Source organism: Massilia sp. BGA-UO-ETr-WB1 (assembly GCF_059567845.1).
Genome location: NZ_JCAQOT010000026.1, coordinates 114438 through 172108, shown reverse-complemented (window position 1 = coordinate 172108; position 57671 = coordinate 114438). Strand labels below are relative to the sequence as shown.

Annotated in this window: 49 protein-coding genes and 1 riboswitch (2 of these 50 cut by a window edge); of the genes, 35 read left to right on the top strand and 14 right to left on the bottom strand. The window is 66.9% G+C overall.

The window, feature by feature from the left end:
• Window positions 1–1398, bottom strand: the 5' portion of a protein-coding gene (locus AC56DV_RS23150) for a M1 family metallopeptidase (RefSeq protein ID WP_496316579.1). The gene continues 810 nt to the left of window position 1, outside the view; 1398 of the gene's 2208 nt are visible here — the first part of the coding sequence; it begins with the start codon at window positions 1396–1398; the stop codon falls past the left edge of the window.
• A 62-nt stretch (window positions 1399–1460) separates the two neighbouring features.
• Window positions 1461–1708, top strand: a riboswitch (cobalamin riboswitch).
• Window positions 1709–1774: 66 nt separating this feature from the next.
• Between AC56DV_RS23150 and AC56DV_RS23145 the strand changes: the two genes are divergently transcribed.
• From AC56DV_RS23145 to AC56DV_RS23135, 3 genes are all read left to right on the top strand, one after another.
• Window positions 1775–3748: a TonB-dependent receptor gene (locus tag AC56DV_RS23145; RefSeq protein WP_496316578.1), complete on the top strand. Its 1974-nt coding sequence runs from the start codon at window positions 1775–1777 to the stop codon at window positions 3746–3748.
• Window positions 3749–3884: 136 nt separating this feature from the next.
• On the top strand, window positions 3885–4535 hold the full coding sequence (locus AC56DV_RS23140; RefSeq protein ID WP_496316577.1) for a thiol:disulfide interchange protein DsbA/DsbL: 651 nt from the start codon (window positions 3885–3887) through the stop codon (window positions 4533–4535).
• A gap of 32 nt (window positions 4536–4567) precedes the next feature.
• Window positions 4568–4873: a hypothetical protein gene (locus AC56DV_RS23135; protein ID WP_496316576.1), complete on the top strand. Its 306-nt coding sequence runs from the start codon at window positions 4568–4570 to the stop codon at window positions 4871–4873.
• Between the two features lie 28 nt (window positions 4874–4901).
• Here the strand turns inward: AC56DV_RS23135 and AC56DV_RS23130 are convergent, their stop codons facing one another.
• From AC56DV_RS23130 to AC56DV_RS23105, 6 genes are read right to left on the bottom strand one after another with little or no spacing between them, the layout of a single operon-like run.
• On the bottom strand, window positions 4902–5759 hold the full coding sequence (locus AC56DV_RS23130) for an efflux RND transporter periplasmic adaptor subunit (RefSeq protein ID WP_496316575.1): 858 nt from the start codon (window positions 5757–5759) through the stop codon (window positions 4902–4904).
• Between the two features lie 14 nt (window positions 5760–5773).
• Window positions 5774–5974 (bottom strand): DUF1656 domain-containing protein, encoded by a 201-nt coding sequence (locus AC56DV_RS23125; protein ID WP_496316574.1) that lies wholly within the window; start codon window positions 5972–5974, stop codon window positions 5774–5776.
• Window positions 5964–8132: an FUSC family protein gene (locus tag AC56DV_RS23120; protein WP_496316573.1), complete on the bottom strand. Its 2169-nt coding sequence runs from the start codon at window positions 8130–8132 to the stop codon at window positions 5964–5966. The genes AC56DV_RS23125 and AC56DV_RS23120 overlap by 11 nt, the downstream gene beginning before the upstream one ends.
• A 14-nt stretch (window positions 8133–8146) precedes the next feature.
• Window positions 8147–8644, bottom strand: coding sequence for a MarR family winged helix-turn-helix transcriptional regulator (locus AC56DV_RS23115; protein WP_496316572.1), 498 nt, complete (start codon window positions 8642–8644; stop codon window positions 8147–8149).
• A 48-nt stretch (window positions 8645–8692) separates the two neighbouring features.
• Window positions 8693–10147 (bottom strand): efflux transporter outer membrane subunit, encoded by a 1455-nt coding sequence (locus AC56DV_RS23110; protein WP_496316571.1) that lies wholly within the window; start codon window positions 10145–10147, stop codon window positions 8693–8695.
• Between the two features lie 19 nt (window positions 10148–10166).
• The gene (locus AC56DV_RS23105) at window positions 10167–10412 is read right to left on the bottom strand and encodes a DUF4148 domain-containing protein (RefSeq protein ID WP_496316570.1); all 246 of its coding nucleotides are present in this window, start codon (window positions 10410–10412) and stop codon (window positions 10167–10169) included.
• Between the two features lie 257 nt (window positions 10413–10669).
• On the opposite strand from AC56DV_RS23105, the gene AC56DV_RS23100 reads away from it, so the two are divergent.
• Window positions 10670–13222, top strand: coding sequence for a chemotaxis protein CheW (locus AC56DV_RS23100; protein ID WP_496316569.1), 2553 nt, complete (start codon window positions 10670–10672; stop codon window positions 13220–13222).
• Window positions 13223–13289: 67 nt separating this feature from the next.
• Window positions 13290–13613 carry a hypothetical protein gene (locus tag AC56DV_RS23095; RefSeq protein WP_496316568.1) on the top strand — a complete coding sequence of 108 codons (324 nt, stop codon included), beginning with the start codon at window positions 13290–13292 and terminating at the stop codon, window positions 13611–13613.
• A gap of 12 nt (window positions 13614–13625) precedes the next feature.
• On the opposite strand, the gene AC56DV_RS23090 is transcribed toward AC56DV_RS23095, so the two are convergent.
• Window positions 13626–14522 carry a LysR family transcriptional regulator gene (locus AC56DV_RS23090; RefSeq protein WP_496316567.1) on the bottom strand — a complete coding sequence of 299 codons (897 nt, stop codon included), beginning with the start codon at window positions 14520–14522 and terminating at the stop codon, window positions 13626–13628.
• A gap of 101 nt (window positions 14523–14623) precedes the next feature.
• Between AC56DV_RS23090 and AC56DV_RS23085 the strand changes: the two genes are divergently transcribed.
• From AC56DV_RS23085 to AC56DV_RS23065, 5 genes are all read left to right on the top strand, one after another.
• Window positions 14624–15370 carry a glucose 1-dehydrogenase gene (locus AC56DV_RS23085; protein ID WP_496316566.1) on the top strand — a complete coding sequence of 249 codons (747 nt, stop codon included), beginning with the start codon at window positions 14624–14626 and terminating at the stop codon, window positions 15368–15370.
• Between the two features lie 136 nt (window positions 15371–15506).
• Complete coding sequence (locus AC56DV_RS23080) at window positions 15507–18143, top strand: ATP-binding protein (protein WP_496316565.1); 2637 nt, start codon at window positions 15507–15509, stop codon at window positions 18141–18143.
• 116 nt (window positions 18144–18259) lie between these two features.
• Complete coding sequence (locus AC56DV_RS23075) at window positions 18260–20755, top strand: ABC transporter permease (protein ID WP_496316564.1); 2496 nt, start codon at window positions 18260–18262, stop codon at window positions 20753–20755.
• A gap of 10 nt (window positions 20756–20765) precedes the next feature.
• Complete coding sequence (locus tag AC56DV_RS23070) at window positions 20766–21455, top strand: ABC transporter ATP-binding protein (protein ID WP_496316563.1); 690 nt, start codon at window positions 20766–20768, stop codon at window positions 21453–21455.
• The gene (locus AC56DV_RS23065; protein WP_496316562.1) at window positions 21452–22228 is read left to right on the top strand and encodes a hypothetical protein; all 777 of its coding nucleotides are present in this window, start codon (window positions 21452–21454) and stop codon (window positions 22226–22228) included. Before AC56DV_RS23070 ends, AC56DV_RS23065 begins: the two co-directional genes overlap by 4 nt.
• A gap of 28 nt (window positions 22229–22256) precedes the next feature.
• Here AC56DV_RS23065 and AC56DV_RS23060 read toward each other — a convergent pair whose 3' ends face one another.
• The 3 genes from AC56DV_RS23060 to AC56DV_RS23050 all read right to left on the bottom strand — a co-directional run bounded on the left by AC56DV_RS23060 (window position 22257) and on the right by AC56DV_RS23050 (window position 26042).
• The gene (locus AC56DV_RS23060; RefSeq protein ID WP_496316561.1) at window positions 22257–24221 is read right to left on the bottom strand and encodes a TRAP transporter large permease; all 1965 of its coding nucleotides are present in this window, start codon (window positions 24219–24221) and stop codon (window positions 22257–22259) included.
• Complete coding sequence (locus AC56DV_RS23055) at window positions 24218–24805, bottom strand: TRAP transporter small permease subunit (protein ID WP_496316560.1); 588 nt, start codon at window positions 24803–24805, stop codon at window positions 24218–24220. The genes AC56DV_RS23060 and AC56DV_RS23055 overlap by 4 nt, the downstream gene beginning before the upstream one ends.
• 100 nt (window positions 24806–24905) lie before the next feature.
• Window positions 24906–26042 (bottom strand): TRAP transporter substrate-binding protein, encoded by a 1137-nt coding sequence (locus AC56DV_RS23050; RefSeq protein WP_496316559.1) that lies wholly within the window; start codon window positions 26040–26042, stop codon window positions 24906–24908.
• A 332-nt stretch (window positions 26043–26374) separates the two neighbouring features.
• On the opposite strand from AC56DV_RS23050, the gene AC56DV_RS23045 reads away from it, so the two are divergent.
• The 10 genes from AC56DV_RS23045 (at window position 26375) to AC56DV_RS23000 (ending at window position 36307) form a co-directional block, all read left to right on the top strand.
• A complete protein-coding gene (locus AC56DV_RS23045) occupies window positions 26375–27163 on the top strand; it encodes an SDR family NAD(P)-dependent oxidoreductase (protein ID WP_496316558.1) in 789 nt (262 codons plus the stop codon).
• A 29-nt stretch (window positions 27164–27192) separates the two neighbouring features.
• Window positions 27193–28269 carry an alkene reductase gene (locus tag AC56DV_RS23040; RefSeq protein ID WP_496316557.1) on the top strand — a complete coding sequence of 359 codons (1077 nt, stop codon included), beginning with the start codon at window positions 27193–27195 and terminating at the stop codon, window positions 28267–28269.
• A 64-nt stretch (window positions 28270–28333) separates the two neighbouring features.
• Complete coding sequence (locus AC56DV_RS23035) at window positions 28334–28783, top strand: DUF2147 domain-containing protein (protein WP_496317274.1); 450 nt, start codon at window positions 28334–28336, stop codon at window positions 28781–28783.
• 85 nt (window positions 28784–28868) lie between these two features.
• A complete protein-coding gene (locus tag AC56DV_RS23030) occupies window positions 28869–29576 on the top strand; it encodes a TetR/AcrR family transcriptional regulator (RefSeq protein ID WP_496316556.1) in 708 nt (235 codons plus the stop codon).
• Window positions 29577–29690: 114 nt separating this feature from the next.
• Window positions 29691–30665, top strand: a complete 975-nt coding sequence (locus tag AC56DV_RS23025) for an enoyl-CoA hydratase/isomerase family protein (RefSeq protein WP_496316555.1) — start codon at window positions 29691–29693, stop codon at window positions 30663–30665.
• Window positions 30666–30670: 5 nt separating this feature from the next.
• Window positions 30671–31591 carry an alpha/beta hydrolase gene (locus tag AC56DV_RS23020; RefSeq protein WP_496316554.1) on the top strand — a complete coding sequence of 307 codons (921 nt, stop codon included), beginning with the start codon at window positions 30671–30673 and terminating at the stop codon, window positions 31589–31591.
• A gap of 10 nt (window positions 31592–31601) precedes the next feature.
• A complete protein-coding gene (locus AC56DV_RS23015) occupies window positions 31602–33083 on the top strand; it encodes a class I adenylate-forming enzyme family protein (protein WP_496316553.1) in 1482 nt (493 codons plus the stop codon).
• On the top strand, window positions 33076–33879 hold the full coding sequence (locus AC56DV_RS23010; protein WP_496316552.1) for an SDR family oxidoreductase: 804 nt from the start codon (window positions 33076–33078) through the stop codon (window positions 33877–33879). The genes AC56DV_RS23015 and AC56DV_RS23010 overlap by 8 nt, the downstream gene beginning before the upstream one ends.
• Before the next feature lie 51 nt (window positions 33880–33930).
• The gene (locus tag AC56DV_RS23005) at window positions 33931–34632 is read left to right on the top strand and encodes an OmpW/AlkL family protein (RefSeq protein ID WP_496316551.1); all 702 of its coding nucleotides are present in this window, start codon (window positions 33931–33933) and stop codon (window positions 34630–34632) included.
• A gap of 10 nt (window positions 34633–34642) precedes the next feature.
• Window positions 34643–36307 (top strand): GMC oxidoreductase, encoded by a 1665-nt coding sequence (locus AC56DV_RS23000; protein WP_496316550.1) that lies wholly within the window; start codon window positions 34643–34645, stop codon window positions 36305–36307.
• Here the strand turns inward: AC56DV_RS23000 and sodB are convergent.
• Window positions 36304–36882 carry a superoxide dismutase [Fe] gene (gene sodB / locus AC56DV_RS22995; protein WP_496316549.1) on the bottom strand — a complete coding sequence of 193 codons (579 nt, stop codon included), beginning with the start codon at window positions 36880–36882 and terminating at the stop codon, window positions 36304–36306. The genes AC56DV_RS23000 and sodB overlap by 4 nt on opposite strands.
• Window positions 36883–37006: 124 nt before the next feature.
• Window positions 37007–38020: a LacI family DNA-binding transcriptional regulator gene (locus AC56DV_RS22990; protein WP_496316548.1), complete on the bottom strand. Its 1014-nt coding sequence runs from the start codon at window positions 38018–38020 to the stop codon at window positions 37007–37009.
• A 211-nt stretch (window positions 38021–38231) separates the two neighbouring features.
• Between AC56DV_RS22990 and AC56DV_RS22985 the strand changes: the two genes are divergently transcribed.
• The 3 genes from AC56DV_RS22985 to AC56DV_RS22975 all read left to right on the top strand — a co-directional run bounded on the left by AC56DV_RS22985 (window position 38232) and on the right by AC56DV_RS22975 (window position 43268).
• On the top strand, window positions 38232–39566 hold the full coding sequence (locus AC56DV_RS22985) for a GH1 family beta-glucosidase (RefSeq protein WP_496316547.1): 1335 nt from the start codon (window positions 38232–38234) through the stop codon (window positions 39564–39566).
• A 102-nt stretch (window positions 39567–39668) separates the two neighbouring features.
• Entirely contained in the window at window positions 39669–42137 is a 2469-nt protein-coding gene (locus AC56DV_RS22980) for a TonB-dependent receptor (RefSeq protein WP_496316546.1), read from the top strand.
• 78 nt (window positions 42138–42215) lie between these two features.
• Window positions 42216–43268, top strand: a complete 1053-nt coding sequence (locus tag AC56DV_RS22975) for a glucokinase (RefSeq protein WP_496316545.1) — start codon at window positions 42216–42218, stop codon at window positions 43266–43268.
• On the opposite strand, the gene xseA is transcribed toward AC56DV_RS22975, so the two are convergent.
• Window positions 43246–44610 carry an exodeoxyribonuclease VII large subunit gene (gene xseA, locus AC56DV_RS22970; protein WP_496316544.1) on the bottom strand — a complete coding sequence of 455 codons (1365 nt, stop codon included), beginning with the start codon at window positions 44608–44610 and terminating at the stop codon, window positions 43246–43248. The two genes, AC56DV_RS22975 and xseA, sit on opposite strands and share 23 nt — an antisense overlap.
• A 1117-nt stretch (window positions 44611–45727) precedes the next feature.
• Between xseA and AC56DV_RS22965 the strand changes: the two genes are divergently transcribed.
• From AC56DV_RS22965 to AC56DV_RS22910, 12 genes are all read left to right on the top strand, one after another.
• Window positions 45728–46336: a MotA/TolQ/ExbB proton channel family protein gene (locus tag AC56DV_RS22965; protein WP_496316543.1), complete on the top strand. Its 609-nt coding sequence runs from the start codon at window positions 45728–45730 to the stop codon at window positions 46334–46336.
• A gap of 8 nt (window positions 46337–46344) precedes the next feature.
• Window positions 46345–46767 (top strand): ExbD/TolR family protein, encoded by a 423-nt coding sequence (locus tag AC56DV_RS22960; RefSeq protein WP_496316542.1) that lies wholly within the window; start codon window positions 46345–46347, stop codon window positions 46765–46767.
• A 91-nt stretch (window positions 46768–46858) separates the two neighbouring features.
• Window positions 46859–47911 carry a tetraacyldisaccharide 4'-kinase gene (lpxK, locus tag AC56DV_RS22955; RefSeq protein ID WP_496316541.1) on the top strand — a complete coding sequence of 351 codons (1053 nt, stop codon included), beginning with the start codon at window positions 46859–46861 and terminating at the stop codon, window positions 47909–47911.
• Window positions 47892–48068: a Trm112 family protein gene (locus AC56DV_RS22950; RefSeq protein WP_082219489.1), complete on the top strand. Its 177-nt coding sequence runs from the start codon at window positions 47892–47894 to the stop codon at window positions 48066–48068. The genes lpxK and AC56DV_RS22950 overlap by 20 nt, the downstream gene beginning before the upstream one ends.
• A gap of 11 nt (window positions 48069–48079) precedes the next feature.
• Window positions 48080–48856, top strand: a complete 777-nt coding sequence (gene kdsB / locus AC56DV_RS22945; protein ID WP_496316540.1) for a 3-deoxy-manno-octulosonate cytidylyltransferase — start codon at window positions 48080–48082, stop codon at window positions 48854–48856.
• A gap of 146 nt (window positions 48857–49002) precedes the next feature.
• On the top strand, window positions 49003–49659 hold the full coding sequence (gene adk / locus AC56DV_RS22940) for an adenylate kinase (protein WP_496316539.1): 657 nt from the start codon (window positions 49003–49005) through the stop codon (window positions 49657–49659).
• A gap of 150 nt (window positions 49660–49809) precedes the next feature.
• Window positions 49810–51543: a methyl-accepting chemotaxis protein gene (locus tag AC56DV_RS22935; RefSeq protein ID WP_496316538.1), complete on the top strand. Its 1734-nt coding sequence runs from the start codon at window positions 49810–49812 to the stop codon at window positions 51541–51543.
• 218 nt (window positions 51544–51761) lie between these two features.
• Entirely contained in the window at window positions 51762–53978 is a 2217-nt protein-coding gene (locus tag AC56DV_RS22930; protein ID WP_496316537.1) for a sodium-translocating pyrophosphatase, read from the top strand.
• 137 nt (window positions 53979–54115) lie between these two features.
• Window positions 54116–54595, top strand: a complete 480-nt coding sequence (locus AC56DV_RS22925) for a hypothetical protein (protein WP_496316536.1) — start codon at window positions 54116–54118, stop codon at window positions 54593–54595.
• Window positions 54596–54679: 84 nt separating this feature from the next.
• The gene (locus AC56DV_RS22920; RefSeq protein WP_496316535.1) at window positions 54680–55438 is read left to right on the top strand and encodes a 3-hydroxyacyl-CoA dehydrogenase; all 759 of its coding nucleotides are present in this window, start codon (window positions 54680–54682) and stop codon (window positions 55436–55438) included.
• A 72-nt stretch (window positions 55439–55510) separates the two neighbouring features.
• Window positions 55511–57274 carry a gamma-glutamyltransferase gene (gene ggt / locus AC56DV_RS22915; protein WP_496316534.1) on the top strand — a complete coding sequence of 588 codons (1764 nt, stop codon included), beginning with the start codon at window positions 55511–55513 and terminating at the stop codon, window positions 57272–57274.
• An 18-nt stretch (window positions 57275–57292) separates the two neighbouring features.
• Window positions 57293–57671: the 5' end (the start) of a patatin-like phospholipase family protein gene (locus tag AC56DV_RS22910; protein ID WP_496316533.1), read on the top strand. It continues 791 nt past the right edge of the window; only the first 379 of its 1170 coding nucleotides appear in the window; its start codon is at window positions 57293–57295; its stop codon lies beyond the right edge, outside the window.

Here is a 57671-nt window from a genome sequence, read left to right as displayed (position 1 = left end):
GCCGACGGCGCGCAGCCACCACGGCGCCGGGTGGATCCGCTGCCCGCGCTCGCGCGCCATGCGCATGTTCCAGTATTCGTTCAGGCCTTCGTCCAGCAGCGGTTCCTCGAACTCGTTGGAAGCGAGGATGCCGTAGAAGTAGCCGTGGCCGAATTCGTGGATGTTGACCAGGTCCAGGTCGAATTCCTCCAGCGAGTTTTTCTCCACCTTGGTGAAGCTGTCGGCGGTGTAGAAGGTGGGGTATTCCATGCCCGCCGCCGCGCCGGCGTTATGCGGCGGCAGCACCACGGTCAGCGTCTTGTAGGGGTAGGGGCCCAGCGTCTTTGAGTAGTAGGTGAGCGCGTCCTGCGCGGCCTTCAGCGACGGCGCCGCGCTGGCCTTGAACTCCGGCGCGTACAGCACCTTGATGCTGACGGGCGGGCTGCCCGCGCCGCTCCAGCTGCCGGTCAGCGGCGGCGCGTAGCGCTTGTCTGCGGTCCAGGCGAAATCGTGCACGTCGCCTTGCACGTAGTGGTGGGTGAGCATGCCGTTCTTTTCCACCGGCGCGCCCTGCAGCTCGCCGGTGGCGCCCACCGTGTATTCCTTGGGCGCGGTGAGCTTCACGTCGAAGCTGCCGAAGTCGGCGTAGAACTCGGACTCGGCGTGGTACTCGTGCACGTTCCAGCGCGGCTTGGTGGCGCCGCGTTCGCCCGCCAGTTCCAGCACGCCGATCTTGGGGAACCACTGCGCCACCAGGTGGAAGCTGCCGAAGTAGCCGCTGCGCGCCAGCAGCCGTGGCAGCTGGCTGTGGAAGTCGATGGCGAGCGTGGTGCTGGCTCCCGCTTCCACCGGCTGCGGCAGGTCCAGGCGCACCACGGTGCGGTCGCCGGCCGGGCCGCCGTCCGGCTGCACGAAAGATTGCTCCACCTTGGCGCCGCCCTGCGTCACGCTGCGCAGGTCGATGTGGCCCCATTCGCCGTCCTTGGGGTCGGTGCTGAACATGCCCTGGCCGCCCATGGCGCGGTGTTCGGTGAAGAAGGTGGTGCCGGCGTGCTCGAAGGCGTTCAGGTAGAGGTGCAGGTAGACCGTGCGCACAGGGTGCGCGCTGCGGTTGCGCCAGGTGAGCTGCTGCTTGCCGTCCACCGTGTGCTTGACCGGGTCCAGCGTGGCTTCGATCTTGTAGTCCACCACGCGGTCCGACAGCGTCGGCTCGCTGCCGGTGCGCGGCCCGCCCCAGGCGTCCGGCGCGCTGGGCGTGGTCACGGCGGCAGCCTGCGCCGGGGCGAAGGGGATGCCGGTGTCCGTGTAGGGTTCCGGGATGGCGATGACCTGGACTTGCGCCAGGGCCAGCGCCGCCAGCGTGGCTGCGGCTGCCACGGCGGCGACGGCGGCGAGCTTGCGGTATGAGTGTGCGTTCATGCCCGCCACTATAAACCAAGCCCGTAATAAATTGCCAACGTTATCAACCTGATCGGCAGGAGTATAATGGCCGCGTTTTGGTGCCCGCGCCCATGTCCATGGACGCAGTTAAACGGGAAACACAAGGCAGCCAGCGCTCATCGGCAGCGCGGCGGCCAAGGTGTGCTGCCCCCGCAACGGTACGCAAGCGCCGCGCTGTAGAGTGCGCGGCAGGCTGGATCGACAACCACTGTGCAGGCAAGGCCTGCGCCGGAAGGTGATCCCGTCCCGTCTTGCCAGCCCGGATACCGGCCAGACAGGTGGAAGCGCGAACAGCCTTCCGTTGAATCCGCCCTGCGGGGACGCAGGCGGATGCTCACTACGCGTAAAGAACACAATGAACAACTCGAATTCCCGCCGTTCGCCGGCACCGATGGCGCTTGCCATTGCCCTGTGCTTCACCGCCGCCGCCCCGGTTGCCGCCCAGACCCCGGCGCAGGTGCTGGCCCCGGTAGTGGTCACCGGCGCCCGTTTCGACAGCGACCCGTCGCTGCTGCCCATCGGCGCCACCGTCATCAGCGCGGCCGAGATCCGCCGCTCCGGCGCCAGCGACGTGAACCAGGCCATCCGCAAGATCGGCGGCGTGCTGGGCCACCAGAGCCTGGACGGCAGCCCGGACTTCGCGCTGGACCTGCGCGGCTTCGGCACCAACAGCAGCCAGAACATGGTGGTGATGCTGGACGGCGTGCGCCTGTCCGAGAATGAACTGAGTTCGGCCATCCTGTCCACCATCCCGGTGGATTCGGTCGAGCGCATCGAGATCACGCGCGGCGGCAGCAGCGTGCTGTTCGGCGACGGCGCCACCGGCGGCGTGATCCAGATCGTCACCAAGCGTCCAGGCGCGCGCTCGGCGGGCACCCATGGCAGCGTGTTCGGCGAAGTGGGCCAGTTCGGCCTGCGCGAAGGCCGCGCGGCGCTGACGCATGGCGCGGGCAACTGGGCGTTCGACCTGTCCGGCGGCGCGCTGGACACCGATAACTACCGCGACAACAACGATTTCAAATCGCGCAGCGTGAACGCCGGCGCGCAGCTGGCCTTCACCGACGGCCGCGCCGGCGTACGCCTGTCGAGCACGCGCCAGGACTCGCGTTTCGCCGGCTCACTGACCCAGGCCCAGTTCGACGCCAACCCGCGCCAGGCCAGCACGCCGAAGGACTTCGGCTCGCTCGACAGCGACCGCTTCACCGCGTTCATCGAAGCCAAGGTGGCGGGTTACGACCTGGCCGCCGAGCTGTCGCACCGCCGCAAGGAGCTGGAAGCGACCTACATCTTCCCCGCCAGTACCTACCAAGTCGACTACGAAAGCAAGCAGACCCAGTTCTCGCCGCGCGTGCGCAAGCTGAGCCAGTTCGGCGGCCTGCTGAACGAAGCGGTGGTGGGCGTGGACTTCATCGACTGGACCCGCGACGTGAAGGGCGGCAGCCCGTCCAAGGCGACGCAGAAATCGAAGGCGCTGTACCTGCGCGACGAGGTCAAGTGGGAAGCCTTCCGCCTGGCCGCCGGCGTGCGCCGCGAGCTGTTCGACAAAGTCAACACCGACCCGTCGCCGTGGTCGGTGGCCAACTATGACGTCACCCAGGCCCAGAACGCCTGGGACGTGCAGGGCAGCTACGCGCTGTCGCCGAAAGCCACGCTGCACGCCAAGATCGGCCACAGCTACCGCGTCGCCAACGCCGACGAAAACGGCTACACTCCGCTGCCGGACACCGTACTGCAGCCGCAGACCTCGCACGACCTGGAACTGGGCACCACCTACACCGACGGCGGCAGCAAGCTGTCGGCGCGCGTGTTCCGCCACGAGCTGCGCAACGAGATCTTCTACGATCCGACCGCCGGCGCGTTCGGCTTCGGCGCCAACACCAACCTGGCGCCGACCAAGCGCCAGGGCTTCGAGCTGGACGCGAGCGCCGAGCTGGCGCGCGACTGGACCCTGAGCGGCCACTACCAGCGCGTGAAAGCCACTTTCACCGAAGGCGCCATCGCCGGCCGTGAAATGGTGCTGGTGCCGAAGAACGTGCTGAGCGCGCGCCTGTCGTGGACCCCGGCCGACGGCCAGACCGCCGACATCGGCGCGCAGTGGGTGGACAGCCAGCGTTTCGGTTCCGATTTCGACAACAGCTGCGCCGCGCGCATCCCGTCCTACACCACGCTGGATGCCCGCTACGCGCGCAAGTTCGGCGCCTGGGAAGTGGCGCTGTCCGGCCTGAACCTGACGGACAAGAACTACTACGGCATGGCGTTCCAGTGCAAAGGCGGCATTTACACCTCGGACGGCCGCCAGCTGAAGTTGTCGGCGCGCTACGAATTCTGAAGCGTCCCTCGATAAGCTGAATTAAGTGAAGCTTAAAATCCCCGCTGGACGGGGATTTTTTTCGCCCGGCCTGATGGCGGGCGCGAAAAAATGGTAATCTCGCGGCGTTTGCCACTCTTACTCTAGAAGGACCACTATGCGATTTCTGCGCCTGATCATTGCTGCCGCCGCCCTGTCGTTCACCGCTGCCGGCGCTTCCGCAGCCGAACCGAAGGAAGGGGTGGACTACACGACGCTGGCCTCGCCTGTGCGTACCGACACCGGCAAGAAGGTGGAAGTGATCGAATTCTTCATGTATTCCTGCCCGCACTGCAACTCCATCGAGCCGATGATGGCCGACTGGGTGAAGAAGCAGGGCGACAAGATCGCCTTCCGCCGCATCCATTTCCCCGCCGGCGGCCCGAACGATGCGCAGGCGCACGCCTACCTGACGCTGGAAGCGATGGGCAAGCTGGAAGAGATGCACAACAAGATCTTCCGCGCCATCCACGTCGACCGCAACCGCCTGAACAAGGACGATGCGATGACCGATTTCCTGGTCAAAAACGGCATCGACAAGGCGAAATACCTGGAATACTTTAATTCCTTCGCCGTGCAGACTAAAATGAAGCGTGCGGCCCAGGTGGTGAATTCGTACAAGGTGGAGAGCGCGCCGACCATCGTGATCGATGGCCGCTTCGTCACGTCGCCTTCGCAGGCCGGCCGTCCGGGCCAGTCGGAGATGGCGTCCCAGCAGGCGACGCTGCAAGTGATGGATTACCTGGTAGCCAAGGCCGCCAAGAAATAACGCGTTAATACGGTTAATACGATAAGCGAACAATGAGCGATACCGAAAAAGAAGTGATGGCGATGTACCGCGAGTCCGCGCCGGATGAGAACAAGCTGTTCTGGCGCAGCCACGTCAACCATGTTGCGTGGAGCTTGCTGTTGATCGTGATCGCCTTTTCGGTGTGGCTGATGATTGCGCTGGCCAACGCTGAGAACCAGCGCAACGCCTATGCCACCAAGAAATGCGAAGACCGCATGTTCAAGGGCGAGACCGACGTGCAGTGCATGAAAACGGTGCGCACCCGCGATCACTGGTGGCAGCACGTGGGCTACGCGCTCACGCACACTTCGCCGTAAAGTCAAACCCGCCTCGGCGGGTTTTTTATTAGCCGTGGACGCTGACCGTGCAGGTGGTGCCGGCCACCAGCGTCAGGTCCTTGGGAATACTGTCGAGCCGGATGCGCACCGGCACGCGCTGCGCCAGGCGCACCCAGTTGAAGGTGGGGCTCACGTCGGCCAGCAGCTCGCGGCCGGTGCCGGCGTCGCGGTCGGTGATGCCGCGCGCGATGCTGTCGATATGCCCGTGCAGCACCGTGCCGCCGCCCATCAGGCTCAGTTCCACCGGCGCGCCGGTTTTCAGCAGCGGCAGCTTGGTTTCCTCGAAATACCCCACCGCGTAGTAGGACGCGCTGTCGATGATGGCCAGCTTGGCCGCGCCCACGGCGGCAAAGTCGCCCGCGTGCACGTTCAGGTTGGTCACGTAGCCGGACACCGGCGCGCGCACCACGGTGCGCTCCAGGTTCAGCTGCGCCAGCTCGCGCGCGGCCTGCACCGCGCGCAGCTGGGCGCCGGCGCTGTCCGCCGCGAAGCCGGCGCTTTCGCGGTTCTCGGCGGAGATGACGGCGTCGTCCAGCGCGGCGCGGCGCCGGGCTTCGCTGGCGCGGCGGCCGCGCTCGACCTGCTGGCCGGCCAGCAGCGCGTTGGCCTGCGCCAGCGCGGCGCTGTAGCGCGCCTTGTCGATTACGAACAGCACGTCGCCTTGCCGCACCAGCTGGTTGTCCTTCACCAGCACTTCGGTGACGGTGCCGGCCACGTCGGCGCCGATGTTGACCACATCGGCCTTGATGCGGCCGTCGCGCGTCCAGGCCGATTCCATGTAGCGGTCCCAGGCGGATTTGCCCAGCCACAGGGCGCCGCAGAGCAGCAGGGCGGTGATGAAGAAGCGGAAGATCTTGGTGGTCATGGTCAACGGTGTGGTTAGGAATAAAGGGCCAGCGTCAGCGCGCTGAAGATGCAAACCAGCAGGCACAGGCGCACCAACGCCGGATGCCAGGCGCGGCGGTACAGGCCAGCATGGCCCAGCACCCAGTCCAGCGCGCCTTGCAGAAGCAGGCTGGCCAGGAAAATGGGCAGCAGGGTGGGGATCAGGATGCCGAAGACGGCGAGTTCACGAGGCATGGCGGGCTCCGGCGCTGGTGTCAATGCTGGCGCTGGTTTGGGGAAGCTGGTCCAGCAGGCAGGTGTAGATGGAATGCAGGTCGGCCAGTGCGGTGCGCAGGCGGACGGTCCGGTCGGGCGCCGCATCCGGCAGCGCGGTTCGCACGGCGGCGCCGGCGCGCAGCACCGCGCCGAGTGCGGTGGCGCAGCGCTCCTGCGTGGGCGCCTTGAAGTAGGCCGCCAGCGCGGACACGCAGTCCTGCAATGCGCTGCGGGCCTCGCTGCGGCCGGCTTCGGCGATGAGTGCGCGCAATGCCAGCGCCGAGTGCCCCAGTTCCAGCAGGGTCAGGCCCTGGCGAACCACGGCGCGCGCATCCTCGCCGGGTGTGGGGCCGGCTGCGGCATTCAATTGGCTGAGCAGGTCGCGCACGCGGTTGTCGAAGCGGTGGCGCACGGCAGCCAGGCGCGGGAGGCCGGGACGCCATGGCAGCGGCGGCAGCTTGGAGCGCAACGGCGCCGTGCAGGTGGCCAGCGCTTCGCGCCACAGCGCGGCGGCCACGTGATCCTTGTGGCCCATGGTGTGCTCCGGCAGCACCAAGGCGAAAATGGCCCAGGCCAGCGCCACGCCCAGCGGCATGGCCAGCGTGGTGTTGAGGAAGGCGGCCACGTCGTAGTGCGCCAGGTTCAGCGGCGCGATCACCTGCGCGCTGAACAGGGTCATGCCGATGCCGACGCCGGCGCGCCTGGGATCGGTGATCAGATAGGCGCCGGCGGCGAACAGCGGCGCGGCGGCCAGCACCAGCATCGGGTAGCCGCCGGCCGGCATGACGAGGAAGAACTCGGTCAGGAAGGATAGCGGCCAGGCGATCAGGAAACCGGTCATCACCTGCTTGATCATGGCCGTGGGGCGCGGCGAGGATGAGGCCAGCGCGCAGAAGATGGCGGTCATCAGCACCGCGTTGATGGCGTAGGGCCAGGCCATCCAGTACCACACGCCGGCCACGGTCAGCAGTGCGGCGGCGGCGCGGAAGCCGCTGGCCAGCACGATGGCGGGCGGCGTCTTCGGCGCATAGGTCTGCGGATCGCTCACCGGCATGCGCTTGCGCTGCGCCAGGCTGTGGTAGACAGCGGCGAACTCGCCGAACTGGCGCGCAAAGCGCTCCAGCAGTTCGATCGCGGTTTCAAAGTCGATGCGGTGCGGCGAGGCGGGCTTGCCGCCGGCGGGCGCCGTGGCGCGGGCAGCGGCGGTGGCGGCGGCCAGGGCGGTTTGCACGCCGTCCGGCGTTGCGCCCTGCAGGGCTGCCGCCAGCTGGGCCAGCAGAGGTTCGATCAGCGCCGGCACGGGCGAGGCGGCATCCTGGCGCAGCCGGTGGGCCAGGCGGTGCAGCGTGTAGAAGGTGGTCAGCGCGGCCATGAAGGCGCTGTTGAAGGCGTGCAGCTGGCGCGTGTGGGCGCGCGCATGGGCCGCTTCGAAGAAGGCGGCGGCGCGGCCGGATTCGAGCGCCGCGATGTCGGCGGCGAAGCGCAAATGCGCCAGCTCGGTTTCGGCCGGCGGCGCCTTGTGTTCCAGCACGTCGCTGCAGAAGCCGAGGAAGCGCAGGTAGCGCGCCTGCACGGTGCGCATCACTTGCGCGCTCTGGTGGCGCGGCAGCAGCGCGTCGTGCACGACGGTGGCGCAGATCACGCCTAGGCTCACTTCCACCACGCGCGTGACGGCCAGCGCAAAAGCGCCCGCCGGGTGCTCCAGCGCGGGAATGGCGATCATGGCGGCGGTGTAGCCGGCCAGTACGAAGCTGTAGGATTGCTGGTTGCGGTACATGGCCGCGCCGCAGGTGCAGGCCGCGATCCACAGCGCCAGGCCGGTGAACATCAGCGGCGCCTGCTGCGGGAAGGCCGCCACCAGCAGCAGCGCGCTGGCGCAGCCGACCAGGGTGCCGAGCAGGCGGTAAAAGGCTTTTTCCAGCACCATGCCGCTGCTGGGCAGGGCCAGGATGAAGGTGGTGGTCATCGCCGTGGTGGGCGAATCGAGGCCGAGACGGAAAGCCAGCCACAGCGCGGTGAACGCCGCCAGCAGGGTCTTGGCGACGAACAGCCAGCGTTCGCCCTCGCTGGCGGCCCAGCCCCCGGTCAGCCGCGCCATGTTGTGTTTGATCTTGCTGGTGGCTCGGTCCGGGGTCATGTTTTCAGGTCAGGTCAACTGACGTTCTCCAAGTTATCCAGCTGTCGCTTGAACAGCTGCTCCAAAAGCTTGCGGTCTTCCGCGCTGTAGCCGTCGTAGGCGCGGGTGGTGCGGGCCCAGACTTCGGGCATGACTTGTTCAATCAGCTTGCGGCCGCTGTCGGTGAGCGAAATCATCACGCAGCGGCGGTCGCCGGGGCGGTTGCCGCGTGAAATCAGGCCTTGCGTTTCCAGGTCGTTGCACACGCGCGTGAGGTTGGCCGGCTTTTCCATGCAGGCCTCGCCCAGCGTGGAGGCGGTCGAGGTTTCGTCGTCCGAACCGTACAGCACGGCCAGCACCATGTAGCTGGCGTCCACCAGGTCGTATTTGCGCAGCGCCGCGTTGGACAAGTCCTTCATGCGCTTTTGCACGTGGTACGTCAGCCGCATCAGGCGCATCATCTCCTCCGGAAATTCCGGTATGCGCGCGTGGATGTTTTTAAGGCGCTTGTTGGTCGCGTCGAAACTGCTCATTGCGCTCTCCTCTCCCTGTACGAAAGCCTTGATTGTACTATCGTTGTATCAGGGCAAATCTTGTTTAATTCCTCCTCCCAGCGCCGCCATCAGCGCCGCATAGCTATCAAGACGATTGCTTTGCACCTGCACCATCTGCTGCTGTTCGGCCAGCAGGGTGAGGCGCGCCTGCAATACGCTCAACCCATCGGTCATGCCGGCGCGGAAGGCGCGGTCGGCCAGCGCGTGCGCCTTGCCGGCCGAGGCCAGCGCTTTGTCGGCCAGCTGGCGCTGCTGGTCCGCCGAACGCGCCTGCGTGACCGCGTTGGCCACGTCGGCCAGCGCCTGCACCAGCGTGGCGTTGTACTGTTGCACGGCCATGTCGTACAGCGCGTGGCTGCTGCCCAGCCGGGCGCGCAGGCGGCCGCCCTCGAAGATCGGCAGGCCGATGGCGGGCGCCACGCCGCGCGTGGCCGACTGCGCATCCAGCAGGCGGCTGAAGCCCAGCGCCTGGAAGCCGGCGAAGGCCACCAGGTTGATGTTCGGGTAGAAGTCCGCGCGCGCCACGCCGATGCGTTTGGCCGCCGCTTCCACGCGCCAGCGCTGGGCCGCCAAGTCGGGCCGGCGCGCCACCAGCTCGGCGGGCAGGGCGCTCGGCAGCAGCGCGTCCGCGCCGCCGCTGTCCAGTTTCAGCACTGGCCGGGCGATGGTGTCGCCATCGCCCGGTCCCTGGCCGATCAGGGCCGCCAGCTGGTTGCGCAGCAGGGCGACGGATTCGGCCGCCTGTTCCTGCTCGCGCCACCCGGCCGGCAGCGTTGTCTCTATGGCGGCCACGTCGATGTCGCTGGCCAGGCCGGCGTTGCGGCGGCGCCTGGTCAGCTCCAGGATCTGCCGGCGCTGTTCCAGGCTGGCCGCTACCGCGTCCTGCATGGCCCAGGCGCCGGCCAGCCGGATATAGCTGTGCACCACGGCCGTCTGCAGTGCCAGCTTCACCATTTGCGCTTCGGCGGCGGCCATCTGCGCGTCGTGCAGCGCGGCGGCCAGGGCGCCGCGGTTGCGGCCCCACAGGTCCAGGTCGTAGGACGCGGTGATGCTGGCGGTGCTCTTGGTGGCGTAGTTGCCGGCCAGCGGCGCCGGCACGGTGCTGTGCGCGGAATACCGTTCGCGGTCGATGACGGCGCTGCCGTCCACGCGCGGCAGGCCGGCCGCTTCGGCCGCGCCGGCCAGTGCCTGCGCCTGGCGCACGCGCGCCTGGCTGGCCTTCAGGCTGGGGTTGCCCTCCAGCGCGCGCGCCACCAGGCGGTCCAGCTGCGGGTCGTTCAGCGCCTGCCACCACGCCTGCTTCGGCCAGGCCGCCTGCGCCGCCTGGCCTTCGGCGGCGGCCCTGATGGCGGCGCCTGCGTCCAGCTGTAGCGGGTCCAGCTTGCGCGCTTGCGGCGGCGCGACCTTGCCCACGCCGGCGCAGCCGGCCAGGCTCAAGGCCAGGGTCAGAGCCAGCGGGGGGAAGCGGCGCGGGAAGGTCATCGGCGGGCTCGGTCCAGGCTTACTTGGCGATGTGCTTCCGCGTCTGGGCGACGTCCATGTCGGCCTCGCTCTCGATCAGGGTGCCGTTCTTGCGCGCTTCGATCACTTCGGCGATGACTTCGGCACGGGTACGGCCGGTGTTGGGCTGGGACTGCTTCGTGTCCGGGGCGGGCGCAGAAGTTGGAGCCGGTGCGGCGGTTTGGGCCGAGGCGGCGCCGGCGGCAAGGGCGAGGACTGCAATGGCGGTCTTGATGAGGGTGTTCATGATGGTTCTCCTGATGAGGTGAAATAAGTATATCACTGAATAATACATTTATGAAATAAGTAGAATCCCCAGGGTTTTGCACTGTCCGGATGCGGGAACGTCCGACAACAATGTTTATCAGTGGAACGAAAATTGCATGAAGGGCGGGTCTTCTTATTCGGAAAATCAACGATATGCGCCTAACCACAAGTGCGGTCAGTCATCAACTCCGTACCCTGCAGCCTTATATGCTGCACGTCACGGAGAACCGTGAAACTTTGAAATCCCTGGAATCGGTCTGGGATGTATTGAATTTGCTGGGCCAGTTGTCCGGCACCACCACTGAAATGGGCGGCACCAAGGCCGCCTTCGCCGCCCTGAGCGCCAACCTGCTGGACAACCTGGCCCGCACCACGCTGGAGAAGCGGGTGCGGGAACTGTGCGCGCCGTCGCAGGTGGCGATCGACGTGCTGGTGCGCAATCTCTACGAGCGCACAGCGGACATCGGCTTTCTGGCGCTGGACGACGCACTGCGCGCGTTCGCTGCGGCCGGCGAGCGCACCAAAGCTGAGCGCGCGGCCATGGTGGTGCGTTTGCAGGCCTATGCGGCGCGCTACTCGGTGTACCGCGACGTGATCCTGCTGTCGCCGTCGGGCGAGGTGCTGGCGCGGCTGACCGGGCAGCCGGAGGTGGCCGTGTCGCGCGACCTGCTGCTGCGGCAGGTGCTGGAGAGCGGCGCGCCGTACACCGAGGCGGCGGTGCGCAGCGACCTGTTTCCGGGCGAGTCGCGTAACCTGTTCTATGCGGTGCGCGTGCAGGACGGGAACGGCGCGGTGCTGGGCGCCTTGTTCCTGTGCTTCGATTTCGAGAACGAGGTGAAGCGCATCTTCGCCAGCCTGCAGCGGCGCGGCGACTGGAGCGTGATCACGCTGCTCGACGAGGCGGGCGTGGTGATCGCCAGCAGCGACGCCAGCCAGGTGGCGCCGGGCGCAGTGATCGACGTGGCGCCGGGCGACGGGCATCTGCTGCGCTTCGCGGGCCGAAAATACCTGGCGTCGCGGCGGCTGCCGCAGGGCTTCCAGGGCTATACGGGACCGGGATGGAGCGCGCTGGTGCTGGTGCCGCTGGATGCGGCGTTCGAGGAAGAGGAGGACGGTGACGGGGATGGGGCTGGCCATGACGCCGGCCATGGCGCCCCGGCCGGCGACGCCTTGCTGGGCGCGGTGCTGGCGGACGGTTCGGCCTTTCCGGCCGAACTGCAGCGCATTCCGCCGCAGGCGGAGGCGATCCAGCGCGAGTTGAGCCGATCGGTGTGGAACGCGAATATCCGGCAGGGCCAGTCGCGCCAGGCCGCGCTGAACCCGGCGTTTTCGCGCGTGCTGCTGGAGGAGATCGTGCGCACCGGCACCCGCATGAAGGAGGTGTTCACGCGCTCGATCGGCAAGCTGCAGGCGATGGCGGTGGCCGCGCACCTGGACGACTGCCGCTTCCACGCGGCGCTGGCGATCGACATCCTGGACCGCAACCTGTATGAGCGCGCCAATGACTGCCGCTGGTGGGCGCTGGACCCGCTGCTGTGCGGCCTGCTGGCGCAGCCGGACGGCCAGCAGGAAGCGATGTCGGCGCGCCTGCGCGCCATCAACGATCTGTACACGGTGTACGACAGCCTGCTGCTGTTCGACGCGCAGGGCGTGGTGGTGGCGGTGTCGCGCCCGCATGCGGCGCACTGGCTGGGGCGGCGGCTGGATGCGCCGTGGCGGCAGCAGGCCCTGTCGCTGCGCGACCCGGAGCGTTACGTGGTGTCGGAATTCGTGGCGGACGAGTTGTACGGCGCGCGGCCGACCTGGATCTATGCGACCGCGCTGCAGGCCGGCGAGGCCGCCAATGCCCGCCTGGTGGGCGGCATCGCCGTGGTGTTCGACAGTGCGCCGCAGCTGGCGGCGATACTGGAAGCGGCGCGCCCGCCGCAAGTGGCGCATGCCTGCGCGCTGTTCGTCGATGCAGCCGGCGGCGTGATCGCTTCCAGCGACGCGCGCTGGCAACCGGGCGGGCGCATCGCGCTGCCGGCGGATCTGCTAGCCGAAGCGGCCGCCGCCCCGGCAGGCGTTGCGCGGCTGGTGCTGCTGGACGGCCAGGTGATGGCGGTCGGCGCGCGGGCGTCCAGCGGTTACCGCGAGTACCGGGGCAGCGCCGGCGCGGCGGGGCAAACCGCGCTGGCGCTGGTGTGCGTGCCGCTGGGCGCCTGGCCCGAGCGCGCGGAGGAGGTGGGCCACGGGGCCGCGCCGGCCTCGGCGCAACCGCAGCCGCCGCAGTCGCAGCCTCAGTCGCAGCCAACTTCACCGGCCGGGGACGACGCGGAGCGCCTGGAGATCGCCAGTTTCCACGTCGGGAACTACCTGCTGGGTGTGGCCGTGTCGTCGGTGGTGGAAGCCATTCCGTTCGGCGGCTGCGTGCAGTTGCCGAACGCGTCGCCCGTGGTGTGCGGCGCCACCATCTACCAGGGCGCCACCATGCTGATCTACGATTTGCAGCAAGCGCTTGGCGTGGCCGGCGGCGCGCCGCGCGACGGCATGCTGACCGTGGTGCTGGCCGATGCGAACGGCCAGCGCTTCGGCGTGCTGGTGGAACGGCTGGGCGGCATTCCGGTGGTGCCGGTGGCCGATATCGCGCCGGTCAACCATGTGTTCGTGGGCATCACGCCGGTGCTGGCCTCCATCGTCAAATCGGCCGATGCGGACGGGCAGATGCTGACGTTGCTGGCGGTTGAGCACATTGCGGCGGTGCTGCGCGATGCGCCCATGGCTGAGCAGGGAATGCGCGCCATGCCGTGAGGCGCGCCGCTCTTGCTGCTGCTTTGCTACAGTCGATGCATACGCAATCCGGCTTATGGAGGCAATCATGTCAGGCAGCAGCACTCTCGATCCCGATAATTTCCCCACTGCACCAGACCGCAAACTGGGACGCGGCCACGGCACCGGCGCGCTGGGGCCGAGCGACAGTTCGGACTCCGGCAGCGATGTGAAGGGCGGCACCGCCGCCCAGGAGCTGGGCGACGCGGACCTGGACAGCGACACCGATTCGCGCGGAACCGGCGAACGCGCCGCAGTGGGGCGCGATTCGGTGGAACAGGACGGCAGCGATATCGATGTCGACCACGTTGAAACCGTCCCGCTGGTGGACCTGGAGGACGACGAGGACACCAGCGCCAGGGACCGGCGCTAGCAATCAGGCACGCTACGCGGCGGCGGACAGGATGTCCGCCAGCCAGTCCACAAACACGCGCACGCGCGGCGACAGCTGGCGCTGGTGCGGGTACAGCACGGACACCGGCATGGCCGGCGGCCGCCATTCGCCCAGCACTTCGCGGAAGCTGCCGTCCTGCAGCTGGGCCGCCACGTGGTAGCGCGGCAGCTGGATCAGGCCCAGGCCGTTGGCGCAGCACAGCACATACGCATCGGCGTTGCTGACCGAGACCGGGCCCGGCAGCGACACGCTGCGCGCTGCGCCGTCCACCATGAAATCGAAGGGGAACACCTTGCCGCTGGCGATGGAGTGGAAATTCACCGCGCGGTGCTGGGCCAGCTCGTCCAGCGTGCGCGGCGTGCCGTGCCGGTCCAGGTAGGCCGCGCTGGCGCAGGTGACCTGCTGCAGGCTGGCCACGCGCCGCGCAACCATGCTGGAGTCGCGCAGCTCGCCGCCGCGCAGCACGCAGTCCACGCCTTCGCGCACCAGGTCCACCAGCCGGTCGCCCATGCCGATTTCCAGTTCGATGTCCGGGTAGCGGGCGAAGAACTCGGACAGCCGGGGCAGAATGAAGTGGCGCGCCAGCGTGCCCTGCAAATCCACCCGCAGTTTCCCGCGCGGCGGCACGCCGCTGTTGCCGAAGCCGGCCTCGGTCTCCTCCACGTCCGCCAGGATGCGCACGCAGCGCTGGTAATAAGCCTGGCCGTCCAGCGTGGCGCTCACGTGGCGCGTGGTCCGCTGCAGCAGGCGCACGCCGAGGCGCGCTTCCAGCTGCTTGATGGTGTGGGTGGCGGTGGCGGCCGGCAGCTGCAGGCCGTCCGCCGCGCGGCTGAAACTGCCCAGTTCCACGATGCGCGTGAACAAACGCATGGCGTCGAGTCGGTCCATGATTATTGATGAATATTGAATTGTGATGCCAATTCTAGTGCATTTATTGACGTGGATGATTAAGTGATACTGGCCTGACTTTAATTCAGGAGAGCAGAATCATGAACACCGATCAAAAGCAGGTTGCCATCGTCACCGGCGCGTCGCGCGGCATCGGCGCGGCCATCGCCCAGCGGCTGGCGCAGGACGGTTACGCCGTCATCGTCAATTACGCAGGCAGTGCGGCCGAAGCGCGCGGCGTGGCAGGCGCCATCGAAGCGCAGGGGGGCGCAGCGCTGGCGGTGCAGGCGGACGTGTCCGATGCCGCCGCTGTGAAAGCCATGTTCGACAGCGCCATCGAGCGTTTCGGCCGGGTGGACGTGCTGGTGAATAACGCCGGCGTCACATCGCCGTCGCTGCCGACGATTGCCGACACCGACGACGACACCTTCGAACGCCTGTTCGCCGTCAACGTGAAGGGCACCTTCAACACGCTGCGCGAAGCGGCTGCGCGGCTGGAGCAGGGCGGGCGCATCGTCAACTTTTCCACCAGCGTGACCGGCCTTGGCCTGCCCGGCTACGCGATCTACGGCGCCACCAAGGGCGCGGTGGAGGTGATGACCAACATCATGGCCAAGGAACTGCGCGGCAGGAACATCCGCGTGAACGCGATCGCCCCCGGCCCCACCGCCACCGACCTGTTCCTGAACGGGAAATCGGAGGAAGCGGTGCAGCGCATGGCGAAGATGGCGCCGCTGGAGCGCCTGGGCACCCCGGCCGACATCGCCGCCGCCGTCGCTTTCCTGGTCGGCCCGGACGGCGGCTGGATCAACGGCCAGACGCTGCGCGCCAACGGCGGCATCGTTTGATCGCAGCGGGCCGGCCTGGCCGGCCCCGGAATCCAGCCCGGAAGCTGCCTCTTTGGCATACTGTACCAACGTACAAGTTACAATCTGGCCCCGGCAGGCTAGCATCGCTGGCATAAGGGAAAATCCGGGCGGAATAATGGGCACAGTTTCAAACTTGGCGGACCGCTGCACGCAGGCGGCGCGGCGTTTCGCTGCGCGGCTGGCGGACGCCTGCGTGCCGCGCGCACTGCTGCAACGCATCGCCAACCGCCGCGTGTCGATCGCGCTGGTCGTGAGCCTGGCGCTGGCGGCGCTGGTGACGGTGGTGCTGCTGGCGTTCGCGGTGCTGTCGTATAACCAGGAGCGCGACGAGCGCTGGCGCGGCCTGCACCGGGAGCTCGACGCCAGCGCCGACCAGCTCACCGCCGCCATCGCCCTGCCGGCCTGGAACTTCGACGACCGGCAGATCGTCGCTATCGTCAAGGCCAGCCTGAACAACCGCGACCTGTATGGCTGCACCGTCACCCTCAGCAACAAGATGCAGTTCGTTTTCCTGCGCAACGCGGAGGGCGTGCTGGAGCAGGCGGCGCAGCCGCCGGACATCCCGGCGCTGCGCACGGCGGAACGCCAGATCCGGGTGGCGGGCCGCGAGATCGGCGTGGTGAAGATGTATGTCACGCCGCAGTACGTGCTGCAGACCCTGCGCGAGCGCCGCATCGCGCTCGGCTTCGCCATCGTGGCGCTGGACGTGACGCTGGTGCTGGGCGTATACCTGCTGCTGTGGTATCTGATGCTGAAACCGCTGAAGCTGGTGGGGGAATATGCCGCCAGCGTGAAGGCGGGCGGCGGCACCGGCCAGGGTCCGCACCAGTCGCTGTTCCTGGGCGAGCTGAAAACGCTGAACGAATCGATCCTGGAAATGGTGACGCTGCTGGACCAGCGCTACAGCGCCATGCAGGCCAGCGAGGAGCGCCTGGCGATCGCCACCGACGCGGCCCATATCGGCATATGGGACTGGGACGTGGACACCAGCCAGCTGCTGTGGGACCGCGAAATGCACCGCCAGTACGCCGTGCCGCAGGGCAGTTTCGACAACACGCTGACGGCGTGGGAAAACCGCCTGCTGCCGGAGGACCTGGTGCGCGTGAACCGCCTGGTGGCGGAAGTGCGGCGCGGCGAGCGCCATTACACGACCGAGTTCCGCATCCGCTGGCCGGACGGGCAGTTGCGCCACATCAAGGCGGCCGGCAAAGCCTTCCGCGACGCCAGCGGGGCGCTGCGGCGGCTGGTGGGCGTGAATTACGACATCACCGACATCAAGCAGGCGGAGGAGGAGCTGCGGCGCCACCGCAACCACCTGGAGGAGCTGGTGGCCGAACGCACCGAGGCGCTGTCGGTGGCGGTGACGGAGGCCAAGGCGGCCAACCGCGCCAAGAGCGTGTTCCTGGCCACCATGAGCCACGAGCTGCGCACGCCGCTGCATTCGGTGATCGGCTTTTCGCGCCTGCTGGCGGACTCGCAATCCATGACCGAGGAGGAGAAGCGCAACCTGGGCGTGATCAACCGCTCGGGCCAGCATTTGCTCACCCTGATCAACGACTTGCTGGAGCTGTCCAAGATCGAGGCCGGCCGCATCACGCTGCAGTCCACGGTGGTGGCGGTGGAAGGGGTGCTGCGCGAAGTGATGGATATGCTGGGCGCGCGCGCCCGCCAGGCCGGCCTGCACATGACGCTGGACTGCCATGGCCTGCCGGCGGCGGTGCAGATGGACGGCGCGCGGCTGCGCCAGGTGCTTCTCAATCTCGTGTCGAACGCGGTGAAGTTCGCGCAGCAGGGCAGCGTGATGCTGATTGCGCGCGCGCAGCCGCTGGAGGGCGGACGCCACCGGCTGTCGTTTTCGGTGCGCGACACCGGCAAGGGCATCGCGAAGGCGGACCAGCAGCGCATTTTCGAGCCATTCGTCCAGACCGACAACACCGGCGCGCAGGAGGGCACCGGCCTGGGGCTGACCATTTCGCGCGAGTTCGTGCGCATGATGGGCGGCTCGCTGGAGGTGGAGTCGGAACTGGGCCGGGGTGCGGAGTTCCGCTTCACCATCGACGTGATGGGAGCGGACCACGTGCCGGGCGAAGCGCTGAACGTAGTGGAGGCGCTGGAAGCGTCGCAGCGCGGGCGCCGCATCCTGGTGGTGGACGACAACGAGGACAGCCGTCACCTGATCCACAGCCTGCTGTCGCCGCTGGGCTTCCTGGTGGAGCTGGCGGCCGACGGCGCGTCCGGGCTGGCGGCGCTGCGGCGCCTGAAGCCGGCGCTGGTGTTCATGGACTGGCGCATGCCGGGCCTGGACGGGCTGGCGGTGATACGCCAGCTGCGCGCCGAGGCGGAGCTGGCGCAGCCGCGCGTGGTGATGATGACCGCACACGCCTTCGAGGAGGAGCGGCGCGAGGCGCTGGCGGCCGGGGCCGACGAGTTCCTGTGCAAGCCGATCGAGCAGGACCGGTTGTTCCAGGTGCTGGAGCAGCAGCTGGGCGTGCGCTTCCGGCGCCGCCAGCGGCTGCCGTCGGTGCAGCGTCCTCCGCTCACGCCGGCGCGCCTGGCACTGCTTCCGTATGAGGTGCTGGTGGACGTGCGCGAGGCGCTGCACCTGCTGTATCCGGCGCGCGCCCTGCAACTGCTGGAAGCCTTCCGCGCCGACCATGGCGACACCGTGCTGGCGGTGGAGGCCATGCTGGAGCAGCACCAGTACCCGCAGCTGTGCAGCATGATCGAGACGGTGTGCGCGGAGGCTGGCTGACGCGGCAGGGCGGCCGTTCTGCAGTTCATCGCATCTATTGCCGGTTCGTCGCAAACTCCTGCGATGGCCTCAGGCGTGTTGATAAGCTGGCATCCTGTTGAGATTCAAGGAACGCCATGCTGGGTTTGACACTGAAAATGACGGCGCGCGACTGGCGCGCGGGGGAGCTGCATCTGCTGCTCGCGGCGCTGGTGGTGTCGGTTGCCGCCCTGTCGGCGGTGGGCTTCTTCACGGACCGCATCCGCAACGGCATGCAGCGCGACGCCAGGCAATCGCTGGCGGCCGACCTGCTGGTGACTTCCGACGCGCCGCTCGATCCGGCCTTGCGGGCGGACGCTGCGGCGCGCGGCTTGCGCACCGCGGCCACCACGTCCATGGTGAGCATGGCCATGGCGGGGCAGGGCGATGAGGCGCGTTCCCAGCTTGTTTCGCTCAAGGGCGTGTCCGGCGGCTACCCCTTGCGCGGCGCGCTGACGTTCGCCCCGGACAGCGGCCCCGCCGCCGCTGCACCCGCCGCCGCCTCGCCCCCGGCGCCCGGCACCGCCTGGATCGATCCCGCCCTCGCCAGCCGGCTCGACGTGCACATTGGCGGCAAGCTGCGCGTCGGCGATGCCGAATTCCTCATCACCCGCGTGATCGCCGTCGAGCCGGACCGCCGCTTCTCGCCCGTCAACCTGTCGCCCCGCGTGATGCTGGCCGAACGGGACCTGCCCGCCACCGGCCTGCTGGCGCCCGGCGTGCGCGCCACCCACGGCCTGCTGCTGGCCGGCGAGCCCGCCGCCGTGGAAGCCTTCCGCACCGCCCTGCAAGCCCGCCTCGCCGCCGCCAACAGCAGCAACGTGCGCATCCAGACCGTCAAGGACAGCAGCGCCGCCCTGGGGCGCACGCTGGACCGCGCCAGCGCCTTCCTGTCGCTGGTCAGCCTGCTGACCGCCATGCTGGCGGCAGCCGCCATCGCCATGGCCGCGCGGCGCTACATGCTGCGCCACATCGACGCCTGCGCCATGCTGCGCTGCCTCGGCCTGCGCCAGTCCCAGGTGCTGCGGCTCTACCTCGCCGAGTTCCTGCTGCTGGGCGTGGCTGGCAGCGCCGCCGGCCTGCTGGCCGGCTACGCCAGCCATTTGCTCTTGCTGGAATGGCTGGACCAGCTGCTGCCCGCCGCACTGCCTGCCGCCAGTTGGGCGCCGGCCCTGCAAAGCCTGGCTGCCGGCCTGATCCTGCTGGCCGGCTTCGCGCTGCCGCCGCTGCTCCAGCTGCGCAATGTGCCGCACGCGCAGTTGCTGCGCCGCGAACGGCATGCGCCGCGCGGCATGACGCTGGCCGCATCCGCCCTGGGCGCCGCCATGTTTTGCGGGCTGATGCTGTGGCTCACCGGCGACGCCGCGCTCGGCGCCGTCAGCGCGGCCGGTTTCCTGCTGGCCGGCCTGCTGTTCGCCGCCGCCGCGTGGCTCGCCCTGAAAGCGCTGGGCCGCCTGCGCGGCCTGTTCCGCAATCCTGCCTGGCGCTTCGCCGTCACCGCGCTGCAGCGCCGGCCCGGCGCCACCGTCGCGCAAACCGCCGCGCTGGCCATCGGCTTGAGCGCGCTGTTGCTGCTGACCGTGGTGCGCGGCGATCTGCTGGACGCATGGCGTGCGGCTACCCCGGCCAACGCGCCCAACCACTTCATCGTCAACGTGCAGCCGGACCAGGAACAGGACGTGGCCTCGCGGCTGGAGCACTACGGCAGTCCAATGCTCAGCCCCAGCATCCGCGCGCGCCTGCTGACCGTTAACGGCAAACCGGTACGCGGCAAGGACAACCAGGAAGCGCTCGGCCACGCCGACATGGACCTCTCCACCGCCGCAGCGCTGCCCGCCGCCGATACTGTCATCGCGGGCCACTGGTTCGATCCGGCCTCGAACAAGGCCGAAGCCTCGCCGGACGAGGGCATCGCGCAGGAATTCGGCATCAAGCCGGGCGACAGCCTGGCCTTCGACGCCGGCGGCCTGCCGCTGCAGGTGGAGGTCACCAGCGTGCGCAAGACGGACCGCCGCGCGCGGGCGCCGAGTTTCGAATTCATGCTGAACGGCGTGGCGGCGCAAGGCCTGCCGCGCACCTACGGCACCACCTTCCACGTGCCCGACAACGACCGCAGGGTGGCCGACCGCCTGGCGCTGGATTTCCCCAACGTCACCGTGTTCGACTTTGGCTTCCTGGTTCGGCAGATGCAATCGGTGCTGGCGCAAGTGAGCGTGGCGGTGGAGTTTTTGTTTCTCTTTACACTCGCTTCCGGCCTGCTGGTGCTGTACGCTGCGCTGGCCGGCTCGCAGGATGAGCGCAAGCGCCAGGCGGCCTTGCTGCGCGCGCTGGGCGCCACCCGCAGCCAGTTGGCGCGCGCGCAGTGGATGGAGCATTTGCTGACCGGCGCGCTGGCTGGATTGCTGGCGGCGGCATGCGCCACGCTGTGCAGCTGGGCGCTGGCGCGCTTCGTGTTCGAGCTGCCGTGGAGCTGGCCGCCGCTGCTGTGGGCTGCGGGCCTGGTGGCAGGCGCGGCGTGCGCCGTCGCGGGCGGCTGGCTGGGCCTGCGCAAGGTATTGAATCAACCGCCGCTGCACACGCTGCGGCAAGCATAAGGAGATCTACATGCATTCCATCATAGAAGTGCGCGGCCTGGGCAAGCGCGTGGCCGACGCCACCGGCGAGCTGACCATACTCGACAACGTGAATTTCAGCGCGCAGGCCGGCGAAACGCTGGCCATCGTCGGCGCTTCCGGCTCCGGCAAGTCCACCTTGCTCGGCATCCTGGCCGGCCTCGATACGCCCAGCACCGGCACGGTGCGGCTGGACGGCACCGACATCTTCGCGCTCGATGAAGACGGTCGCGCCGTGTTCCGCCAGGCCAAGCTGGGCTTCGTGTTCCAGTCCTTCCAGCTGCTGCCGCATTTGACGGCGGTGGAGAACGTGATGCTGCCGCTGGAACTGCGCGGCGAATCGCATGCGCGCGCGAAGGCGGAAGCGATGCTGGAGCGGGTAGGGCTGTCCAACCGTTTGAAGCACTATCCGAAGTACCTGTCCGGCGGCGAGCAGCAGCGCGTGGCGCTGGCGCGCGCCTTCGTGACCGAGCCGCCGCTGCTGTTCGCCGACGAGCCGACCGGCAGCCTGGACGCGGCCACCGGCGAAGCCGTGATGCAGCTGATGTTCACGCTGAACCGCGAACGCGGCTCCACGCTGGTGCTGGTGACGCATGACAGCAAGATCGCCGCGCGCTGCGGCCGTACCGTGACCATGGCGGCGGGCCGGTTGTCCGAGCAGCTGGCAAGGGAGGCGGCATGACGTCCCGTTTCGCCCTCGGCGCACTCGCCGCCGCAGCGGCAATGGCCATGGCCGCCATCCCGGCTGCCTCCGCCCGCGCCGACGGCCTGGCCGACCTGAAAGGCGCGCTGGCCCGCCTGCAGGCGCAAACGCCGCTCAAGGCCACGCTGGAGACCAAAACCTGGCGCCGCACCGGGGAAGGCAAGGAGGCCGAGGAATTCTCGGGCCAGGCCGCCATCGCGCTGGAAGACGGCGGCCAGGGCATGCGGCTGCAGTACAGCCGCGAACTGCTGGCGCGCATGGACGGCGAGCAGCAGGCCGTCGCCAAAAATCCCAACGCCAAGACGCCCACGCTGTACGCCATGCGCGAGCTGGGGCCGGACGACTTGCGGCCCATGGTGTCGGCCGCCGAAGGCCTGGCGCGCCAGCTGGAGCGCGGCACCTTCAAGAGCGAGAAGGCCGCTACCTATGGCGGCAAGCCTGCCCGCCAGCTGACCTTCAACGTGCCGCTGACAGCGCTCAGCGACCGTGACCGCAAATACATCAAGGACTTCAACGGCTCGCTGGACGTGTGGATAGGCGCGGATGGCACGCCCATGGCCAGCAGCCTGAATCTGCACGCCACCGGGCGCGCTTTCGTTGTGGTGAGCTTTGAATTCAAGCAGGAAGAGCAGAGCGTGTATGCGCTGGCGGGCGACCGCCTCATGATCGCCCGCAGGGAGAGCAAGACCAGCAATACGGGCGCCGGGGAAAAAACCGAGGACCGCATTATCAAGACGCTGCAGCAGGGCTGAACCGCCAGCCCCGCCACCTGGTTGCGCTTCAGTTGTACAGAACGCCCGGCAGCCACAAGCCGATGGCGGGGAACATGTACAGCAGGAACACGCCCAGCACCTGGAGCGCCATGAAGGGCAGCATGCCGAGGAAGATCTGGTTCAGCGTCACATGCGGCGGCGCCACGCCCTTCAGGTAGAAGGCCGACATCGCCACCGGCGGCGACAGGAATGCCGTCTGCAGGTTCATCGCCACCAGCAGGCCGAAGAACAGCGGGTCGATGTTGAAGTGGCCCAGCAGCGGAATGAAGATCGGCATGAAGATCACGATGATCTCGGTCCATTCCAGCGGCCAGCCGAGCAGGAAGATGATCACCTGCGCCAGCACCATGAACTGAACCGGCGTCAGGTCCATGCCCAGCACCCAGCTGTTGATCAGCTCCTGCCCGCCCAGCAGCGCGAAGGCGGCCGAGAAGATGCTGGAACCGACGAACAGCCAGCACACCATGGCGCTGGTCTTGGCGGTGAGGTGGGCCGACTCGCGCAGCATGCCGATGTTGAAGCGCCGGTACGCCACTGCCAGCACCATGCCGCCCAGTGCGCCCATGGCCGCCGCCTCGGTAGGCGTGGCGAAGCCGAACACGATGCTGCCCAACACCGCCAGGATCATGAACGCCAGCGGGAACAATGACCCCATCAGCATCTTGAAGATCTCCAGGCGGGCGAAGGAGAAGTAGGCGTAGAACAGCAGCAGCGCCGCTGACCCTACGCCCAGCGTAATCCAGAAACTGTTTGGCGCGGGCTTCGCCGCCGGCGCTTCCGCTGCGGGGACGGTGGGTGCGGCAGGTGTGGCGGATGCGGCAGGCGCCGGATCGGCGGCTGCGCTGCCAGCCGGCTGCGGCGCCTCCGCACCGGGCGGCTCGGCCAGGTCGTTGCTGGCGGGCGGCTCTTCCAGCCCGCCTTCCACCGGCGGTTCCGCCAGCCCACCCGCATCGGCGCCGGACGAACTCAGATCCTGTGCGCTGCCCATCTCCGCCAGCTCGGTCGGCGCTGCGGCGGGCGCGGTGACGATGCGGTAGCTCACTCCCATGACGGCGACGAAGGCCAGCGCCGGCAGCAGAGCGACGAACAGCTGCCGCAGCAGCGCGCGCTTGCTCATGCCTGCCGCTGCCGGAGCCGCCTGCGCCAGCGCGCCGGTCAGGCCCGGCACCGCCATCGTCCGCCCGGCGGCGGTGATGGCTTGCGCGAACGGCGGCAAGGCGACTTTGCGTTCCTCCGCCGACAGCGGCGGCGCCGCGCTGGGCTTGAGCTTGGCCACCAGCATCACGTAGCCCACGTACAGCACGGCCAGCATCACGCCGGGGAACAGCGCGCCCGCGTACAGCTTCACCACCGACACGCCGGCCGTGGCGCCATACACGATCAGCAGCACCGACGGCGGTATCAGGATGCCCAGGCAGCCGCCTGCCGTGATGGCGCCGGCCGACAGCTGCGTGCTGTAGCCGGCCTTCAGCATGGCGGGCAGGGCCAGCAGCCCCATCAGCGTGACCACCGCGCCCACGATGCCGGTGGCCGTGGCGAAGATGGCGCAGGTGACGATGGTGGCCACCGCCAGCGAGCCAGGCACCCTGGCCATGGCGATGTGCAGGCTTTTGAACAGCTTCTCGATCAGATTGGCGCGCTCCACCAGGTAGCCCATGAAGACGAACAGCGGGATCGAGATGAGCACGTCGTTCGCCATCACCGAGTAGGCGCGCTGCACCATCAGGTCCAGCGTCATCTGGATGGCCTGGTTGGGATCGCGGCTGTGGAAGGCGTACCAGGCGAACAGCACCCCCATGCCCATCAGCGTAAACGCGGTGGGGAAGCCCAGCATGATGGCCACCACCACCAGCGCCAGCATCAGCAGGCCGACGTGGCCGTTGGTCATGTCCGAAGGTGCGGGCATCAGCGCGAACAGCGCGATGACGATGCCGATCAGCATCGACAGGCCGAACCAGATTTCTTTCCTCATCGCTGTTCTCCCAGATCGTCCGCGTGCACCATTTCCTTGAGCTTGTCGACGTCCACTTCCTCGACGTCCGGCTCGCGCGAAGGCCAGGCGCCATCGCGCAGGCACAGCACGCAGCGCACGATTTCCACCATGCCCTGCAACAGCAGCAGCGCGCCGGAGAGCGGGATCACCATCTTGAATGGATACAGCGGCGGACCGTTGGCGGTCAGCGTGGAATGCTCGTTGATGGCCAGCGATTCGGCCGCGTAGGTGTAGCCGGCCCACGCCAGCGCCACCACGCCGGGGATGAAGAACACCACGTACAGCACCAGGTCCAGCCCGGCCTGCAGGCGCGGCGGGAAAAAGCTGTACAGCACGTCGCCGCGCACGTGGCCGTTCTTGGCCAGCGTGTAGGCGCCCGCCATCATGAAGGCCGAGCCGTACATCATGATCATCAGGTCGAAAGCCCAGGGGTTGGGGCGGTTCAGCGCGTAGCGCGCGAACACTTCCCAGGAGATGAGGAAGGTGAGCGCGACGATCAGCCAGGAGAACGCCTGGCCGATCCAGCTGCTGACCCGGTCGATGAAAAACAATACGTTCTGCATGCGGGAACTCCGGAACAAGGTGTGGGCGCGCGTGGCGTGCGCCAGCGCGCGGGCCGGCGCGGCCGGCTATGGTGCGCGCCGGATGCTGCCGGTGCCGCTATCAGGCCTTCCTGCCGAAGTAGTGGTTGTACGCCATGCGCCTTGGATTGTTGGTGTCCATGTCCCACTTCATGGCCCGCGCCGCGAAGGCGCGCTGCGATTTTTCCACTTCGCGGAACAGCGGATTGTCGGCGCCCTTCTTTGCCACCACCTCGTCCCAGATTTTCAGCTGCTCCTGCAGCAGGGCGTCCGGGGTCTTGTAGAACTTCACGCCGTCCTTGGCCTGCAGCTCGCTGTAGTCCTTGGAATAGCGGTCGATCGCCTTCCACGACATGTCGGCCGACGCCGCCTCGACGGCGTTGTCGATGATGGCCTTCATCTTCGCGGGCAGGGCGTCGTACTTGGTCTTGTTGAAGGTGATCTCGAACTGCTCCGAGCTTTGGTGGAAGCTTTGCAGCATGCACACCTTGGACACGTCCGGGAAGCCGAGCAGACGGTCGGACGTGGCGTTGTTGAACTCCGCGCCGTCCAGCAGGCCGCGGTCCATGGCCGGCACGATCTCGCCGCCGGGCAGCGCGTTCACCGCCGCGCCCATGGCGGTGAACAGGTCGATGGCCAGGCCGTTGGTGCGGAATTTCAGGCCTTTCAGGTCGTCCTTCTTGGTGATCGGCTTCTTGAACCAGCCCAGCGGCTGGGTGGGCATGGGGCCGGTGAGGAAGGACACCACGTTGGCGCCGATCGACGAATACAGCTTGACCAGCAGCTCCTTGCCGCCGCCGTATTTATGCCAGGCCAGCACCATGTTCGCGTCCATGCCGAACACCGGGCCCGAAGTCCACAGCGCGATGGCGCTCTGCTTGCCGTAGTTGTAGCCCATCACGCCGTGGCCGCCGTCCAGCGTGCCTTTCGACACCGCGTCCAGTAGGCCGAAGGCCGGCACCACCGAGCCGGCCGGCAGTACTTCGATTTTCAGCTCGCCGCCGGTCATGTCGTTGACCTTCTTGGCGAAGTCGCCCGCGTATTCGTGGAAGATGTCCTTGCTCGGCCAGGTGCTCTGGAAGCGCAGCTGGGTGGGCGTTTGGGCGGTGGCGATCATCGGCAGGGCGAGCGCGGCGCCCGCGGTGCCGGCGGCGGCGCTGCCCAGGAACTTGCGGCGGGTGCTGGGGGACTGCTTGGCTGGGGTGTCGATCTTCTTCATCGTGTGTCTCCTGTTGTAGTTTTGTACATGGAACAAGCCGATAAATCCTGATGCGATGAAATGTGAGGCAAGGTGATACGGGGTGACGCGGCGGGGTACCTCCTGTGTGTGTCAAGTCACTGATAACTGAATTGCAAGAATGTTCCAGCATGCTTACAGATTGCTTACACCGGGCTTACGCGCCACTACAGCTGTGCACGCTTCCAAAAACCAGTATATGATGCTCATCATCTTGCTGGGAATCGAGCAGGAAGCTGCAAAATGACCAAACAAGACTTTTTTTAATGAAGAATATGATGAGCATCATATTCATGCAACGGAAAGGAAATTCCATGAGTAAGCAAATTGCCGTGATCACCGGCGCATCGTCGGGCATCGGCGAAGTGTACGCGGACCGCCTGGCCCAGCGCGGTTACGACCTGGTGCTGGTGGCGCGCCGCGCCGAGCGCCTGCAAGCGCTGGCCGCCCGGCTCGCCGGCGCGCATGGCGTCCAGGTCGACACCCTGGTGGCGGACCTGGAAACGGAAGAGGGTCTGGCCCGTGTCGAGCAAGTCCTGTCCAGCGGCCCGGCGGTCAGCATCCTGGTCAACAATGCCGGCCTTGCCCGCCTCGCTCCGCTGCAGGCCAGCCCGGTGCACAACTCCCTGTCCCAGATCGCCCTCAATATCACGGCGCTGACCCGCCTGGCGCATGCTGCGCTGCCGGGGATGGCTTCGCGCAATGAAGGCGTGATCATCAACATCGCTTCAGTATTGGGGCTGCACACGCTGCCGTTCAGCGCAGTCTACAGCGGCACCAAGGCCTTCGTGGTGGCGTTCAGCCGTGGCCTGCAGCAGGAACTGGCCGACACTGGCGTGAAGGTGCAGGTGGTACTGCCCGCCGCCACCGCCACCGAGGTCTGGGACAACTCCGGCGTGCCGCTGGCCGCGCTCGACCCTGCCACCGTGATGCAGACCGGCGACATGGTGGACGCCGCCCTGCGCGCGCTCGACCAGGGCGAGCAGCTCACCATGCCTTCCGTGGCCGACGCGGAAGCGATCGAACGTTTCGAGACGGCCCGCGTGGCGCTGTTTGGCGCGTCGCAAACCGGCAAGGTCGCTCCGCGCCTGCTGCCGCTCTGATTCAACAGAACCCATTCAAGGATACTGCCATGTTATTCGACACCTACTCCCTGCGCGCCACCGAGCTGAAGAACCGCGCCGTGATGTCGCCGCTCACCCGCAGCCGCGCCGTGGACAACAACACCCCGAACAGCCTGATGGCCACCTACTACGCCCAGCGCGCCGGCGCCGGCCTGATCATCACCGAGGGCACCTCGCCGTCGCCGAACGGCCTGGGCTACGCGCGCATACCGGGCCTGTTCAACGACAGCCAGGTGCAGGGCTGGAAGCTGGTGACGGAAGCGGTGCACGCCAGGGGCGGCAAGATCGTGGTGCAACTGATGCACACCGGCCGCGTGAGCCACCTGGCCAACCTGCCGGCCGGCGCCGAAGTACTGGGGCCGTCGGCCGAGACTTGCCCGGGCGAGATGTGGACCGACAGCCAGGGCAGCCAGCCGCACACCGCGCCGCGCGCCATGACCGAAGCCGACATCGCGGCAACGGTCAAAGAGTTCGCAACCGCCGCGCGCCTGGCGATTGCCGCCGGCTTTGACGGGATCGAACTGCACGCCGCCAACGGCTATCTGCTCGAGCAATTCCTGAACGCCAACGTCAACCGCCGCACCGACGGCTACGGCGGCTCGCCCGAAGGACGCAACCGGCTGGTGCTGGAAGTGGCCCGCGCCGCCGCAAACGAGATCGGCGCCGAACGCGTCGGCATCCGCCTGTCGCCATACGGCGTGTTCAACTCCACCGGCGGTTATAGCGACGTGGACCAGCAGTACACCGCGCTGGTGCAGGAACTCTCGGCGCTCGGCCTGATGTACGTGCACCTGCTGGACCATTCGGCGCTGGGCGCGCCGCCGGTCCCGGCCGAGCTGAAGGCAGGCCTGCGGGCGGCATTCAGGGGGCCCTTCATCCTGGCGGGCGGCTTCGACAAGGAGAGCGCAGAGCGCGCGCTGGCCGAGGGCCAGGCGGACCTGATCGCGATGGGCCGCGCCTTCCTGGCCAACCCGGACCTGGTGGACCGCATGCGCCGGGGCCAGCCCCTGAACCTGCCCGACCCAAGCACCTTCTACACGCCGGGCGAGCAGGGCTACACGGATTATCCGGCGCTTGCCGCTTAAGTACAGGTAGAAAATAAGGGCGAGGCTGTCGCAATTTCACCATGGAGACTGTGCAATGCGTACTATGAAAAAAATCGGCATCATCGGCGCGGCGTTTGCCGCGGCGCTCTTGTCTGCGGCGGCCTGGGCAGACGATGCGTCCCCTGCGGGCTTGTGGAAGAACATCGACGACGCCACCGGCAAGCCGCGTGCGCTCATTCGCATCACCGAATCGAATGGCACGCTGCAGGGCAAGATCGAGAAGGTGTTCCCGGCGCCGGGCGACAGTCCGAACCCGAAGTGTGAAAAATGCGAAGGCGCCAACAAGGATGCGCCCATCGTCGGCCTGGTGATCTTGAGCGGCCTGAAAAAGAACGGCGAGGATTATGCCGGCGGCCAGATCCTGGACCCGGACGACGGCAAACTCTACTCTAGCAAGGTGCGCCTGAGCGACGGCGGCAGGAAGCTCAACGTGCGCGGCTACCTCGGCGTGCCCATGCTGGGGCGCTCGCAGATCTGGTTGCGGCAGGAGTAAGCGAAGGGGGGGCAAGGGGCAAGCAAGGAGGGGCGTGGAACGGGCATGGTACTATAACGTTGTTATAGTGCTTTTCTCCTCCTCCATGACCGCTGACATATCCCTCCAGGACCCCCGCACCCGTCTCGTTGAAGCCGCCATCCGCCTGCTGGCGGCGAGTGGTCCGTCCGAAGTGAAAGCGCGTTCGGTGGCGACCGAGGCGCAGTTGTCCACCATGGGCGTGTACACCTATTTCGGCGGCGTGCCGGAACTGCTGCAGGCGGTGGCCGACGAAGGCTTCAACCGGCAAGCCGCGGTTTTCGGCAGTTTGCCGCCGACCGACGATCCCATGGCCGACCTGTGCATGATGGCGCTGGCCTGCCACGATTTCGCGCGCCACAACCCCCATCTCTACGATCTGATGTTCGGCCTCTCGATCCACGGCCGCTACAGCCCGTCGCGCGGCACGGCGCAGCCCATGCTGAGCGGCCAGTCGCCATCCTTCCGCGCCGCGTATGGCTTTCTGCTGCAAGGCTGCGCGCGGCTGGCCGACGCAAAGTGCGTGCGCAAGGCCGATCCCGACCTGATCGCGCTGCAGTTCTGGAGCGCGCTGCACGGTTTCATCATGCTGGACCTCGCCGGCCACTTTGCCCACACTTCCGTCCCTGCCGCCGATGTGCTGATGCCGATGTGCGTCAATATGGTGGTGGGCATGGGCGCCAAGCGCGACAAGGCCGAGTCTTCGGCGGCGCACGCGCAAGCCGCATGGGCGGCTGGCCGGAACGGCAAAAACAGCAAATCCCGGAAAAAATAGACGGCTGCCGCATGCGTCTTTCGCGAACGAGTCCTTGAAATCTAAAAATAACAGTGTTATGTTTAGGTATAACGATGTTATTTACACGGTGTTGAACCGACAAGGAGACCAAGCATGAAGAACATACGGATCCGGCCCGGCGGGCTGGAAGTGGAGAACTGCGGCGCGGTATTGATCGTGCGCCTGGACGGCGGAAAGCAGGGGGTGATGGGGTTGGCGATGGCGGACGCGCTGGCGGCGCTGGTCGGCGAACTGGAAACCGACCCGCAGGTCAAGGCGGTGGTGATCACCGGCACGCATCCGGGCCGCTTCATCGGCCATGCGGATGTACGCTGGCTGCAGGAGGGCGGCACCACGATACCGTCCGTTGCACGCGGCATGACGTCGGCCGTGGCGCATAGCGCCGCCGCCGTCCGGCGCATGCCGCTGGTGGCGCCGGTGGCGGCCTACTCGCCGCTGGGCGGCGCCATGCAGCTGGACAAGCTGCACAACACCTTCGTGCGCATGAACCGCTGCGGCGTAGTCTTCATCGCCGCCCTGAACGGTTCGGCGCTGGGGCTGGGCAGCGAACTGGCGCAAGCCTGCGATGTGCGCCTGATGGCTGACGGCGATTTCTTCATCGGCCAGCCCGAGGTCCTGCTGGGCATTCCGCCCGGCGGCGGCGGCACGCAGCGGCTGACCCGCCTGGTCGGGGCACATCGCGCGCTCATGATGATGCTGGAAGGGCGGCCCGCGCCGCCCGCCCGGGCGCTCGAGATCGGCCTGGTCGACGAGGTGGTGGCGCCGGGCGAATTGATCGAACGCGCGCTGGCCCTGGCCGGCTATCTGGGTGCGCGCCCGCGCGATGCGATCCGCGCCATCAAGCGCGCGGTCTATATCGGCGGCTCGATGGCGCTGGAGGACGGCCTGCACGTGGAACGCACCGAGTTCATGGCGGCCCTCTCGGGCGACAGTTCGCAAGCCTTGATGCTCGAGTACATGGCGCGCACCGGGCGCGAAGGCGACCTGCCGCTGTATGACCCTGCCATCTTCGAACACAGCCTGCAGAACGGCCATTTCCCTGTCCCCGGCAACCGCACCATCACATAGACGCCATGGCACAGACTCCCTATCAATTCATCCGCCGCGACGTGCGCTTCCGTTCCGGCGAAACTTTCTGCTCGGCGTGGCTGTATCTGCCGGCCGGCGTCGAAAAGCCGCCGGTGGTGGTGCTTGGACACGGGCTGGGCGCCGTGCGTGAAATGCGCCTGGACGCCTATTCCGAACGCTTCGCGGCGGCGGGCATCGCCACGCTGGCCTTCACTTACCGCTACTTCGGCGACAGCGGCGGTGCGCCGCGCCAGTTGATGTCGGTTCGGCGCCAGCTGGCCGACTGGGACGCAGCGCTCGAATTCGCCAAGGCCCAGCCAGAGCTCGATGGCGGCCGCGTCGCGATCTGGGGCAGCTCCTTCGGCGGCGGGCACGCGATCCAGGTGGCCAGCCGCCACCCGGAGTTGAAGGCGGCCATCAGCCAGTGCCCGTTCACCGATGGACTCGAGTCGGCCGCCGCGCTGGGCATGCGCGGCTCCTTGCGGATCACTCCGGTGGTCATGCGCGACCTCGCGGCGCGGCTTTTCGGCCGGCCGCCGGTGATGGTGCCGATCGCGGCCTTGCCCGGCCAGCCGGCGCTGATGAACGCGCACGACGCCTTGCCGGGCTATCTGGCCCTGATGCCCAAGGGGCTGGCGTTCGTGAACCGGGTGGCGGCACGGGTGATCCCGGAAATCGTCGGCTACCGTCCGGGGCGGCGTGCCGCCAAGGTCCAGCCGCCCATCCTGTTCTGCGTCAGCCGCACCGACACCGTGACGCCGCCGGAGCGCACCATCGCCATGGCCGGGCGCGCCCCGCGCGGCGAGATCAAGCTGTACGACTGCGGTCACTTCGACTTTTACCTGGGACAGCACTTCGAGCGCGCGGTGGCCGACCAGACCGATTTCCTGACACGGCACTTGCTCGCGCCTGCGGGCCATATTTGAAGGAACCACAATGCGATTTTCCACACTTCCAGACCTGCGCGCGGCGCAGGCGCCGGCGGAGCCTTGCGTGGCCGATGCCGCGGGCAGCTTGTCCAACGCGCAATTCCGTGCCAGCGTGCTGGCCGCGGCCGGCTTGTTCGATGAACGCGGCATACGGCCCGGCGACGTGGTGGCCGTGATGCTGCCCAACCAGGTCGAGTTCGCGGTGGCGATGTTCGCTGCGTGGCGGCTGGGCGCGGCCATCACGCCGCTCAACCCCGGCCTGACGCGGCAGGAAGCACTGCATCAACTGGGCGACTCCGGCGCCAAACTGCTGGTCAACACCAACGGCGAATCGTTGAACGAGCGGATTCCCGCACTGCCGGTGGCGGTACTGTCCGGCGGAGCGCTGCAATCCGCGCAAGGCACGGCACTGCAGACGGCAGCGCCGGTCGACGACGCGTCCGCCCTGGCGCTGCTGATCTACACCAGCGGCACCACCGGCCTGCCCAAGGGTGTGATGCTGGACCATGCCAATATCGAAGCGATGGCCGACATGTCGCGCCAGGCCATGCAGATCACGGCGCAGGACCATTGCCTGCTGGTGCTGCCGCTGTTCCACGTGAACGGCATCGTCGCCAGCATCCTGACGCCGCTGCGCGCCGGCGGCCGCGTCACCATCCGGCCGCGCTTCGACATCGACACGTTCTTCGCCGATATCGAGCAGCTGCGGCCCACGTATTTTTCGGCCGTGCCGACCATCTACGCCATGCTCAACGCTTTGCCTGCCGATGTAAAACCGGACACCTCCAGCTTGCGTTACGGTGTGTGCGGCGCGGCGCCGGCGCCGGCCGAACTGCTGGCCAGCTTCGAGGCGCGCTACGGCTTTCCGCTGATCGAGGGATACGGCCTGTCGGAGGGCACCTGCGCCTCAACCATCAATCCGCTGGACGGCGTGCGCAAGGCCGGCACGGTGGGCTTGCCGCTGGCGGGCCAGCGCATCGCGATTGCCGATGCCGGCGGCCGCCACCTGCCCCAGGGCGAGACGGGCGAGGTGCTGGTGCAGGGGCCGACCGTCATGCGCGGCTACCTGGGCAAGCCGGAGGAAACCGCCAGGACCGTGGTTGACGGCTGGCTGCGTACCGGCGATCTCGGACGCATCGACGCCGACGGCTACCTGTCCATCGTCGGGCGGCTGAAGGAGATGATCATTCGCGGTGGGGAGAATATCTATCCCAAGGAGATCGAGGATGCATTGAGCGCCTTCCCCGCCGTGCTGGAGGCGGCGGTGATCGGCGCGCCGCACGGGACGCTGGGCGAAATCGTGGTCGCTTACGTGGCCTGCCGCCCCGGACAGGACGCCACGCCGGAGCAGCTGGACCTGCACTGCGCCACGCGGCTGACGCGCTACAAGCGGCCGGCGGCCATCCACGTCCTCGCCAGCCTGCCCAAGAACGCGGTTGGCAAGATCGACAAGCTGAAGCTGCGCGCGCTCTGGAATCAGCATGCCTGAGACGACTGCGGCTCCGCGGAACAGGCCTGCCATCTTCGTCACCGGCGCCGCGTCCGGGATCGGCCGGGCGTGCGCCGAGCTGTTTGCGCAGCGCGGCTGGTTCGTCGGCCTGTACGACCTGAACGCGGACGGAGTGGCCGCCATGGCCGCCACCATGGGCGCGGACAACGCAGTGAGCGGCGCACTCGATGTCGGCGACCCGGACGCATGGGAGCGAGCGCTGGCGCACTTCTGGACGCACAGCGGCCAGCGGCTCGACGTACTGCTCAACAACGCGGGAATACTGACGGCCGGCCGATTCGAGACCGTGCCACTGGCACGGCACCGCGCGATGCTGGACGTGAACGTGGCGAGCGTGGTCGCCGGTTGCCACAGCGCGTTCCGTTATCTGCAGCAAACGCCGGGCGCGCGCGTGATCAACATGGCCTCGGCCACGGCGATCTACGGCCAGCCCGAACTGGTGACTTACTCGGCCAGCAAGTTTGCCGTGCGCGGCTTCACCGAAGGACTGGACCTCGAATGGAGCCGCTTCGGCATCCGGGTGAGCGCCGTCTGGCCGAGTTTCGTGCGGACCGCGATGGCGACCGGCTTCGACCACATCGCCAGCGCGAAATCGCTCGGCATCCGCCTCACGCCGGCCGATGTCGCGGCCACGGTATGGCGCTGCGCGACAGCCCGGCGGCGCATCCACCAGACACATTGGATGGTGGGCGCGCAGACCGGTTTGCTGGCCTTCGGCACGCGCATCGCTCCCGCCCCGTTGACACGCTGGATTGTGCAGAGGCTGGCCCGGTAAGCAGGCAACGCGCGGCAACAATCAATATAAAAATTACACAAGGAGACACAAATGCAAGCGAAGCAATCGAAAAAACTCATTGCCGCCGCGTTGGCGGCTGCCTGGACGCTGTGCGGCGCGGCGCATGCCGAAGACCTCGACAATGCCGTCAGGGTCGGCTACGCCAAGATCCGTTTCAACCTGCAGTCCGGGGACCTGGCAGGGCCGCCGGGCACCACTCCGCCCGGCCTGAAGATCGACGCCAGGGACCAGGGCCTGCTGGCCATCAGCTACGAGCGGCGCCTGGCGCCCAATCTGGTGGCGCTGTTTCAGGGCGGCGTTCCGCCCACGCTGACCGCCATCGGCGCAGGCGTTGCGGCGCCGGTCGGCACCGTCGCCAAGGCGCGCATCTGGTTTCCGACGGCGCTGGTGCAATACACCTTTCCCGGCTTTCATGGCATCCGGCCGCACGCGGGCGTGGGCGTGGTGTACACCTTCTTCACCAACCAGGAGGTCAGCAACACCTACACCAGCCTGTTCCAGGGCAGCAGCAGCACGATCGAATTGAAGAGCGCCTGGTCGCCCTATGCGCGCCTGGGCTTTTCCTGCCCGATCGGCCGGCACTGGGCCGTCAGCATGGAGGCCGGCCTGTTCCGCCTGAGGACGTCGGCCTCGGTGATCACCCAGACACCGGGCTACGGCGCCATTCCGCGCAGCGTGGCGTTGCGCGACAAGCCGCAGGTATTCGGTTTAACCCTCGGCTACAAGTTCTGAGATGGACGACATGGCATCCCGCATCGATGCGGGCTTGGACTTCGACTGGCTGGTGATCGGCTCCGGCTTTGGCGGCAGCGTGTCGGCGCTGCGGCTCTCGGAGAAGGGCTACCGGGTTGGCGTGCTCGAACGCGGCAGGCGCTGGCGCGACGAGGATCTGCCGGGATCGGCTTGGCAGCTGCGCAAATTCCTGTGGGCGCCGGCCCTCGGTTTGCGCGGCGTCATGCGCATGAAGGTGTTCCGCCACGTGTTCTTCCCCAGCCAGTCCGGCGTCGGCGGCGGCAGCACTGTCTATGGCGGAGTGCTGTACCGCGCCCGCCCGGCATTTTTCGACAGCGCGCAATGGCGCGCCCTGGGCGACTGGCAAGGGCTGTTGCAGCCGCACTACGATACGGCCGAGCGCATGCTGGGCGTGCAGACCGTGCCGTTCGACTCCGTCAACCAGCAGCTGGCGCGCGAGATGGCGCGGCATTTCGGCGGCCAGGACCGGTTCGCCCGTTCCCCCACCGGAGTGTATTTCGGCGAACCGGGCAAGACGGTCCCGGACCCGTACTTTGGCGGCGAAGGCCCAGACCGGACCGGTTGCACCCGGTGCGGCGCCTGCATGGTGGGCTGCCGTACCGGCGCGGTCAATTCGCTGGTGAAGAACTATCTGTGGTTCGCCGAGAAGCGAGGCGCGCGGGTGCTGGCGGAGCGCGAGGTGGTCGACGTGCGCCCGCTGGGCGCGGCCGACGGCAGCGACGGCTACCGCGTAAGCACGCAGCGTCCCGGCGCCTGGTTCGCCAGGGACCGGCAGGTGCACACGGCGCGCGGCGTCGTGTTCGCCGGCGGAGCGCTGGGCACCAATGAACTGCTGGCCAATTGCAAGCTGGGCGGGGCGCTGCCCCGGCTGAGCGGCCGCCTGGGTGAACTGGTGCGCACCAACAGCGAGTCGGTCCTGAACGTGCGCCTGCCGAAAGACATGCGCACCTGGAACGACGTGACCGCCAGCAGCAGCGTGCACGTGGACCAGAACACCCACATCGAGTTGCTGACCTACGGCCGCAACGCCGATTTCATGAGCCTGATGTACACGGTGCTGGTCGGTAACGGCAGCCGCTTAACGCGGCCATTGAAGTGGCTGTGCCGCATCGCGGCGCATCCGCTGCAGTGGCTGCAGACCTTGTGGCCGGTGGGCTGGAGCCGGCGCATGGTGACACTGCTGGTGATGCAGACGCTGGACAACGCCATCGCATTGCGCCCCCGCAAGCGCTGGCTGGGGCGCGGCTACCGCCTGGTGACCGAGCAGAACCTCGACAAGCCCAATCCGGCCTACATCGACGTGGCGAACCGCGCCGCGCAGTGGCTGGCCCGGCGCACCGGCGGCATCGCCCAAAGCAATGTGCTGGAGGCGCTGGCCGACATTCCGACCACCGCCCACGTGCTGGGCGGCGCCGTGATCGGCGCGGACGCGGGCAGCGGGGTGATCGACCGCGATCTGCGGGTGTTCGGCTACCGGAACATGCTGGTGTGCGATGGCGCCGCCATGCCGGCCAACCCGGGCGTCAACCCGGCGCTGACCATCACGGCGCTGGCTGAATACGCCATGGCGCAGATACCGGAGGCGCAAGCTTCATCCGAAAAAAAACCTGCGCCGCAGCGCAGGTTGCCGGGGAAGCGGACGCCTCGCGATTAAGCGAAGTTGGCGGCCGCGAAGTCCCAGTTCACCAGGTTGAAGAAGTTCTCAACATACTTCGGACGCAGGTTGCGGGTGTCGATGTAGTAGGCGTGCTCCCACAGGTCGCAGGTCAGCAGCGCCTTGTTTTCGGTGGTCAGCGGGGTGGCGGCGTTGGAGGTGTTGACGATGTCCACGGTGCCGTCCGGCTTTTTCACCAGCCAGGTCCAGCTCGAACCGAAGTTGCCGATGCAGGACTTGGTGAATTCTTCCTTGAACTTGGCGAACGAACCCCATTTGGCGTTGATCGCGTCGGCCAGCGCGCCGGTAGGCTCGCCGCCGCCGTTTGGCTTCAGGCCGTTCCAGTAGAAGGTGTGGTTCCAGACCTGGGCCGAGTTGTTGAAGATGCCACCGGAGGACTTCTTGATGATCTCTTCCAGCGACAGGGCTTCGAATTCGGTGCCCTTGATCAGGTTGTTCAGGTTGGTGACATACGCTTGATGGTGCTTACCATAGTGGTATTCCAGCGTTTCTTGCGAGATGTGCGGCGCCAGGGCGTCCATTGCATACGGCAGAGGTGGCAGGGTATGTTCCATGTGTCTATCCTTTTGGTTAAGTCTGAAAAGTCATTTTTGCTGAAACGACCATCATTGTAATCCTTAGCGCGGCCAGGCGCTGTATTGCCCCCGGACGGTGTGGGGGCAAGGCCTTGCGGCGGCGTCAGCGGCGGCGCGTGGTCTCGCGCACCACCAGCTCCAGCGGCGGCACTTGCGCCTGCACCGGCTCGCCGTGGATCAGGCGCAGCAGCGCGTTGGTGGCCACCAGTCCCATGTCGTATAGCGGCTGGCGTATGGTCGTTAGCGGCGGCGTGGTATAGGAGGAGCCGGGCAGGTCGTCGAAGCCCACCAGCGAGACGTCGTCCGGCACCCGGATGCCCTTGCGGTACAGGCACAGGCGCACGCCGTAGGCGCTCTGGTCGTTGGCGGCGAACACGGCGGTGAACTGCTGGCCGGTGTCGAACAGGTGGTTGACCGCCAGCAAGCCGCTGTTTTCGTGGAAATTGCCCTCGACCATCAGTTTCGGGTCGACCGCGATGCCGGCCTCGCTCAGCGCGCGGCGGTAGCCTGCGGCGCGTTCCTCGGCGTCGATATTGTCGGCCGGGCCGGAAACGAAGGCGATGCGCCGGTGGCCCAGTTCGATCAGATGGCGCACCGCCATCCAGGCGCCGTACTCGTTGTCCTGCTTGAAGCCCAGCGCGGTGCGCGTGTTCAGGCTGCGCCCGGTGGAGACGATGGGGCGCTGGGCCGAGAACTGCAGCACGGTCTCGTCGGACATGCGGCCCGACAGCAGGATGATGCCGTCCACCTTGCGCGCCAGCAGCAGGCGGATGCGGTCCGCTTCCTCCTCGGCGTTCCAGTGGCCGGACACGATCACCGAGGCGTAGCCGGTGCCTTTCAGGCCGTCGTCCACGCCGCGCAGGGTTTCGTCGAAGTAGGGCGAGGAAATATCCTGCACCACGATGCCGATGGTCTGCGAGCGGCCGCGCTTCAGGCCCTGCGCCATCAGGTTGGGCGCGAACTGGGTGCGGGCGATGGCGGCCATGACGGCCTGGCGCTTGTCGTCGGACACCTTGGCGGTGCCGTTCAGGATGCGCGACACGGTGCTGGGCGACACCCCGGCTTCGCGCGCGACGTCCAGCAAAGTCGAAGGGGAGGTGTGATCGGTGTCGCTCAAGGTCGGTCCTGTCGTTGTTTTTTGAAATCCTTTTCAGGTACAGAATACCACAGTTTTTTGGCGCTCCAGCCCGCGTTTCCACTGGCGCACGGGCGGATTCGGCCCGCAAAAAAAGCATAGTTGTTCAAAATATTATGATTGACTTCGACTTTGCGCCGGTGTTAAATGCACACATCTTCTGAAAACGTTTTCACAGCCGCTACCACATCATATGACCACACCTGACGCAGTTCCAACCACCATGCCGGCCTTCCCGTCGAGCTTCACCTGGGGCGTGGCAACCAGCGCCTACCAGATCGAGGGCGGCGCCACCGCCGGCGGCCGTGGTCCATCCATCTGGGACACCTTTACCCACACGCCGGGCAAGATCACCGACGCCAGCACCGGCGACGTGGCGTGCGACCATTACCACCGCTATGCCGAAGACGTGGACATCATCGCGTCCCTGAACGTGGACGCCTACCGCTTCTCCGTCGCCTGGCCGCGCGTGCAGCCCGACGGCAGCGGCGGCTGGAACGAAGCCGGCTTCGATTTCTACTCGCGCCTGCTGGACAAGCTGGCCGAAAAAAACATCGCCGCCCACGTCACGCTGTACCACTGGGATTTGCCGCAAGCCCTGGAAGATAAAGGCGGCTGGCTGAACCGCGACACCGCCAAACACTTCGCCGTGTACGCCGCCGAAGTGGCGCGCCGCTTCGGCAACCGGGTGGCCACCATCGCCACCCACAACGAGCCATGGTGCACCGCCAACCTGGGCTATGGCATCGGCCAGTTCGCGCCCGGCATCGCCGACCCGGCCGCCGCCGTCAGCGCTTCGCACCAGCTGCTGCTGTCGCACGGCCTGGCCATGCAGGCCATGCGCGCGCAGAACGTGTCGGCCAAACTGGGCATCGTGCTGAACCAGTGGACCGCCAGCCCCGCCACCGATTCCGCCGCCGACATCAAGGCCGCCGAAGTGGAGTGGGCGCGCTCGGTGGAATGGTTCATGGACCCGATCTTCAAGGGCAGCTACCCGCAGCTGGCGCTGGACAACGTCGACTGCTCTTTGCTGTCGATTCATGAAAACGATTTCAAAGATATTTGCCAGCCGATCGACTTCCTGGGCGTGAATTACTACTTCCGCGCCTACGTCAGCACCGAGACGCCGCCGCGCACGCCGCCGTGCGAACTGGGCACGACCGACATGGGCTGGGAGATTTACCCGCAAGGCCTGAGCGAGCTGCTGATCAAGCTGCACGGGCAATACCAGCTGCCGCCGGTGTACATCACCGAGAACGGCATGGCCGTGGCCGACCAGTTGACCGGCGGCGCGGTCCACGACCAGCCGCGCATCGACTACCTGAAGATGCACCTGGCCGCGCTGCACCACGCCATGGAAGCGGGCGTGGACGTGCAGGGCTACTTCTACTGGAGCCTGCTCGACAACTTCGAGTGGAACTCCGGCTACCTGCGCCGTTTCGGCCTGGTCCACGTCGACTACGAGACTCAGCAGCGCACCCTGAAAGACAGTGCGCACTGGTACCGCAACTTCATCAAGGAGCAATGACATGAATTCGAGCTGAAGTCAGCTGGAGTCAGCTGAAGTGCGGTAGTAGCCGGTAGAGCTATGCAACACCATTAATATCAACGGACTAATAGAGGAAAGACAATGAAGAATTCGCACACCAAGGCGATGTGGAAACTCGCGCCACTCGCCCTCCTGACCGCCAACGCATTCGCACAGGAAGGCGCCGCAGCGGCGGCCGCCATGCCGGCGCCTGCCGCCGCTCCCGTGGAAGCGGCCGCCCCGGCGCGCAACGGCGAGATGGAAAAGATCATCGTCACCGCCACCCGCCGCAACACCTTCGTGCAGGAAACCCCGCTGGCGATCACCGCCTACAGCCAGGACACGCTGTCCAACAACCAGGTGAAAGACCTGGCCTCGCTCACCACCATGGTGCCCAGCCTGGTGGTGGAACAGCACGGCGACTCGGGCGGCGTGCACGTCTACATGCGCGGCGTCGGCTCGGCCAACCACACCGAGCTGGGCGACCCGGCCGTAGCCTTCTACATCGACGGCATCTACTCGCCGCGTCCGCAGGGCGCCACCGCGCTGATGTACGACCTGTCCCACGTCGAAGTGGCGCGCGGCCCGCAAGGCACGCTGAACGGCCGTAACTCCACCGCCGGCGCGGTCAACCTGGTGTCCGGCGCGCCCAGCACCGAGAAAGTGTTCGGCTCGGCCGGCGTCACCATCGGCGACTACCACCGCCTGCAGACGCAGGGCATGATCAACATCCCGCTGTCCGACGACATCGCGCTGCGCATCGCCGCCATCAAGGACAGCCATGACGGCACCGTGGACTTCCGCAAGGGCTCCAACGTGCTGCCCGGCGCGAAGAAATACGGCGCCGAAGACAAGATGGGCGCGCGCGCCTCGCTGCTGTGGCGCTTCACGCCGGACCTGAAAGCCACCGTCATCGCCGACTACTACAAGGACCAGGGCGCCGGCAACGTCTACCTGGCCGCCGAACCGGCCCCCGGCACCGAGCTGCGCTCGGCGCTGATCGACAGCCCGGGCAACCTGGACCAGTCCATCACCACCTTCAAGGGCAAGCTGAACTACCACCCGAGCGACGCGCTGGACTTGACCTACCTGGGCAGCTGGAGCCGCTACAAGCGCTCCAACGTGAACGACGCCGACGCCGGCCTGTTCCCCGGCTTCAAATCCGAAAACCGCACCGAGTGGGCCAAGTTCGACAGCTACTCGCATGAACTGCAGGCGCGCTCCGACAACGACGCGCCGTTCCAGTGGGTCGGCGGCGTATTCCTGTTCGGCGAGAAGAACAAGGTCCGCTTCGACATCGACCGCAGCCAGATTTCGCAAGCCACCGTGCAGCAGGACATCGCCGCCGGCAACGTCATCTTCGTGCGCCCGACCGTGGGCCAGTACGCATCGGCCATGTCCTTCATCCAGGGCAACCGCCAGCTGAAATCGAAAGCCGTGTTCGCGCAGGGCAGCCTGCAAGTGAACGACCAGCTGAAAGCCACCGTCGGCGCGCGCTACACCAAGGACCACAAGTTCGACATCGGCGGCCAGAACTGGGCCTGCCCGAACTGGCCGGCCAACGTCCCGCTGGGCACCACGGTGCTGACGCCGGACCAGCTCAGGCAGCTGGTCACCCCGGGCACCGGCACCATCAACACCCACAACATCGGCCCCGGCGGCGTGGTGAGCGCGGCCACCTGCGGCAATACCCCGGGCGACAACACCGCCGACCTGCGCTACGGCCAGGCCACCTGGCTGGGCCGCCTGGAATACAAGCTGCGTCCCGAGATCCTGCTGTACGGTTCCGTCACCACCGGCTTCCACTCGCCGGCCATCGGCGACGGCGGCGCCACCACCAAGCCGGAAAAGCTCACCAGCTATGAGCTGGGCATGAAGTCCGACCTGCTGGACCGCATGCTGACCCTGAACGTGGCTGCCTTCCACATGAAGTACAAGGACAAGCTGGAATCGCAAGTGGTGAACAGCGTGCTGGCCAACTTCAACGCGGCAGGCGCCACGGTGAACGGCGTGGAAGCGGAATGGACCTGGCGTCCGACCAAGGTGGACCGCCTGACCGGCAACGCCACCTGGCTCGACGCCACCTACGACAGCTTCATCTCCTGCGACGTGGACTCCGCGCGCGCCAAGGGCCTGTCCTGCGGCTCGACCGCGCCGAACGTGGACGTGGGCGGCAGCGTAATGAAGCACGCGCCGAAGTTCGCCACCACGCTGCAGTACGAGCATGACTTCGCCACCAGCAAAGGCCTGCTCACGCCGCGCATCTCGGCCCACTACGAAGGCGAAACCTTCGTCGGCGCCGGCGCCTTCAGCAACGACGTGCCCGGCCACGCCGGCGTGAAGAAGCAGAAAGCCTACTCCACGCTGGACCTGAGCCTGCGCTTCCAGCCGCTGAACAAGGCCTACACGGCGGAACTGTTCGTGCAAAACGCCACCGACCGCGACGTGAAGCTGGACGTGGTGGAGCTGTGCACCGACACCGGCATGCCATGCCAGCCTACCCAGCAGATCTACGGCGCGTTCTATAATGCGCCCCGTACGATAGGCGCGCGCGTGTCGATGAAGTTCTAAACCAACCCCGCAGGGCCGGGGCCGGGTTCCCAAGGGAATCCGGCCCCGGGTTGTGCCGTGGTGTTAGAGGTGGCAACCATGAAGATCGAGAACATCCCCCAGCATTCCCCCGCGTTCTTTGACGAGGACGACGGCGGCGGCGCGCGCTACGAGCGCCCCTGGCTGCTGGCCGACATCGGCGGCACCAACGCCCGCTTCGGCCTGCAGACCGCGGCCGGCCGCATCGACGCCATCTGGGTGGCCGAATGCGCCGCCTATCCCACCCTGGGCGCGGCCATTGTGCAGTACCTGTCGCAGCCCGCCACGGTGGCCGCCGGCGGCTACCAGGCGCGCCAGGCCGGCATCGCCATCGCCAACCCCATCGACGGCGACGCGGTGCGCATGACCAACCACCACTGGTCGTTTTCCATCGAAGCGATCTGCTCCCAATTCAGTTTGACCTCGCTGCACGTGGTGAACGACTTCGCCGCGCTGGCGCGCGCGGTGCCGTTCCTGTCGGCGCAGCACCGCGTGCAGGTCGGCGGCGGCGAAGCGCGGGCGCGCGGCGTCATCGGCCTGGTGGGCGCGGGCACGGGGCTGGGCGTATCGGGCCTGGTCCCGGCGGGCAAGGAATGGATAGCGCTGGACAGCGAAGGAGGGCACAGCACCTTCGCCGCCGTCAGCGAGCGCGAAATCCACATCCTGCGCAAGGCCAGCGAGCGCTATGGGCATGTGTCGGCCGAGCGCGTGGTGTCCGGTCCCGGCATCCGCCTGATTTACGAAGTGCTGGCCGAACGGGCCGGGGCCGCGCCGCAGGCGCTCGGCACGCAGGCCATCGATACGCCCGCCATCATCGAGCGCGGCCTGCGCGGCGAATGCCTGGTGTGCGTGGAGACGCTGGAAACCTTCTGCGAGATGCTGGGCACCATCGCGGGCAACGTCGCCATCACGCTGGGCGCGCGCGGCGGCATCTACATCGGCGGCGGCATCGTGCCGCGCCTGGGCGCGTTCTTCGAGCGCTCCGGCTTCCGCGCCCGGTTTGAACAGAAGGGGCGGCTGAGCAGCTACAACGCCCAGATCCCCACCTACGTGATTACCGCCGACTATCCGGCGCTGATCGGCATGTCCGTCATTCTGGCCGAGCTGGCGTAACGGCCGCGATCTCGACCTGCGCGCTGCCCTCGGCCAGCCGCACGGTCACGCTGTCGCGCGCGTGCAGCTGCGCCGGCGCGCGCAGGATGGCGCCGTCCTGGCCGGTGACGATGGCGTAGCCGCGTTCCAGCGTGCGCTGCGGATTGAGCATCTCCAGCTGCGCCGCCAGCGCATTGAGCGCGTCGCGCTTCTGCGCCTGCTGGTTGGCGATGCTGAGCGTAGCGCGCCGCTGCAAGCCCTCCAGCTGCCCCCTGAAGGTCCGCACGTCCGGCCGCAGCGCCGACCAGCGCGACTGCAATTTATCGAAACCCACGCGCGCGTAGGCCAGCGGGGCGCGGTTGGCGTGGGTCAGGGCGGTGGCGTGCGCCTGCAGCTTGGTGCGCTGCTGCGCGATCTGCGCCGCAGGACTGAGCAGGCGGCGCGTGTAGCCGTCCAGCGTCTGCGCCGCGTCGCCCAGCGCGCGCCGCATGGCGCGGCGCAAGTCGGCGGCGTCGGCGCGCAGGGAGGCCAGCCAGTCCGCGCGCGGCGTGGCGGCCAGTTCGGCGGCGGCGGTCGGCGTGGCCGCGCGCAGGTCGGCCGCGAAATCGGCGATGGTGAAATCGGTCTCGTGGCCGACCCCGGAAATCACCGGCACATTGCAGTTGGCCACCGCGTACGCCACCGCCTCGTCATTGAAAGCCCACAGGTCCTCGATGCTGCCGCCGCCCCGGCACACGATCAGGATCTCGCACTCGGCGCGCGCGGAAGCGGTATTGATGGCCGCCGCGATCTGCTCGGGCGCCTGCTGGCCCTGCACCAGGGTAGGGTAGAGCACCACCCGCACGTGCGGCGCGCGCCGCTTCAGGGCCGTCAGCACGTCGCGCAGGGCGGCGCCGGTGGGGCTGGTGACCACGCCGATGGTGCGGGCGAACATGGGCAGCGCGCGCTTGCGGTCCTGGTCGAACAGGCCGGCCGCGCCCAGGCGCTCCTTCATCCGCAAAAACGCCTCGAACAGCGCGCCCACGCCGGCGCGGCGGATCGCTTCCACGTTGATCTGATAGTCGCCGCGCGGGCCGTACAGGGTGACCAGCGCCCGCACTTCCACCTTGTCGCCCTCGCGCGGCACAAAGCCCGCGTATTGCGCGCGGCCGCGGAACATCACGGCCCGAACCTGGGCTGCATCGTCCTTCAGCGTGAAATACCAATGGCCGGAACTGGCGCGCGTGAAATTGGAAATTTCGCCAGATATCCACGTCAGGGGAAAACTGCGCTCCAGCAGCCGGCTGACCGCCTGGTTGAGTGCGCTGACCGTGATCACGGCTGCTTGCTGGTTACTGCTGTCGGGTGGAATGCTGGTAGTCATCGTTCAGGAAAGGGAAACTGTCCACAAAATCGCGCGGAGGTCATGCTTATGTCACACATCACAAATCAAGGCAAGTATTTTTTGTAAACACTTGATTTTAAAAGGTAAACTGGGTTGCTTCATTAACGTGCATTTCAGAAAAACCCTTATGGATCAAGTACTTTGCTGGCCGGGCTGCCGGTTACGCACAAAGTTATCCACATAAAATGTGCGGAACTTTTTGGTGGCAAAACGGCTTTTCTGTGGACAAGAACAAGCGTGCTAAAAATTTACGCATAGAAATATTTGCTTTATAAATCAAGTACTTGATGCCGTCCGGCCAAGCTTGCTCACAATTTTATCCACAGAAGATGTGCAGAACTCCCACTGCATACCAATTCCGGCTGGCCCCGGCCGGCGGCAAGCAGGCCTGCCGCCGGCGCTGTTTAAAATTTAGGCAGCATAAGTTAATTGTTACAAATCAATGACATAGATGCGAGCTCTCCGCCTTGCGCACAATCTTATCCACACATTGTGTGCAGAAGTGCACAGTTGTACACATGTCCGGCAGCAAGTGACTGGCGGTACCTGGTGTGGAATTTGCTGCCTGTTTTTTCATCGGCGCATGTTTTTCTTTTTAAATCATGAACTTAAGTATGAATCTTTGGCCTTGCTAACAATTTTGTCCACAGTTTTTGTGCAGAATGAAGAACTTGTCCCCAAACACCCTTGGAAAGATGGCTTTTGTGGTCAAGAACCATACAAAACCCAGCTGTTTCACCCGTATGCGAAATTTTTACGCATGGAAAGAAAATGCTTGCGAATCAAGGACTTTGCCACTCATCAATGTCCTTGCTAACAATCTTATCAACAGAATATGGGGAGAAGTGTGGACAGCCGTTCCGCCGTCCGCCGCCGCCGCGCTGCGCTTTTTTTGCGCATGGACGAATTTTTCTTATAAATCAAAGGCTTGGTGCTTTGCAAGGTGCCTTGCTAACAATCTTGTCCACAGAAAGTGTGCAGAATAGGGGATAAGCCCGCTTGCCCGGGAAATACTTGCCGATCAGGCCCCAACAAGATACATTGCGCGTCTAGGCATTCCTGCCTGCGCAGCCCCCCCCAAACACAGGAGTTCGTTTTGCTCGCCATCATTCAAGCCGCAGGCTGGCCCATCTGGCCTCTGCTGATCGCCTCCGTTGTCGCCACCGCCCTCATCATCGAACGCCTGCTGTTCCTGCGCCGCGCCAAGATCATTCCGCGCCAGCTGCTGGAGGAAGTGGTGGGCGTGTACCGCAGCGGCAAGATCACGCCCGACGTGATCCAGAAGCTCGAGCACAGCTCGCCGCTCGGCGTGGTGCTGTCGGCCGCGCTGCGCAATATCGACTCGCCGCGCGACGTGATGAAGGAAACCATCGAGGAGGCCGGCAGCGGCGTGGCCCACATGCTGGACCGCTTCCTGACCACGCTGGGCACCATCGCCACGCTGGCGCCGCTGATGGGCCTGTTCGGCACCGTGGTCGGCATGATCGAGATCTTCGGCGCGCAGAACGCCACCGGCACCAACCCCGCCCAGCTGGCGCACGGCATCTCGGTGGCGCTGTACAACACCGGCTTCGGCCTGGCCATCGCCATGCCCACGCTGGTGTTCTACCGCCATTTCCGCGCGCTGGTGGACAGCTTCATCATCGAGATGGAGCAGCAGGCCATCAAATTCGTCGACGTTGTGCACTGCTCGCGGAAGACCTGACCATGGGCATGAATTTCCGACGCGGCCAGCACCGCGAAGACCCGGAGATCAACCTGATCCCGTTCATCGACGTGCTGCTGGTGATCCTGATCTTCCTGATGGTGACCACCACCTACAGCAAGTTCACCGAGCTGCAGATCACGCTGCCGACCGCCGAAGCCGAGAAGGCGCACGAACGGCCCAACGAGATCAACGTGACGGTCGACGCCAAGGGCAACTACACGGTGAACAACGTGGCGGTATCGTTCCAGAACGTGGCCGGGCTGGCCGAATCGCTGAAGAGCGCGGCCAAGGACGCCAAGTCGCCGGTGGTCATCATCAACGCCGACCAGTTCGCCATGCACCAGATGGTGATCAACGTCATGGAAGCCGCGCGCCTGGCCGGCTACGACAAGCTCACCTTCGCCGCCCAGACCGGCACCACCAAATAAGAATCTGTGTTCCAGCCGGCCTGAGCCGCATTCGGGGTCAGACCCCGAATGCGGCTCAGGCCGTTAGGGCAGGGCTGCTAATTGAGTCTTTATGTCTAGAACTTCCTCGCTTGAATCGACGCTGACGCGCAATTGGCTGCGCAGGGGGCCGCTTGCTTGCGCGCTGTGGCCGCTGTCGCTGGTGTTTGGCGGGTTGTCGGGATTGCGCAGCGTACTGTTCCGGACCGGTGTGCTGAAGTCGGAGCGGTTGCCGGTGCCGGTGGTGGTGGTGGGGAATATTTTTATCGGCGGCACGGGCAAGACGCCGCTGACGATCTGGCTGGTGCAGGCTTTGCAGCAGGCCGGTTTCCGGCCGGGCGTGATTTCGCGCGGCTTCGGCAGCAAGGATAGCGCGCCGCGCCTGGTCACCGCCGCCTCCACGCCGCAGCAGGTGGGCGACGAGCCGCTGCTGATCGCCATGCGCACCGGCTGCCCGGTGATGGTGGGGCGCGACCGCGCGGCGGCGGGCAGGGCGTTGCTGGCGGCCGATCCGGCGGTGAACGTTCTCATCGCGGATGACGGCTTGCAGCACTACAAGCTGCAGCGCGACGTGGAGATTGTGCTGTTCGACGGCCGGGGCGTGGGCAATGGCTGGCTGCTGCCGGCCGGGCCGCTGCGCGAGAAGCCGTCGCGCCGGCGCGATGTGACGGTGGTGAATGCGCCGCAACTGCCGCCCGCGCTGGCCGCGAGCGTGGCCGCCGGCCCGGGCGCTGCGCCGGTGCAGATGCTGCTGGCCGGCGACGTTGCCGAGCGCCTGGCCGACCGCGGCGAGCGCCTGCCCCTGGCCGAGCTGGCGCAGCGCAAGCTGCGCATCGCGGCGGCGGCCGGCATCGGCAATCCGGCGCGCTTTTTCAACATGCTGCGCGGCGCCGGCCTGGACGTCATCGAGCTGCCTTTGCCCGACCATCACGATTTCCTCGACCGCCCCTTTGACGGCCTGGACGCCGACATCGTCTTGATGACCGAGAAGGATGCAGTAAAATGTGCCCAAATTGAAGAACTGAGGGACGACCCGCGCTTGTGGGTGGTTCCGGTGACAGCGCGCATCGATGCCGCGCTGGCCGAATACATTGTGGAGAAATGTCGTGGATGCTCGTCTGCTTGATATCCTGGTCTGCCCCGTTTGCAAGGGTCCGCTGGAGTACGATAAAAAAGCCCAGGAAATGATTTGCCGCGGCGACCGCCTGGCCTACCCGATCCGCGATGGCATTCCCATCATGTGGGCCGATGAGGCCCGTACGCTGCAGGATGCGGTGGAATAAGGGCTGAACCAGTGAGCTTCATCGTCATTATCCCGGCGCGCCTGGCCTCCACCCGCCTGCCGAACAAGCCGCTGGCCGACCTGGGCGGCAAGCCCATGGTGGTGCGCGTGGCCGAGCGGGCGGCGCAAGCCGGCGCCGAGGGGGCCAAACCGCGCATCATCGTCGCCACCGACCATGAAGATATCCGCGCCGCCTGCGAACGGCACGGCGTGGAGGTGTGCATGACGCGCGCCGACCATCCTTCCGGCACCGACCGCATCGCCGAAGTGGCGCGCGCGCTGGACCTGGCGCCGGACGCGGTGGTGGTCAACCTGCAGGGCGACGAGCCGCTGATCGATCCGTCGCTGCTGGCCGCCGCCGCCGCCCGCATCGGCACGGACGTGCCGATGTCCACCTGCGCCCATCCGCTGCACGACGCGGCGGACGCTTTCAACCCCAATGTGGTGAAAGTGGTGCTGGACAAGGCCGGCCGCGCGCTGTATTTCTCGCGCGCCACCATCCCTTGGCACCGCGACGCCTTCGCGCAGCGCGATGGCGCAGTGCCGGCCGCGCTGCCGGACGGTTACGTGCCGCTGCGCCATATCGGGCTGTACGCCTACCGCAACGATTTCCTGCAAGCCTATCCGCAGCTGGCCGTGTCGCCGCTGGAGTCGATCGAAGCGCTGGAGCAGTTGCGCGTGCTGTGGCACGGCTATCCGATCGCCGTCCATGTGACGGACTCGGCCCCGGCCGCCGGCGTCGATACCCCGGAAGACCTGGAACGCGTGCGCCTGCATTTCGCCAATTAGCCACTAAGCAAGCACTAAGTCATGCCAAATCGGCCACAAACTGGCGTCAGGCGGGCGTTTTGTGGTAAGTTTCGTGACGAAGGTAGACGAAGCGGCAGCATTTCCAACCATACCACCAGATTCTTATAATCGTTTTAGGACTTTTCATGCGTCTCATTCTGTTAGGAGCACCCGGTGCCGGCAAGGGCACCCAAGCGAATTTCATCAAGGAAAAATATAATATTCCGCAGATCTCCACTGGCGACATGCTGCGCGCGGCCATCAAGGCCGGCACGGAAATGGGCTTGGCCGCCAAAAAGGTCATGGACGCTGGCCAGCTGGTATCGGATGACATCATCATCGGCCTGGTGAAAGAGCGCCTGAAGGAATGCGACTGCGACAACGGCTACCTGTTCGACGGCTTCCCGCGCACCATCGCGCAGGCGGACGCCATGAAGGAAGCCGGCGTCAAAGTGGACTATGTGCTGGAAATCGCGGTGCCGGACGAGGCCATCATCGAGCGCATGAGCGGCCGCCGCTCGCACCCTGCCTCGGGCCGCGTGTACCACGTGAAATTCAACCCGCCTAAAGTCGAAGGCAAGGACGATGTCACCGGCGAAGACCTGGTGCAGCGCGACGACGACAAGGCCGAGACCGTGAAAAAGCGCCTGGATGTGTATCACAACCAGACCGAAGTGCTGCTGGGCTACTACAATACCTGGGCCCAGTCCGGTGACCCGGTAGCGCCGAAGTACCGCAAGATCGAAGGCATCGGCGCCGTGGAAGAAATCCGCGACCGCGCGTTCGCAGCCCTGTCGAACTAAGCTGCCGTTTCAGCAGCACCCCTCCGCAGGCGGACCACTCGGTCCGCCTCGTCGTTTCCGCCTGCCGTTTTGCACCAAAGTACAACATCCTTTTTGCCGCTGCCCTACTACACTGGGCGAGGGGTTTCGTACACTTCATGGGGAGAAAAAATGAATATAAAGGACTGGAGCATAGGCCGCCGCCTGGCGCTGGGTTTCGCGGTACTGTTGGCGGGCATGATCTTCAACACCGGCTTCGGCATCTACCGCCTGCAGGGCAGCGCCGACGCCACCCGCGCCATGATGGAAGTGCCGCTGGCCAAGGAGCGCCTGATCTCCGAGTGGTACCGCATCGTGTTCGCCGGCATCCGCCGCACCACCGCCATCGCCAAGAGCAGCGACACGTCGCTGGCGCCGTTCTTCGCCGAAGACATCGCCAATTCGACCAGGAAGGCGCAGGAGCTGATCAAGCAGATCGAGGCGCTGTCCACCGAGGAGGACAAGCGGCTGATGGCCGAACTGGGCGGCGTGCGCAAGGCCTATGTCGATTCGCGCGACGGCATCAACAAGGCCAAGGCGGCCGGCAATATGGAGGAGGCGGCCAGGCTGATGGAGAAGGATTACCAGCCGGCCGCCAAGGGGTACGAGGCCATGCTGCAGAAGCTGCTGGAGCACCAGAACAAGGAAATCGACGACGCTGCGCGCCAGATCGACGCGATTGCCGAGCAAAGCCGCAATTTGCAGGTGGTGCTGGCGGTCTTGACGGCGGCGTTCAGCGTGGCGTTCGCCTGGTGGCTGGCCACCGGCATCACGCGCCCGATGCGGCAGGCGGTGGACATGGCGCGCCGCGTGGCGGACGGCGACCTGACCGGCGAACCCGGCGGCAGCGGCCGCGGCGGCCACGCCAGGGACGAAACCGGCCAGCTGCTGCAGGCGCTGCAGGACATGCACCAGGGCCTGGTGCGCATCGTGAGCCAGGTGCGCAGCGGCACGGACGCCATCACGTCGGCCTCCAGCGAGATCGCCAGCGGCAACCTGGACCTGTCCTCGCGCACCGAGCAGCAGGCCAGTTCGCTGGAGGAGACCGCGTCGTCGATGGAGGAGCTGACTTCCACCGTGCGCCAGAACGCGGACAACGCGCGCGCGGCCAACCAGATGGCGATGGCCGCGTCCGACGTGGCCCGCAAGGGCGGCGAGGCGGTCTCGGACGTGGTGGGCACGATGCAGTCGATCGATGAATCCTCGCGCAAGATCGTCGATATTATCGGCGTCATCGACGGCATTGCGTTCCAGACCAATATCCTGGCGCTGAACGCGGCGGTGGAGGCGGCGCGCGCGGGCGAGCAGGGCAGGGGCTTCGCGGTGGTGGCGTCCGAGGTGCGCAACCTGGCGCAGCGCTCGGCGGCCGCCGCGCGCGACATCAAGACGCTGATCGGCGATTCGGTCGACAAGGTCGGCGCCGGAACCCGGCAGGTGGCGCAGGCCGGCGCCACGATGCAGGAAGTTGTGGCCAGCATCGAGCGCGTTACGGCCATCATGGGCGACATCACGCATGCCAGCCAGGAGCAGAGCGCGGGCATCGACCAGGTCAACGGCGCCATCACGGAAATGGACAACGCCACCCAGCAGAACGCCGCGCTGGTGGAGCAGGCGGCGGCCGCAGCGCAGTCGATGCAGGACCAGGCCAGCGACCTGGCGCAGGCGGTCAGCGTGTTCAAGCTGGACGGCCTGGCGCACCCTGCGCCCGCCGTTCGTTCCATCCGCGCCGTCCAGCCCGGGCCGGCGCCGGCCGCCACCGGGCGCCCCCAGCCGGCGCGCCCGGCCAAGCCGCCCGTCGCGGCCCCGGCTCCTGCCAAGCCCCGCAAAGCCGCCCCCGTGGCCAATGACGAATGGGAGGAGTTTTGAGCTTGTTCACAAATTTCCCACATTAAGCAAAAATCAATTCAAAGGTGAATTGCTTAATTTTCCACGTTTGTTGTAGACTCGACTTCAACTTCTGTTTTCGGCCCGCCGTCCCGCGGCGGGTGCATCAGCGCAGTGCAGTACGCAGTTTGGCAGCGGGTCCACAAGACCGGCTTTCGAAGTCGTAGTGGTCGAGCTTGATAACAAACGAAGGGGACAATATGACAGCAAGCCTTTGGTTCGCAGTGGCATGCGGCGTGATCGCCGTGGTGTATGGTTTATGGGCGCGCAGCTGGATCTTGAAGCAGGACGCCGGCAACGCCCGCATGCAGGAAATCGCAACTGCGATCCAGGAGGGTGCTGCCGCTTACCTGGGCCGTCAATACAAGACCATCGCGCTGGTCGGCGTGGTGCTGCTGATCGCCATCGGCGCCTTGCTGGACCTGAAAACCGCGCTCGGCTTCCTGATCGGCGCGGTGCTGTCCGGCGCCTGCGGCTTCATCGGCATGAACGTGTCGGTGCGCGCCAATGTGCGCACCGCGCAAGCCGCCACCAAGGGCATGAACGAGGCGCTCGACGTCGCCTTCAGGGGCGGCGCCATCACCGGCATGCTGGTGGTGGGACTGGGCCTGCTGGGCGTGGTGCTGTTCTACGCCATGCTGACCGGCCTCGCTTCCAACGGCTACCCCAATCCCCAGCTGACCCCGCACGACGTGATCAAGCCGCTCATCGGCCTGGCCTTCGGCGCTTCGCTGATCTCCATCTTCGCCCGTCTGGGCGGCGGCATCTTCACCAAGGGCGCGGACGTGGGCGCCGACCTGGTGGGCAAGGTGGAAGCCGGCATTCCCGAGGATGACCCGCGCAACCCGGCCGTGATCGCCGACAACGTGGGCGACAACGTCGGCGACTGCGCCGGCATGGCGGCCGACCTGTTCGAGACCTATGTGGTGACCCTGATCGCCACCATGCTGCTGGGCGCGCTGATGATCGTCAACGCGCCGACCCAGGCCATCGTCTATCCGCTGCTGCTGGGCGCGGTGTCCATCCTGGCCTCCATCGTCGGCTGCTCCATGGTCAAGGCCAAGCCGGGCAAGAAGATCATGTCGGCGCTGTACACCGGGCTGTGGTGGGCGGCCGGCCTGTCGCTGGTGGGCTTTGCCGCCGTCACCTGGCAAGTGTGGCCGGACGACGCCATGCGCTACAAGATGATGGGCTCGACCGTGGTCGGCATCGTGCTGACCGGGCTCATGGTCTACATCACCGAGTACTACACCGGCACCGACTTCCACCCGGTGCGCCACATCGCCGAAGCCTCCACCACCGGGCACGGCACCAACATCATCGCCGGCCTGGGCGTGTCGATGAAGTCGACCGCCTATCCGGTGCTGGCCGTGTGCGCGGCCATCCTGGTGTCCTACCAGCTGTCCGGCCTGTACGGCATCGCGATTGCCGCCACCTCCATGCTGTCGATGGCCGGCATCATCGTGGCGCTGGACGCCTACGGCCCGATCACCGACAACGCCGGCGGCATCGCCGAAATGTCCGGCATGCCGGACTCGGTGCGCGCCATCACCGACCCGCTGGACGCGGTGGGCAACACCACCAAGGCCGTCACCAAGGGCTATGCCATCGGCTCGGCCGGCCTGGCCGCGCTGGTGCTGTTCGCCGACTACACGCACGCGCTGGAATCGGTGGGCAAGAGCATCACCTTCGACCTGTCCAACCCCATGGTGATCGTCGGCCTGATCATCGGCGGCCTGATACCCTACCTGTTCGGCGCCATGGCGATGGAAGCGGTGGGCCGCGCGGCGGGCGCCGTGGTGGTGGAGGTGCGGCGCCAGTTCCGCGACATCAAGGGCATCATGGACGGCAGCGGCAAGCCGGAATACGACAAGGCGGTGGACATGCTGACCGCGTCGGCCATCAAGGAAATGATCATTCCGTCGCTGCTGCCGGTGCTGGTGCCCATCCTGGTCGGCATGCTGCTGGGCCCGGCGGCGCTGGGCGGGCTGCTGATGGGGACCATCGTCACCGGCCTGTTCGTGGCCATTTCCATGACTACCGGCGGCGGCGCCTGGGACAACGCCAAGAAATACATCGAGGACGGCAATTTCGGCGGCAAGGGATCGGATGCGCACAAGGCCGCCGTCACCGGCGACACCGTGGGCGACCCGTACAAGGACACGGCCGGCCCGGCGGTGAACCCGCTGATCAAGATCATCAACATCGTCGCCTTGCTGCTGGTGCCGTTGCTGCCGGCCGCCGGCTGGCTGGCCGTCACGCCGCAAGCGCCGGTGCACGCTGCTGTGCCGATGACTGCGCCGATGCATGCGCCGGCGGTGGCGCCGCCGCCCCCGCTGATGGCCCCCGCCGAGCCGGTCACCGTGTCGCCGGCCCCGGCGGCCCCGGCCCCCGAGCCGGCCCCCGCGCCGAAGTGAGCCGCGCAGGGCGGCTTAGCGAAGCGCAATGCACCTGAGCCGCCGGCGCCGCCCAAGCCGCCGCAGCGCCCGGCTGTGCGCCAGGCCCGGCCGGGCGGGTTTATCATGCGCTCATCGCCGCGCTGCGGGAGGATGCCATGAAAACTCTGCTGTCTGCCGGGCTGCTCGCTTGCCAGCTCCTTGCCCCGCCCGCCCACGCCCAAAAGCCCGACCCTTCGCTGCCGCGCGTGGTGCCCGATGCCTCGGGCGGCGCGGCTGCCGCCGAGGCCTTCCGCAAGCTGCCGATCTGCTCGCTCGCGCCGGACGGCAAGAAGCTGCTGGTCGAGCCCTGCCGCCCCGCGCCGTCGCGCAACGTCACCCAGCGCCGTCCGGTGCCGCAAACCATCCTCACCATGCCGCCGTCCCGGCCGCAGCAGCCGCCGCCCCAACTGTCGCGTCCGCCGGCCACGGCCTATACGCCGGTCCCGGTCCCGCCTCCTGCCACCCGCCCGCTGGGCACCTGCGACGCCGCCGGCTGCCGCGACGCCAGCGGCACCCGCTACCAGGGCACCGGCCCGGTGCTGCTCGACCCGTCGGGCCGTCCGTGCCGCACCGATGGCCATTGGGTGCAATGTTGAGCTACAATCAGGGCTTACGTTTACGTAAGCGTAAAGTAGGCGCGAACGAATGACAATCCTGGCGAACTCAGAATAGGGGAAGACATGCAAATCAAGGACAACGTATTCATCATCACCGGCGGCGCATCGGGCCTGGGCGCGTCGACCGCGCGCATGATCGTGGAAGCGGGCGGCAAGGTGGTGCTGGCCGACGTGCAGGCGGAAGCCGGCCAGGCGCTGGCGGCTGAACTGAAGGGCGTGTTCGTCAAGTGCGACGTCACGTCGGAAGCGGACGGCAAGGCCGTCGTGGAAGCGGCTGCCGCGCTGGGCACGCTGCGCGGCCTGGTCAACTGCGCCGGCGTGGCGCCGGCCGTGAAAACCGTGGGCAAGGACGGCCCGCATCCGCTGGACGTATTCCAGCGCACCGTGAACATCAACCTGGTGGGCACCTTCAATATGTGCCGCCTGGCTGCGGACGCCATGGGCAAGACCGAAGCGGCCGAACACGGCGAGCGCGGCATCATCATCAACACCGCGTCCGTTGCGGCCTATGACGGCCAGATCGGCCAGGCCGCCTACGGCGCCTCGAAAGCGGCCGTGGTCGGCCTGACCTTGCCGATGGCGCGCGACCTGTCGCGCAGCGGCATCCGCGTGATGACCATCGCCCCCGGCATCTTCGAAACCCCGATGCTGCTGGGCATGCCGGCCGAAGTGCAGGATGCGCTGGGCAAGATGGTGCCGTTCCCGCCGCGCCTCGGCAAGCCGTCCGAATACGCGATGCTGGCCAAGTCCATCATCGAGAACGTCATGCTGAACGGCGAAACCATCCGCCTGGACGGCGCTATTCGCATGCAACCGAAATAAACTTCAGGTACGATGCTCCAGTCATCGGGCGCGCAGCCTTGGTTGCGCGCCCGGTTTATTTTTGGAGCTTACATGATCAAGTCGCACGCGCTGGCCCTGGCCGCCTTCTCCGCACTGCTGGTGCCTTCCGTCCACGCGCAAGACCGCGCGCCCGAAATCGCCACCGGCTATACCGAAAAAACCGGCGTCACGGCCGAGAAATTCATGGTGGCGGCAGCCAATCCGCACGCCACCAACGCCGGCTACGAGATGCTCAAGCAGGGCGGCAGCGCGATCGACGCCGCCATCGCCACCCAGCTGGTGCTGACGCTGGTGGAGCCGCAATCGTCCGGCATCGGCGGCGGCGCCTTCGTGATGCACTTCGACGGCAAGCGCGTGCAGGCCTACGACGGCCGCGAGACCGCGCCGTCCGCCGCCACCGAAAAACTGTTCCAGGACGCGAACGGCAAGCCGCTCTCGCGCGAAGCGGGCGTGGTGGGCGGCCGTTCCACCGGCGCGCCCGGCGTGCTGCGCATGCTGGAACTGGCGCACAGGGAGCACGGCAAGCTGCCGTGGGCCACGCTGTTCGGCCCGGCCATCAAGCTGGCCGAAAACGGCTTTGCCGTCAGCCCGCGCCTGAACGGCCTGCTGACCTGGGACAAGTACATCGTGCGCGACCCGGTGGCCGCCGCCTATTTCTACGACAAGGACAAGAAGCCGTGGCCGGTGGGCCACGTGCTGAAGAACCCCGAGCTGGCGCGCACCCTGCGCGAAGTGGCCAAGGGCGGCGCGGACGCCTTCTACAAGGGCCGCATCGCCGCCGACATCGCCGCCAAGGTGGCCTCGCACCCGACCAACCCCGGCCTGCTGACGGCGGCCGACATCGCCGACTACCGTCCCAAGCAGCGCGACCCGGTGTGCGCCGACTACAAGGCCTGGACCGTGTGCGGCATGCCGCCGCCGTCCTCGGGCGGCATCGCCATCGCGCAGATGCTGGGCGTGCTGGAAACCAAGGGCATCGAGCGCTACGCGCCGGTGAACGGCCAGCTGGGCGCGGAGGCGATCCACCTGTTCACCGAGGCGGGCCGCCTGGCCTACGCCGACCGCGCCCGCTACCTGGCCGACACCGACTTCGTGCCGCTGCCGGGCAAGGGCGTGGCGGCGCTGCTGGACAAGCATTACCTGCAGCAGCGCGCCGCGCTGATCGGCGAGCGTTCCATGGGGCGCGCCGTCTTCGGCGTGCCGGACAGCGTGAAGGTGGCCTGGGGCGCGGACAACGCCATCGAAAGCCCCGCCACCTCGCACCTGTCGGTGGCCGACGCCTACGGCAACGTGATCTCCATGACCACCTCGGTGGAAGACGCCTTCGGCTCGCGCCAGATGGTGGACGGCTTCATCCTGAACAACCAGCTGACCGACTTTTCCTTCGATTCGGTGGACGAGAACGGCCCCATCGCCAACCGGGTGCAGCCGGGCAAGCGCCCGCGCAGCGCCATGTCGCCCACGCTGGTGTTCGACAAGGCCACCAAGAAGCTGCTGCTGTCGACCGGTTCGCCGGGCGGCTCGGCCATCATCAACTACGTGGCCAAGGTGCTGGTCGGCACGCTGGACTGGAAGCTGGACGTGCAGCAGGCCATCAGCCTGCCCAACTTCGGCAGCCGCAACGGCCCCACCGAGCTGGAAGCGGCGCGCGTGTCGCCGGAAGTGGTGGCGGCGCTCAAGGAGCGCGGCCACGAGGTGCGCCAGTACGAGCAGAATTCCGGCCTGCAGGGCATCATGCGCGTCATGCGCAACGGCAGGGAAGTGTGGTTCGGTGGCGCCGACCCGCGCCGGGAAGGCGTTGTGCGCGGCGACTGACCCTGCTACTCTTGATAAATGGGAATGAAAAAGAAAACAGGCCTGATCCTTTCCGGCGGCGGCGCGCGCGCCGCTTACCAGGTGGGCGTGCTGCAAGCGATTAACGAGATCCTGTGGGAAGAAGGTTGGCCGCCTTCGCGCAATCCGTTCAACATCATCTGCGGCACCTCGGCCGGGGCCATCAACGCCACGGCGCTGGCCTGCCGCGCCGACAATTTCAGCGAGGGCGTGCAGAAGCTGCTCGACGTCTGGCTCAATTTCTCGGCCGAGCAGGTCTACCGCGCCGATTCGCTGGGCGTGATCCGCTCCGGCGCGCGCTGGCTGTCGCTGCTGTCCTTCGGCTGGCTGCTGCGCAAATGGCGCGCCGCGCCGCCCCGTTCCCTGCTCGACAACACCC

Bases quoted from the DNA above. Each gene is read 5' to 3' on its own strand.
- AC56DV_RS23115 (WP_496316572.1), bottom strand. From the start codon at position 8,644: ATGAGCAGTTTCGACGCGACCAACAAGCGCCTTAAAAACATCCACGCG.
- AC56DV_RS23055 (WP_496316560.1), bottom strand. From the start codon at position 24,805: ATGCAGAACGTATTGTTTTTCATCGACCGGGTCAGCAGCTGGATCGGC.
- AC56DV_RS23030 (WP_496316556.1), top strand. From the start codon at position 28,869: ATGACCGCTGACATATCCCTCCAGGACCCCCGCACCCGTCTCGTTGAA.
- AC56DV_RS23075 (WP_496316564.1), top strand. From the start codon at position 18,260: ATGCTGGGTTTGACACTGAAAATGACGGCGCGCGACTGGCGCGCGGGG.
- AC56DV_RS23130 (WP_496316575.1), bottom strand. From the start codon at position 5,759: ATGACCACCAAGATCTTCCGCTTCTTCATCACCGCCCTGCTGCTCTGC.
- AC56DV_RS23035 (WP_496317274.1), top strand. From the start codon at position 28,334: ATGAAAAAAATCGGCATCATCGGCGCGGCGTTTGCCGCGGCGCTCTTG.
- AC56DV_RS22925 (WP_496316536.1), top strand. From the start codon at position 54,116: ATGAAAACTCTGCTGTCTGCCGGGCTGCTCGCTTGCCAGCTCCTTGCC.
- AC56DV_RS23125 (WP_496316574.1), bottom strand. From the start codon at position 5,974: ATGCCTCGTGAACTCGCCGTCTTCGGCATCCTGATCCCCACCCTGCTG.
- AC56DV_RS23000 (WP_496316550.1), top strand. From the start codon at position 34,643: ATGGCATCCCGCATCGATGCGGGCTTGGACTTCGACTGGCTGGTGATC.
- AC56DV_RS23135 (WP_496316576.1), top strand. From the start codon at position 4,568: ATGAGCGATACCGAAAAAGAAGTGATGGCGATGTACCGCGAGTCCGCG.
- ggt (WP_496316534.1), top strand. From the start codon at position 55,511: ATGATCAAGTCGCACGCGCTGGCCCTGGCCGCCTTCTCCGCACTGCTG.
- AC56DV_RS23015 (WP_496316553.1), top strand. From the start codon at position 31,602: ATGCGATTTTCCACACTTCCAGACCTGCGCGCGGCGCAGGCGCCGGCG.
- AC56DV_RS23040 (WP_496316557.1), top strand. From the start codon at position 27,193: ATGTTATTCGACACCTACTCCCTGCGCGCCACCGAGCTGAAGAACCGC.
- AC56DV_RS23085 (WP_496316566.1), top strand. From the start codon at position 14,624: ATGAACACCGATCAAAAGCAGGTTGCCATCGTCACCGGCGCGTCGCGC.
- AC56DV_RS23050 (WP_496316559.1), bottom strand. From the start codon at position 26,042: ATGAAGAAGATCGACACCCCAGCCAAGCAGTCCCCCAGCACCCGCCGC.
- AC56DV_RS23060 (WP_496316561.1), bottom strand. From the start codon at position 24,221: ATGAGGAAAGAAATCTGGTTCGGCCTGTCGATGCTGATCGGCATCGTC.
- AC56DV_RS23045 (WP_496316558.1), top strand. From the start codon at position 26,375: ATGAGTAAGCAAATTGCCGTGATCACCGGCGCATCGTCGGGCATCGGC.
- AC56DV_RS23095 (WP_496316568.1), top strand. From the start codon at position 13,290: ATGTCAGGCAGCAGCACTCTCGATCCCGATAATTTCCCCACTGCACCA.
- sodB (WP_496316549.1), bottom strand. From the start codon at position 36,882: ATGGAACATACCCTGCCACCTCTGCCGTATGCAATGGACGCCCTGGCG.
- xseA (WP_496316544.1), bottom strand. From the start codon at position 44,610: ATGACTACCAGCATTCCACCCGACAGCAGTAACCAGCAAGCAGCCGTG.
- lpxK (WP_496316541.1), top strand. From the start codon at position 46,859: ATGTCTAGAACTTCCTCGCTTGAATCGACGCTGACGCGCAATTGGCTG.
- AC56DV_RS22960 (WP_496316542.1), top strand. From the start codon at position 46,345: ATGAATTTCCGACGCGGCCAGCACCGCGAAGACCCGGAGATCAACCTG.
- AC56DV_RS23020 (WP_496316554.1), top strand. From the start codon at position 30,671: ATGGCACAGACTCCCTATCAATTCATCCGCCGCGACGTGCGCTTCCGT.
- adk (WP_496316539.1), top strand. From the start codon at position 49,003: ATGCGTCTCATTCTGTTAGGAGCACCCGGTGCCGGCAAGGGCACCCAA.
- AC56DV_RS22980 (WP_496316546.1), top strand. From the start codon at position 39,669: ATGAAGAATTCGCACACCAAGGCGATGTGGAAACTCGCGCCACTCGCC.
- AC56DV_RS23105 (WP_496316570.1), bottom strand. From the start codon at position 10,412: ATGAACACCCTCATCAAGACCGCCATTGCAGTCCTCGCCCTTGCCGCC.
- AC56DV_RS23120 (WP_496316573.1), bottom strand. From the start codon at position 8,132: ATGACCCCGGACCGAGCCACCAGCAAGATCAAACACAACATGGCGCGG.
- AC56DV_RS23090 (WP_496316567.1), bottom strand. From the start codon at position 14,522: ATGGACCGACTCGACGCCATGCGTTTGTTCACGCGCATCGTGGAACTG.
- AC56DV_RS23010 (WP_496316552.1), top strand. From the start codon at position 33,076: ATGCCTGAGACGACTGCGGCTCCGCGGAACAGGCCTGCCATCTTCGTC.
- AC56DV_RS22935 (WP_496316538.1), top strand. From the start codon at position 49,810: ATGAATATAAAGGACTGGAGCATAGGCCGCCGCCTGGCGCTGGGTTTC.
- AC56DV_RS23070 (WP_496316563.1), top strand. From the start codon at position 20,766: ATGCATTCCATCATAGAAGTGCGCGGCCTGGGCAAGCGCGTGGCCGAC.
- AC56DV_RS23110 (WP_496316571.1), bottom strand. From the start codon at position 10,147: ATGACCTTCCCGCGCCGCTTCCCCCCGCTGGCTCTGACCCTGGCCTTG.
- AC56DV_RS23005 (WP_496316551.1), top strand. From the start codon at position 33,931: ATGCAAGCGAAGCAATCGAAAAAACTCATTGCCGCCGCGTTGGCGGCT.
- AC56DV_RS23140 (WP_496316577.1), top strand. From the start codon at position 3,885: ATGCGATTTCTGCGCCTGATCATTGCTGCCGCCGCCCTGTCGTTCACC.
- AC56DV_RS23065 (WP_496316562.1), top strand. From the start codon at position 21,452: ATGACGTCCCGTTTCGCCCTCGGCGCACTCGCCGCCGCAGCGGCAATG.
- AC56DV_RS22920 (WP_496316535.1), top strand. From the start codon at position 54,680: ATGCAAATCAAGGACAACGTATTCATCATCACCGGCGGCGCATCGGGC.
- AC56DV_RS22985 (WP_496316547.1), top strand. From the start codon at position 38,232: ATGACCACACCTGACGCAGTTCCAACCACCATGCCGGCCTTCCCGTCG.
- AC56DV_RS22930 (WP_496316537.1), top strand. From the start codon at position 51,762: ATGACAGCAAGCCTTTGGTTCGCAGTGGCATGCGGCGTGATCGCCGTG.
- AC56DV_RS23145 (WP_496316578.1), top strand. From the start codon at position 1,775: ATGAACAACTCGAATTCCCGCCGTTCGCCGGCACCGATGGCGCTTGCC.
- AC56DV_RS23080 (WP_496316565.1), top strand. From the start codon at position 15,507: ATGGGCACAGTTTCAAACTTGGCGGACCGCTGCACGCAGGCGGCGCGG.
- AC56DV_RS22975 (WP_496316545.1), top strand. From the start codon at position 42,216: ATGAAGATCGAGAACATCCCCCAGCATTCCCCCGCGTTCTTTGACGAG.
- AC56DV_RS23025 (WP_496316555.1), top strand. From the start codon at position 29,691: ATGAAGAACATACGGATCCGGCCCGGCGGGCTGGAAGTGGAGAACTGC.